The organism is Serratia sp. DD3, from assembly GCF_000496755.2.
In genome coordinates, this window is sequence record NZ_AYKS02000047.1 from 115,344 (window position 1) to 173,014 (window position 57,671).

46 protein-coding genes and 3 tRNA genes (1 of these 49 only partly in view) are annotated in these 57,671 nt (G+C 51.4%); 25 read left to right on the forward strand and 24 right to left on the reverse strand.

Annotation, left to right across the window (positions count from 1 at the left end):
* A protein-coding gene (locus IO95_RS08110) for an MBL fold metallo-hydrolase (protein ID WP_023489637.1) crosses the window boundary here: on the reverse strand, positions 1-129 show its 5' portion. Its footprint begins 753 nt before the window's first position; 129 of the gene's 882 nt are visible here — the first part of the coding sequence; it begins with the start codon at positions 127-129; the stop codon falls past the left edge of the window.
* Between the two features lie 101 nt (positions 130-230).
* On the opposite strand from IO95_RS08110, the gene IO95_RS08115 reads away from it, so the two are divergent.
* Positions 231-1,139: a LysR family transcriptional regulator gene (locus IO95_RS08115; RefSeq protein WP_023489636.1), complete on the forward strand. Its 909-nt coding sequence runs from the start codon at positions 231-233 to the stop codon at positions 1,137-1,139.
* Here IO95_RS08115 and IO95_RS08120 read toward each other — a convergent pair.
* Positions 1,131-2,057, reverse strand: coding sequence for a LysR family transcriptional regulator (locus IO95_RS08120; protein WP_023489635.1), 927 nt, complete (start codon positions 2,055-2,057; stop codon positions 1,131-1,133). The genes IO95_RS08115 and IO95_RS08120 overlap by 9 nt on opposite strands.
* Positions 2,058-2,278: 221 nt before the next feature.
* Here IO95_RS08120 and lysA point away from each other — a divergent pair, with 221 nt between their 5' ends.
* Entirely contained in the window at positions 2,279-3,535 is a 1,257-nt protein-coding gene (gene lysA, locus IO95_RS08125; protein ID WP_023489634.1) for a diaminopimelate decarboxylase, read from the forward strand.
* Between the two features lie 44 nt (positions 3,536-3,579).
* Here lysA and IO95_RS08130 read toward each other — a convergent pair whose 3' ends face one another.
* Both IO95_RS08130 and galR read right to left on the reverse strand, forming a co-directional pair.
* On the reverse strand, positions 3,580-4,599 hold the full coding sequence (locus tag IO95_RS08130; RefSeq protein WP_023489633.1) for a LacI family DNA-binding transcriptional regulator: 1,020 nt from the start codon (positions 4,597-4,599) through the stop codon (positions 3,580-3,582).
* A gap of 95 nt (positions 4,600-4,694) precedes the next feature.
* Positions 4,695-5,726: an HTH-type transcriptional regulator GalR gene (gene galR, locus IO95_RS08135; RefSeq protein ID WP_023489632.1), complete on the reverse strand. Its 1,032-nt coding sequence runs from the start codon at positions 5,724-5,726 to the stop codon at positions 4,695-4,697.
* A gap of 561 nt (positions 5,727-6,287) precedes the next feature.
* Between galR and aas the strand changes: the two genes are divergently transcribed.
* Positions 6,288-8,441 (forward strand): bifunctional acyl-ACP--phospholipid O-acyltransferase/long-chain-fatty-acid--ACP ligase, encoded by a 2,154-nt coding sequence (aas, locus tag IO95_RS08140; RefSeq protein WP_023489631.1) that lies wholly within the window; start codon positions 6,288-6,290, stop codon positions 8,439-8,441.
* Complete coding sequence (lplT, locus tag IO95_RS08145; protein WP_023489630.1) at positions 8,441-9,631, forward strand: lysophospholipid transporter LplT; 1,191 nt, start codon at positions 8,441-8,443, stop codon at positions 9,629-9,631. The genes aas and lplT overlap by 1 nt, the downstream gene beginning before the upstream one ends.
* Before the next feature lie 65 nt (positions 9,632-9,696).
* Here lplT and IO95_RS08150 read toward each other — a convergent pair whose 3' ends face one another.
* The 3 genes from IO95_RS08150 to mutH form a co-directional block, all read right to left on the reverse strand.
* Complete coding sequence (locus tag IO95_RS08150; RefSeq protein WP_023489629.1) at positions 9,697-10,737, reverse strand: NADP(H)-dependent aldo-keto reductase; 1,041 nt, start codon at positions 10,735-10,737, stop codon at positions 9,697-9,699.
* Positions 10,738-11,138: 401 nt separating this feature from the next.
* The gene (locus IO95_RS08155; RefSeq protein ID WP_023489628.1) at positions 11,139-11,852 is read right to left on the reverse strand and encodes a TerC family protein; all 714 of its coding nucleotides are present in this window, start codon (positions 11,850-11,852) and stop codon (positions 11,139-11,141) included.
* 119 nt (positions 11,853-11,971) lie between these two features.
* Entirely contained in the window at positions 11,972-12,655 is a 684-nt protein-coding gene (gene mutH, locus IO95_RS08160; protein ID WP_023489627.1) for a DNA mismatch repair endonuclease MutH, read from the reverse strand.
* Between the two features lie 696 nt (positions 12,656-13,351).
* On the opposite strand from mutH, the gene rppH reads away from it, so the two are divergent.
* From rppH to IO95_RS08200, 8 genes are all read left to right on the forward strand, one after another.
* Positions 13,352-13,879: an RNA pyrophosphohydrolase gene (rppH, locus tag IO95_RS08165; RefSeq protein WP_023489626.1), complete on the forward strand. Its 528-nt coding sequence runs from the start codon at positions 13,352-13,354 to the stop codon at positions 13,877-13,879.
* A gap of 12 nt (positions 13,880-13,891) precedes the next feature.
* A complete protein-coding gene (ptsP, locus tag IO95_RS08170; RefSeq protein WP_023489625.1) occupies positions 13,892-16,138 on the forward strand; it encodes a phosphoenolpyruvate--protein phosphotransferase in 2,247 nt (748 codons plus the stop codon).
* Positions 16,139-16,425: 287 nt separating this feature from the next.
* The gene (lgt, locus tag IO95_RS08175; protein WP_023489624.1) at positions 16,426-17,298 is read left to right on the forward strand and encodes a prolipoprotein diacylglyceryl transferase; all 873 of its coding nucleotides are present in this window, start codon (positions 16,426-16,428) and stop codon (positions 17,296-17,298) included.
* 6 nt (positions 17,299-17,304) lie between these two features.
* Entirely contained in the window at positions 17,305-18,099 is a 795-nt protein-coding gene (thyA, locus tag IO95_RS08180; RefSeq protein ID WP_023489623.1) for a thymidylate synthase, read from the forward strand.
* A gap of 227 nt (positions 18,100-18,326) precedes the next feature.
* On the forward strand, positions 18,327-18,827 hold the full coding sequence (locus tag IO95_RS08185) for a prepilin peptidase-dependent protein (protein ID WP_023489622.1): 501 nt from the start codon (positions 18,327-18,329) through the stop codon (positions 18,825-18,827).
* Positions 18,818-19,432: a prepilin peptidase-dependent protein gene (locus IO95_RS08190; RefSeq protein WP_023489621.1), complete on the forward strand. Its 615-nt coding sequence runs from the start codon at positions 18,818-18,820 to the stop codon at positions 19,430-19,432. Before IO95_RS08185 ends, IO95_RS08190 begins: the two co-directional genes overlap by 10 nt.
* Entirely contained in the window at positions 19,429-19,881 is a 453-nt protein-coding gene (locus tag IO95_RS08195) for a YgdB family protein (RefSeq protein WP_023489620.1), read from the forward strand. The genes IO95_RS08190 and IO95_RS08195 overlap by 4 nt, the downstream gene beginning before the upstream one ends.
* A complete protein-coding gene (locus tag IO95_RS08200) occupies positions 19,871-20,260 on the forward strand; it encodes a prepilin-type N-terminal cleavage/methylation domain-containing protein (RefSeq protein ID WP_023489619.1) in 390 nt (129 codons plus the stop codon). The genes IO95_RS08195 and IO95_RS08200 overlap by 11 nt, the downstream gene beginning before the upstream one ends.
* A gap of 160 nt (positions 20,261-20,420) precedes the next feature.
* Here the strand turns inward: IO95_RS08200 and maiA are convergent, their stop codons facing one another.
* From maiA to IO95_RS08235, 7 genes are all read right to left on the reverse strand, one after another.
* Positions 20,421-21,083: a maleylacetoacetate isomerase gene (gene maiA / locus IO95_RS08205; protein ID WP_023489618.1), complete on the reverse strand. Its 663-nt coding sequence runs from the start codon at positions 21,081-21,083 to the stop codon at positions 20,421-20,423.
* A 55-nt stretch (positions 21,084-21,138) separates the two neighbouring features.
* Complete coding sequence (locus tag IO95_RS08210; RefSeq protein ID WP_023489617.1) at positions 21,139-22,155, reverse strand: fumarylacetoacetate hydrolase family protein; 1,017 nt, start codon at positions 22,153-22,155, stop codon at positions 21,139-21,141.
* Positions 22,156-22,159: 4 nt separating this feature from the next.
* Positions 22,160-23,542 (reverse strand): MFS transporter, encoded by a 1,383-nt coding sequence (locus tag IO95_RS08215; protein WP_023489616.1) that lies wholly within the window; start codon positions 23,540-23,542, stop codon positions 22,160-22,162.
* A 142-nt stretch (positions 23,543-23,684) separates the two neighbouring features.
* Positions 23,685-24,224: a VOC family protein gene (locus tag IO95_RS08220; RefSeq protein ID WP_023489615.1), complete on the reverse strand. Its 540-nt coding sequence runs from the start codon at positions 24,222-24,224 to the stop codon at positions 23,685-23,687.
* A 134-nt stretch (positions 24,225-24,358) separates the two neighbouring features.
* Positions 24,359-25,540 (reverse strand): acetyl-CoA C-acetyltransferase, encoded by a 1,182-nt coding sequence (locus IO95_RS08225; RefSeq protein ID WP_023489614.1) that lies wholly within the window; start codon positions 25,538-25,540, stop codon positions 24,359-24,361.
* A gap of 9 nt (positions 25,541-25,549) precedes the next feature.
* Entirely contained in the window at positions 25,550-26,206 is a 657-nt protein-coding gene (locus tag IO95_RS08230) for a CoA transferase subunit B (RefSeq protein ID WP_023489613.1), read from the reverse strand.
* Between the two features lie 2 nt (positions 26,207-26,208).
* Entirely contained in the window at positions 26,209-26,916 is a 708-nt protein-coding gene (locus IO95_RS08235) for a CoA transferase subunit A (RefSeq protein ID WP_023489612.1), read from the reverse strand.
* A 141-nt stretch (positions 26,917-27,057) separates the two neighbouring features.
* Here IO95_RS08235 and IO95_RS08240 point away from each other — a divergent pair, with 141 nt between their 5' ends.
* From IO95_RS08240 to recD, 5 genes are all read left to right on the forward strand, one after another.
* A complete protein-coding gene (locus tag IO95_RS08240; protein ID WP_023489611.1) occupies positions 27,058-27,942 on the forward strand; it encodes a LysR family transcriptional regulator in 885 nt (294 codons plus the stop codon).
* A gap of 285 nt (positions 27,943-28,227) precedes the next feature.
* The gene (gene recC / locus IO95_RS08245) at positions 28,228-31,602 is read left to right on the forward strand and encodes an exodeoxyribonuclease V subunit gamma (RefSeq protein ID WP_023489610.1); all 3,375 of its coding nucleotides are present in this window, start codon (positions 28,228-28,230) and stop codon (positions 31,600-31,602) included.
* A gap of 71 nt (positions 31,603-31,673) precedes the next feature.
* A complete protein-coding gene (ptrA, locus tag IO95_RS08250) occupies positions 31,674-34,565 on the forward strand; it encodes a pitrilysin (protein ID WP_023489609.1) in 2,892 nt (963 codons plus the stop codon).
* Positions 34,562-38,113: an exodeoxyribonuclease V subunit beta gene (gene recB, locus IO95_RS08255; RefSeq protein ID WP_023489608.1), complete on the forward strand. Its 3,552-nt coding sequence runs from the start codon at positions 34,562-34,564 to the stop codon at positions 38,111-38,113. The genes ptrA and recB overlap by 4 nt, the downstream gene beginning before the upstream one ends.
* Positions 38,110-39,966, forward strand: coding sequence for an exodeoxyribonuclease V subunit alpha (gene recD / locus IO95_RS08260; RefSeq protein ID WP_023489607.1), 1,857 nt, complete (start codon positions 38,110-38,112; stop codon positions 39,964-39,966). The genes recB and recD overlap by 4 nt, the downstream gene beginning before the upstream one ends.
* Before the next feature lie 312 nt (positions 39,967-40,278).
* On the opposite strand, the gene argA is transcribed toward recD, so the two are convergent.
* The gene (gene argA, locus IO95_RS08265) at positions 40,279-41,622 is read right to left on the reverse strand and encodes an amino-acid N-acetyltransferase (RefSeq protein WP_200874162.1); all 1,344 of its coding nucleotides are present in this window, start codon (positions 41,620-41,622) and stop codon (positions 40,279-40,281) included.
* 334 nt (positions 41,623-41,956) lie between these two features.
* Between argA and amiC the strand changes: the two genes are divergently transcribed.
* The gene (amiC, locus tag IO95_RS08270) at positions 41,957-43,213 is read left to right on the forward strand and encodes an N-acetylmuramoyl-L-alanine amidase AmiC (RefSeq protein WP_023489605.1); all 1,257 of its coding nucleotides are present in this window, start codon (positions 41,957-41,959) and stop codon (positions 43,211-43,213) included.
* A gap of 71 nt (positions 43,214-43,284) precedes the next feature.
* On the opposite strand, the gene IO95_RS08275 is transcribed toward amiC, so the two are convergent.
* From IO95_RS08275 to IO95_RS08285, 3 genes are all read right to left on the reverse strand, one after another.
* Positions 43,285-43,361, reverse strand: a tRNA-Met gene (locus tag IO95_RS08275).
* Between the two features lie 68 nt (positions 43,362-43,429).
* Positions 43,430-43,506 (reverse strand) — tRNA-Met (locus IO95_RS08280).
* Between the two features lie 66 nt (positions 43,507-43,572).
* Positions 43,573-43,649, reverse strand: a tRNA-Met gene (locus IO95_RS08285).
* A gap of 330 nt (positions 43,650-43,979) precedes the next feature.
* Here IO95_RS08285 and mltA point away from each other — a divergent pair.
* Together mltA and tcdA are read left to right on the forward strand one after the other, a co-directional pair.
* A complete protein-coding gene (gene mltA / locus IO95_RS08290; RefSeq protein ID WP_023489604.1) occupies positions 43,980-45,131 on the forward strand; it encodes a murein transglycosylase A in 1,152 nt (383 codons plus the stop codon).
* An 83-nt stretch (positions 45,132-45,214) separates the two neighbouring features.
* A complete protein-coding gene (gene tcdA / locus IO95_RS08295) occupies positions 45,215-46,036 on the forward strand; it encodes a tRNA cyclic N6-threonylcarbamoyladenosine(37) synthase TcdA (protein WP_023489603.1) in 822 nt (273 codons plus the stop codon).
* A gap of 56 nt (positions 46,037-46,092) precedes the next feature.
* Here the strand turns inward: tcdA and csdE are convergent, their stop codons facing one another.
* Together csdE and csdA are read right to left on the reverse strand one after the other, a co-directional pair.
* The gene (gene csdE / locus IO95_RS08300) at positions 46,093-46,551 is read right to left on the reverse strand and encodes a cysteine desulfurase sulfur acceptor subunit CsdE (protein ID WP_023489602.1); all 459 of its coding nucleotides are present in this window, start codon (positions 46,549-46,551) and stop codon (positions 46,093-46,095) included.
* Between the two features lie 35 nt (positions 46,552-46,586).
* Positions 46,587-47,792 carry a cysteine desulfurase CsdA gene (csdA, locus tag IO95_RS08305; protein ID WP_023489601.1) on the reverse strand — a complete coding sequence of 402 codons (1,206 nt, stop codon included), beginning with the start codon at positions 47,790-47,792 and terminating at the stop codon, positions 46,587-46,589.
* A gap of 670 nt (positions 47,793-48,462) precedes the next feature.
* Here csdA and IO95_RS08310 point away from each other — a divergent pair.
* From IO95_RS08310 to rlmM, 3 genes are all read left to right on the forward strand, one after another.
* Positions 48,463-49,377: a transcriptional regulator GcvA gene (locus IO95_RS08310; RefSeq protein ID WP_023489600.1), complete on the forward strand. Its 915-nt coding sequence runs from the start codon at positions 48,463-48,465 to the stop codon at positions 49,375-49,377.
* A 72-nt stretch (positions 49,378-49,449) separates the two neighbouring features.
* Positions 49,450-49,845 (forward strand): DUF423 domain-containing protein, encoded by a 396-nt coding sequence (locus tag IO95_RS08315; protein WP_152554914.1) that lies wholly within the window; start codon positions 49,450-49,452, stop codon positions 49,843-49,845.
* The gene (gene rlmM / locus IO95_RS08320; protein ID WP_023489598.1) at positions 49,838-50,941 is read left to right on the forward strand and encodes a 23S rRNA (cytidine(2498)-2'-O)-methyltransferase RlmM; all 1,104 of its coding nucleotides are present in this window, start codon (positions 49,838-49,840) and stop codon (positions 50,939-50,941) included. Before IO95_RS08315 ends, rlmM begins: the two co-directional genes overlap by 8 nt.
* A 65-nt stretch (positions 50,942-51,006) precedes the next feature.
* Here the strand turns inward: rlmM and xni are convergent, their stop codons facing one another.
* The 3 genes from xni to queF form a co-directional block, all read right to left on the reverse strand.
* Positions 51,007-51,765, reverse strand: a complete 759-nt coding sequence (gene xni / locus IO95_RS08325) for a flap endonuclease Xni (RefSeq protein WP_023489597.1) — start codon at positions 51,763-51,765, stop codon at positions 51,007-51,009.
* A 112-nt stretch (positions 51,766-51,877) separates the two neighbouring features.
* Positions 51,878-53,242 carry a nucleotide 5'-monophosphate nucleosidase PpnN gene (gene ppnN / locus IO95_RS08330; protein ID WP_037384957.1) on the reverse strand — a complete coding sequence of 455 codons (1,365 nt, stop codon included), beginning with the start codon at positions 53,240-53,242 and terminating at the stop codon, positions 51,878-51,880.
* A 202-nt stretch (positions 53,243-53,444) separates the two neighbouring features.
* Positions 53,445-54,290, reverse strand: coding sequence for an NADPH-dependent 7-cyano-7-deazaguanine reductase QueF (gene queF / locus IO95_RS08335; protein ID WP_023489595.1), 846 nt, complete (start codon positions 54,288-54,290; stop codon positions 53,445-53,447).
* Between the two features lie 63 nt (positions 54,291-54,353).
* On the opposite strand from queF, the gene syd reads away from it, so the two are divergent.
* Positions 54,354-54,908, forward strand: a complete 555-nt coding sequence (gene syd / locus IO95_RS08340) for a SecY-interacting protein (protein WP_037384960.1) — start codon at positions 54,354-54,356, stop codon at positions 54,906-54,908.
* Between the two features lie 941 nt (positions 54,909-55,849).
* Here syd and IO95_RS08345 read toward each other — a convergent pair.
* Positions 55,850-57,103, reverse strand: coding sequence for an MFS transporter (locus IO95_RS08345; protein ID WP_037384963.1), 1,254 nt, complete (start codon positions 57,101-57,103; stop codon positions 55,850-55,852).
* A 136-nt stretch (positions 57,104-57,239) separates the two neighbouring features.
* Here IO95_RS08345 and IO95_RS08350 point away from each other — a divergent pair, with 136 nt between their 5' ends.
* On the forward strand, positions 57,240-57,566 hold the full coding sequence (locus IO95_RS08350) for a YqcC family protein (protein WP_023491883.1): 327 nt from the start codon (positions 57,240-57,242) through the stop codon (positions 57,564-57,566).
* Positions 57,567-57,671: the final 105 nt, after the last annotated feature.

Genomic DNA, 57,671 nt, shown 5'->3' on the forward strand with positions numbered 1-57,671 from the left:
CGAAACCGGGAAAATACTTTTTTCACCGGGATTGTAGACTTCCATCGTCAAGGGTGCCGTCGCATTGGCAAATGAACTGATTGTGGCCAGGCCACCAAGAACCAGGGGAAGTAATGATTTTTTAAACATAGATAGATCTCCTGTAGTGATTAGTGAGAAATGATATGTTGCATGAATCGATAGAAAAACCGGAGAATGGGCAATTATTAATTGCATAAATCGAGCGAATCATGGATCGCATTACCGCTGCACAGGTTTTTGTCACCATTGTTGAATGTGGCAGCATGATTGCTGCAGCGGAAAGGTTGGAAATGTCACGAGCGATGGTGACGCGTTATCTGGCACAGATGGAACAGTGGGCGGGAACACGTTTGTTGCACCGAACAACACGGAAACTCAACCTGACAGATGCGGGTGAACGCACATTGGAACGTTGTCGCCAAATGCTGCGGGTCGTGGAGGATATTGACCAGCAAGCAGAAACACAGGGAGAAGAGCTACGCGGTTTGTTACGCTTGAGTTGTTCACAATTCCTGGGGCAAACGGCTTTGGTGGGAGCCATTGCACAGTTTCTACAACGTCATCCTCTGGTTACGGTGGATATGCAAATTAACAACCGAGTGATCAATCTGGTGGAAGAGCGGATTGATTTGGCATTGCGTATTACTAATGATTTGGATCCTAACCTGATAGCCCGACCACTCGCCACTTGTGCTTCGGTAGTCTGCGCATCGCCCGCTTATCTTGCTGCTCATGGTACTCCGCTTCATCCACAGGATCTGACGTTACATAATTGCCTGACCTATTCCTATTTTGGTAAAAGTCTGTGGCATTTTGATGATCAGGGGGCTAAATCATCCGTTGCTGTCAGTGGTAATCTTAGTGCCAATGAACCCTTGGTTTTGTTAGCCGGTTGTCTGCAGGGCGTAGGGATTGCGTTACAACCCTATCAATCGGTAGCTCCCTGGTTGGATAAAGGGGAACTGGTGGCCTTGCTACCGGGGTATTCCCCCCAAATGATGGGGATTTATGGTATCTATACCTCTCGCCGCCACATGCCGGCAACATTGCGTGCCATGCTGGATTTTCTGGTGGAGTGGTTTGCTACCGATCCAGGCTGGTGCAATGCTTCACGTTGACGATATCACCCCCGCCAATTTGGTGAGCAGTTTTTCTGCCTGCTGCTGCAAATGCTCAACAAAAGTGCTCACCAGTTCAGAAGAGGGGCGGTGTAGTGGGCGGATCAAACTCACCGTGAAGGGCACTGCCACACTAAAAGGCCGGATATGGATGCCGTTGCTGGCATAATCCAATGCGGTCAGTGGGTTGACAATTGATATGCCGACCCCCTCTTTGACCATCGCACACACGGAAGCCGCACTATGGGTTTCCAGCACCATTCGGCGCTCGACCCCTTGTTCATGGAACAGCGTATCCAGTAATTGCCGATAACTGTCGGTGGCTGACAGGCTGATAAAGTTCTCTGCTGCAAAGTCTTGCGGGGTGAGTTGTGCTTTAGCCAACAGGCGGTGCCCGGCAGGGAGCACACAGACTTCATTCATGGTCATTAACGTCATGCGTTCCGTGCCCGCTGGCGTCAGGGTATTTTCTGTCAAACCCAGGTCATAACGCTGTGCCGAGAGCCACTCTTCCAGCAGCGGTGATTCCTGCGGGATCACGCTGAAACTCACTTCAGGATAGCGGTCAACAAAGGGTTTACAGACTGCGGGCAGCAACGATTGGGAAAACACCGGCAAACAGGCAATGGACAGTTGGGCCTGCTGGAATTGGCGGATCCCGGCGGCCGCATTGGTGATACGCTCCAGGCCATAATAAGAGCGTTGCACTTCCTCAAACAATCTCAGCCCTTGCACTGTAGGCTGAAGACGACCACGTACCCGATCAAACAACGGTAACTGGATCAGTTTTTCAAAACGAGCCAGTTCACGGCTGACTGTCGGCTGCGAAGTTTGCAGCAGGGCTGCCGCTTCAGTCAGGTTGCCGGTGGTCATTACCGCATGAAAAATCTCAATCTGGCGCAGGGTTATGGCGGGCATATTTGGGCTCCATCAGTGGGGTCTACCAGCGAGATAATGGTGCCTGATGACACTTCTCGTTAAGCATCTGGCTGGTGGGCACGATGCGGAACGCCGCTGCAGCTTGAATGGCGACGGGGATATACCTATATCATAAATGAATAGACTAAGGCTAAATAGATATTTTTCATACCAACTGGGTCACGGCATGATAGGGGAAATTTGATGATGGAAACTGACTTATGCCATATGCCTTGAATGATACCGCTACAGCACTTAATGCAACCAACCTGCTGGCATTACCAAAACGTTTTGGTTGCCCGGTATGGGCCTATGATGCGGATATTATTATTGATCGTATCAACCAGTTGTATTATTTCGATGTGGTGCGTTTTGCCCAGAAAGCCTGTTCGAATATTCATATTCTGCGCTTGATGCGTGAGCACGGCGTGAAGGTGGATGCGGTATCGTTGGGGGAGATTGAGCGTGCGCTGAAGGCGGGTTTTGAGCCGGGTGGCGAGGAGATCGTCTTTACTGCAGATTTGCTCGATCAGGCTACGTTGCAACGTGTCAGCGAATTGAGAATACCGGTTAACGCTGGCTCGATTGATATGTTGGAGCAACTGGGGCAGGTTTCCGCTGGGCACCCAGTATGGCTGCGTATCAACCCCGGCTTTGGTCATGGTCATAGCCAGAAAACCAATACCGGTGGGGAAAACAGCAAGCACGGTATTTGGTATGCCGATTTGCCCCAAGCCATTGCTAAAGTGCAACAATACGGCTTGCAGTTGGTCGGATTACATATGCATATCGGCTCGGGTGTCGATTATCAGCATCTGGAGCGCGTGTGCGACGCCATGGTGCAGCAGGTGATAGCGTTGGGGCAGGATATCAGCGCTATTTCAGCCGGTGGTGGTCTTTCCGTACCTTATCAGTTTGGTGAGGAAGCGGTGGATACTGAGCACTATTATGGTTTGTGGAATCGAGCTCGTGAGCGGATTGCCGCGCACCTGGGGCATCCGGTCAAGTTAGAGATTGAGCCGGGCCGCTTTCTGATGGCGGAGGCGGGGGCGCTGGTGGCAGAAGTACGCTCGGTGAAGCAGATGGGGAGCCGCCATTTTGTCTTGGTGGATGCCGGTTTCAATGATCTGATGCGCCCGGCAATGTACGGCAGTTACCACCATATCTCATTGTTACCTGCTGACGGGCGTAATCTAGAGCAACAAGCGGAGCACGAAACCGTGATTGCCGGGCCGTTGTGTGAATCTGGTGATGTCTTTACCCAGCAAGCAGGGGGCGGCATTGAAACCCGCCTGCTGCCACCGGTGCAGGTAGGGGATTATCTGGTATTCCATGATACCGGGGCTTATGGCGCATCTATGTCGTCTAACTACAATAGTCGTCCATTATTACCCGAGGTGCTGTTTGAGCAGGGGCAACCACGGTTAATCCGCCGCCGTCAGACTATTGAAGAGTTGATTGGATTAGAACTGGTGTAAGTGGCCAGTGTGTTCGCCGGCCTCACGCTCGCCTAGCTGCAACTTTATGAACCAAGGGTAGCGGTGGCGTAGGGGCCGGGAATTACCGATTCACGCAGTTTTAGTTCACCAGTGAACGGGGTTAACGGTGGCAACGGTTGCCCATTAATCAGGCGCAACGCCTGGGTGATGGCGGTTTCGATCATGATATCGATCGGCAGATAAACCGTAGACAAGGCCGGTTGCAGGTAAGCCGCGCTGGGTTCGTCATCAAAGCCAAACAGTGAAACATCTTCAGGTAGGCGTTTGCCCGCTTGTTGCAGCGCTTTCATCGCCCCAATGGCCATATCATCATTGTTGGCAAAGAGGGCACTGAAATGGCTGCTGTGGGCTAACAAGGTGTTGCAGCTGTGGTATCCCCCCGGCACGCTGCTATCGCTGTTGGCAACCAGCGCTGGGTTGAAGGCAATATTATGCTGTACCAAGGCCTGACGGTAGCCTGCCAGGCGTGCTTGAGCCGTGGGGGTGTTGATCGGCCCGGTAATACAGGCGATCTCACGGTGCCCTTGGCCAATCAGATAATCCACCACCTGGTAGGCAGCCTGCTGTTGTTCAAAGAACACGCAGCGTTCGGGTGCTTGGGGGAGGTTGCGGTTAACCACCATCACCGGCAAGCTTTCCACCAGCGCCATCAGTGTGCTTTCACTCATAAAGCGGGTATAGAGAATAATGGCATCACAGCGGCGGTCAGCCAGCAGATGCACTGCCTGCAATTCGTTTTCTGGCGTATTGTGGCCATCAGTGACGATCAAATGTTTGCCGTTAGCTTCTGTCAGTGTGGCGGCCTGGCGTAACAAACGGCCAAAATAGGGGCCGTCGAAATTGGACACCACCAGACCAATACTATTGGAGCTGTTATTGGCCAGTGATTGGGCAAGAAAGTTTGGCCGATAGCCTAACTCATCCATAGCTTTGAACACCGCATCGCGGGTACTTTTCTTCACCAGACCGGTGTCATTTAATACGCGGGAAACGGTGGCTTTCGACACTCCCGCGCGAATGGCGACATCCAACATGGTGATCATTAGTGAGTAACCTCTATCAGTAGCGGCAGTAGTCAATATCGCTCAGTTTACCATAGGGGGCCGTAAACCCGGTGATTAGCCAGGTCTACGAATAATCAAGCATCGGTTGGATTTGGCTCAACTTGATGACTGATATTAGCCACTGAATGGCGGCGCACCAGCGTTGGGCTAAACATATTGGTGACTTCCGGCAGGGGTTGTTTGTTCGCCAGCGCCAAAGCCAGTTGTGCTGCTTGTGTCGCCATGGCTACCACCGGATAACGGATGGTGGTCAGGCGCGGGCGCAAATAGCGTGAAATCAAAACATCATCAAAGCCAATTAAAGAGAGTTGTTCCGGTACGTTGATGCTGTTGTCGCTGAGAACCGAAAGTGCTCCGGCAGCCATGGGGTCGTTATAACAGGTGATGGCGGTGAAGTTTTTGCCCCGGCTTAACAGTTCGGTCATCGCTTGTTCACCGCCGACCTCATCGGGCTCGCCGTAGGCAATCAGCTTTTCATCCACGGTGATACCCTGTTCCGCCAAGGCATCCCGATAACCTTGTAACCGATCGGTGGCGTCTGAAATCTGGTGGGTGGAGCAAATGATAGCGATGCGTTGGTGGCCCTGCTGGATCAAATGTTGTGTTGCCAGCCAGGCACCGTAATGGTCATCCAGCGCCACACAGCGCTGCTCGAACCCTGGCAGGGTTCGATTGATCAGCACCATTCCCGGTATTTGCGCCATCCAGGCCATAAGTTCTTCATCGGTCAGTTTTTTGGCGTGGACCACCAAGGCAGCACAACGGTGGCGGAGCAGTTGTTCAATCGCCTGACGCTCTTTTTCAGCGTTGTGATAACCATTGCCAATCAGCAAAAAGTTGTGGGTGGCATAGGCGACCTGTTCCACGGCTTTGACCATGGTACCAAAGAAGGGGTCGGACACATCGGAAACGATCAAACCCAGGGTTTCAGTGGATTGTTGCGCCAGCGCGCGCGCATTGGCGTCGGGGTGATACTGCAGCGCTTGCATGGCATCTTGTACCGCAGTACGTGCACTTTCGCTGGTTTTGGGGGAGTGATTGATTACGCGTGATACTGTGGCTACGGAAACGCCCGCCAGCCTGGCAACATCTTTGATCGTGGCCATATCTCTCAACGTTTCCTGAGTAACTGCCTGATAACCGCCAGTCTTACGGAAAAAGCCACAAGCTGCAACTTGAATTATCAGACTATTTTCATCTGGGTTTGTCCATTTACTGGTTAAGACGTCGCCATTATGTCAACCAGAGGTGAAAAATGACATCGTTAGTTACATTTTGCACCTGACTGTTGCGATTAGCCGCTGGCAGTGATTGGCGATGACACGATAGATTAAGCGTCCCAGAGGTATTGATTGGTGAACATCAGCAAGTTGCTTGTTGAAACTGTTTGTTGAAACCATCTTGATTACACCAACCTACGCAAATGCGTAGGTTTTTTTTTACCTGTCATCTCTATATACTCCGTTCGTTATACCCCAAATGATTAGATTTGCTTGCGAACGGAGGCAGTTCGCACCCAAGCAATTTGAAGTATCAAGGGGATATATATTTCAAGTAGCAAGGGTTCGGCTTATGGCTGAGGCATCCCTATCGCTATTCAAGCTACAGCGGTGCTGGCTACGTTATGGGGCCAATCCCTGAGCCCCTTAATCCCGTAGGAGAGTGGGATGTTATTATCTGTATTACGTGCGCTGTTTCGCTTGCTGTTTCGTGTTCGTGTTGAAGGTGATGCCAGCTATTTTGAACACCAGAAGTTGCTGATTGTACCGAATCACGTCTCTTTTATGGATGGTGCGTTGCTAGCACTATTCTTGCCAGTCAAACCGGTTTTTGCGGTTTACTCGTCGATTTCGCAACGCTGGTTTATGCGTTGGTTGAAACCTTTTATCGATTTCGTCCCGCTGGATCCCACCAAGCCAATGGCCATCAAATATCTGGTTCGGATGGTGGAACAGGGCAGGCCGATTGTCATATTCCCGGAAGGGCGTATCACGGTGACCGGTTCATTGATGAAGATCTATGATGGCGCGGCTTTTATTGCCGCCAAGTCTGGTGCGACCCTGGTTCCTGTGCATATTGATGGCCTTGAGTTTAGCCGTTTTAGCCGTATGGCTGGGGTGTTTAAACTCCGTTGGTTTCCTGCAGTGAACATCACCGTCCTTCCTCCGACAACCTTGCCGATGCCGGAGGCTCCACGAGCCCGTGAGCGGCGGGAGTTGGCGGGTGACAAACTGTATCAGATCATGATGCAGGCGCGGATGGATAGCATTAAACCACAAACCCTGTTTAGTGCTTTATTAGCGGCGCAGTCTCGTTATGGGCGCAATAAGCCTTGTATCGAAGATATTGCCTTCAAGGAAGAGAGTTACCAACAGCTGATTAAAAAGGCGCTAGGGGTTAGCCGGATTCTGCAGCGCTTTACCCAACAAGGGGAGCATATCGGCTTGTTGTTGCCGAATGCCACGATTACTGCTGCCGCTATCTTCGGTGCTTCGTTACGTGGCCGTATTCCTGCCATGCTCAATTACACCGCTGGCGCCAAGGGGTTAAACAGTGCGATGACTGCCGCGCAGATCAAAACCATTGTCACTTCGCGTCAGTTTCTGGAAAAAGGCAAGCTGACTCATCTGCCCGAGCAGGTACCTGAAGCCAATTGGGTCTATCTGGAAGATTTGAAAGATAGCGTGACCCTGCAAGATAAGTTATGGATCCTGCGCCATCTGTTCCAGCCAGAACGGGCCATGGTACCTCAACAGCCAGAGGATGCTGCCTTGATCCTGTTTACCTCTGGTTCAGAAGGCAATCCGAAGGGGGTGGTGCACTCTCATGCCAGTTTATTGGCCAATGTGGAGCAGATCCGCACTATTTCAGATTTCACGCCGCGAGACTGCTTTATGTCTTCGCTACCCTTGTTCCATTCGTTTGGTTTAACCGTGGGATTATTCACCCCGCTAATGACCGGTAGCCGAGTGTTTCTTTACCCCAGCCCACTGCATTATCGAGTGGTGCCGGAACTGGTGTATGACCGCAACTGTACTGTGCTGTTTGGCACGGCGACGTTCCTCAATAACTATGCCCGTTTCGCTCACCCTTATGATTTTGCTCGCCTGCGCTATGTGGTGGCCGGGGCTGAAAAACTGGCAGAAAGTACCCGCCAGATCTATCAGGACAAATACGGGATTCGTATTCTGGAAGGATATGGGGTCACAGAGTGTGCGCCGGTGGTGTCGATCAACGTTCCTCTGGCCGCGAAGGTGGGGACCGTAGGGCGCATGATGCCGAAAATGGAAGCACGCCTGATGGCGGTACCAGGGATTGAGTATGGCGGCCGCCTGCAACTGAAAGGCCCGAATATTATGAAAGGCTACCTGCGGGTTGAGCGCCCTGGCGAATTAGAGCCCCCTGCAGCGGAAGATGAACATGGGGTACTGCAAGCGGGCTGGTATGACACGGGGGATATTGTCAGCTTTGATCAACAGGGCTATTGCACCATTCGTGGACGGGTAAAACGTTTTGCCAAGCTGGCGGGTGAAATGGTGTCATTGGAAAGTGTCGAACAGTTGGCATTACGCCTGGCACCGGAAGGCTCACATGCTGCCACCGTGAAAAGTGACAGTGGCAAAGGTGAGGCGTTGGTCTTATTTACCAATACCCCCAGCCTCACTCGTGAGGCCTTGTTGCGCGTCGCGCGTGAACAGGGTGTCCCGGAGTTGGCGGTGCCGCGCGATATCCGTTTGCTGAAGGCATTACCGCTGCTGGGAAGTGGCAAAGCGGATTTTGTTACTTTGCGCCAAATGGCTGAACAGCCGGAGAGTGTCTGATGAAGCCCCCTGATTCTTCTTTGTTATCACGCCCGATGATAGCGGTGATTTGCGCGCAGTTTTTTTCGGCTTTTGGTGATAATGCGCTGCTGTTCGCCACGTTGGCGTTGATTAAGCAATTAGAATACCCAGAATGGAGCCAGCCGGTTTTGCAAATGGCTTTCGTGGTGACTTATATCATTCTGGCGCCGTTTGTCGGCCAAATTGCGGATAGCTTCGCCAAAGGGCGGGTGATGATGTTTGCCAACGCCCTTAAGTTGAGTGGTGCGTTGGTCATTTGTTTCGGCTGGGATCCTTTCTTGGGGTATAGCCTGGTCGGGGTGGGGGCTGCCGCCTATTCACCGGCGAAATATGGCATTCTCGGTGAAATCACCAGCGGTGAAAAACTGGTCAAGGCGAACGGGCTGATAGAGGCCTCTACCATCGCGGCTATTTTGACCGGTTCAGTGGCGGGTGGTTTGCTGGCTGATTGGCATATTGCGGCCGCACTGGTGGCTTGTGCCTTGGTGTACGGTATTGCGGTGGTGGCTAACTGCTTTATCCCTCGTTTGCCCGCAGCCCATAAAGTCACTTCCTGGCGGCCTTCGGCGATAGGGCGCAGTTTTTTCAACGCTTGTGTGGTGCTGTGGAAAGATGGACAAACACGTTTTTCGCTGCTTGGTACCAGCATGTTCTGGGGAGCTGGGATCACCTTGCGTTTTCTGTTGGTGATGTGGGTGCCAGTGGCGCTGGGTATCAGCGATAATGCCACGCCGACGCTGCTCAATGCCATGGTGGCGATAGGAATAGTCGGTGGGGCGGGTGTAGCAGCACGTTTTATTACTTTGGAAAACGTTAAACGTTGTATGCCCGCTGGGATATTGATCGGGGTGGGGGTGGCGTTCTTTGCTATACAAACCCATATATTGAATGCTTACGGGTTGTTATTGTTAATCGGTGTGTTTGGCGGTTTTTTTGTCGTGCCGCTGAATGCGCTATTGCAGGAACGGGGTAAACAGTCTGTTGGTGCAGGCAATGCGATTGCGGTACAAAACTTGGGTGAAAATACCGCGATGCTGCTGATGCTGGGGCTATATACCTGGATGGTTCGATTGAACGTGCCAGTGGTGACGATTGGCATTGGTTTTGGCGTGGTATTCGCCCTAGCCATTACGGCACTGTGGGTTTCTCAGTTACGCTCTAAAGCCTAGCTTTTATCTGATTTCCGCTAACCAGGCACCCCTATCAGGGCACGGAGTACCGTGCCCTGAGTGCTTTACGGCGCAGGGATGGTAAAGCGGCGATGGATCTCTTCCAGTGCCTGCAAGACTTCGTCATTGAGCACCAGATCAAAACTGCCAATATTGGTTTTCAACTGTTCGAGTGAGGTTGCCCCCAATAAGGTGCTGGCGACAAAAGGCTGTTGCCGCACAAAGGCCAAAGCCATTTGTGATGGGTCTAACCCCTGTTTTTTTGCCAGGGCGACATATTCGGCGACGGCCAATTGACTCTGTGGTGAAGTGTAGCGGGTAAAGCGGCTGAACAAGGTGTTGCGTGCGCCCGCTGGCTTTGCCCCGTTGAGATATTTGCCGGAAAGCGTACCAAAGGCCAAACTGGAATAGGCCAGGAGCTCCACGCCTTCGTGCCGGCTGATTTCTGCCAGACCAATTTCAAAACTGCGGTTCAGCAGACTATAGGGATTTTGGATTGAGACTATCCGTGGCAAATCATGCTTTTCTGCTAACTGCAGATAACGCATCACACCCCATGGTGTTTCGTTAGAGACACCGATATAGCGTATTTTACCGGCACGGACTTGCTCGTTCAGTGCTTCCAGGGTTTCCAACAGCGAAACAGCAACTTTCTCGTCGGTATATTGATAGTTCAGTTTGCCAAAACAATTGGTGGTACGTTGTGGCCAATGTAACTGATAGAGATCGAGATAATCGGTGTTGAGCCTTTTCAGGCTGGCATCCAGTGCGATACGGATATTCTTGCGATCTAACGCCTGCTCAGGGCGGATGCTATTGTCATTACCTCTTATCGGGCCACTTATTTTGCTGGCCAGCACAATTTTATCGCGACTGCCGCGCGCTTTGATCCAATTGCCAATATATTGCTCTGTCAGCCCTTGGGTAGCCGGGCGAGGGGGCACTGGGTACATTTCAGCGGTATCGATCAGGTTGATGCCAGCGGCTAATGCGTAATCCAGTTGGGCGTGGGCATCAGCTTCGCTATTTTGTTCGCCAAAGGTCATGGTGCCCAGCCCCAGCACGCTGACTTCTAAAGAACTGTGGGGAATACGGTGGTATTGCATTAACAGCCTTCCTTCAATGTTAGCACTTCCAGGTGACCTTCTGACGGGGAGATACCCGGTGAGGCAGAAGTCAGAGATCCAAAGCCAATAAAACGCCTTGTCTGTATATATCCAAGCCGAGGGAAATAAGATAATAGTCGCTATTACTGAGCAATAGCGTTTAGCTCCTTGATCACCGGCTCAGACCCTAGTACCGATATCACATTATGCAATCAAGCCGCAAGGGTAGGTTAGCGATTAGCGCTTTTTATCAGCAGGATTAAATTGGCCGCTCGCCTAAATAGATGTTCGCATTAGTGAGAGCGGTTTGAGTGATGCGGGTTAGCTGACTGCGAAGTGCCTGCGTCAGAAGAATTGACATAAAATTCAGGGGGATAAGGAGCTCCCCCCTGGATGAAACCTTAGGCAACAGGTGTTTTTTTGTTGCGCATCAGATTCAGTGCTTCAACCGACATTGAGAAGAACATGGCAAAATAGATATAGCCTTTCGGAATGTGGATTTGCATGCTTTCCAGCATCAAGGTGAAGCCCACCAAGATCAAGAATGAGAGCGCCAGCATTTTCACTGAAGGATGGCGGTTAACAAACTCCCCGATTGGCCGTGCGGCAAACATCATTACCCCGACGGCAATCACTACCGCCGCCATCATAATAAACAGATGGTCAGACAGACCCACGGCGGTGATGACCGAATCCAGGCTGAAAATAATATCCAGTAACATAATCTGCACTATGGCCCCAAAAAAAGAGTGCACCTTGCTGTGCAGTTCTTCATTTGAGCCTTCAATAGTTTCATGAATCTCTTTACTGGCTTTCCAAATCAGGAATAACCCCCCCAGCAGCAAAATCAAATCGCGGGCGGAGATATTGTGATCCATCACTGAGAACAGCGGCTGCGTCAGGCGGATCACCCAAGCTATTGACGCCAACAGTGCCAAGCGCATCAGCATGGCTGCAGCTAAACCAATACGACGAGCCTTGTTCTGCTGCGCCTTTGGCAGTTTGGCTACCACCAAAGAGAGGAAAATAATGTTATCGATACCCAATACAACCTCAAGAATAGTCAGCGTGCCTAACGCTAACCAGGCATTGGGATCCACAATCCATTCAAACATTGCCGCTACATCCTAATAGAAAAACAAACCGGAATTATACGTGGTTCTCGGCAGCTTGGTACTGTTACTTGATACCCCGCTGAATCTTTATCGCCTTTAGGCCATTGCGTGAATCAACATCAGTTAATGGCGAAATGCCTTGCCAGTAGTGCACCGGTGAAGTTTTTCTTAAGATAGAATCCACGGGGCAGCGTCATAATCGGCTGGCCTTGCTCGCCTATGGCTTCGGTTAGTGCTTTGCTGTTAGCGGCTTTGGGGCGTAGTTGCAGCACTTCCCCATGGCGTGCGGTGATGCGTTCCACCTGACCAAGGACGATTAAATCCATCAGTTCTTCCCAATCGCGGCGCAGCATATCCTCTTCTTCTTGCGAGGGCTGCCATAACAGTGGTGAGCCGATACGGCGCTGGGATAACGGAATTTGCCGTTCCCCCTCAACGGGTATCCACAGCACTTGTGCCAGTTTGTGGCGCACATGGCTGCTTTCCCAAGTGACGCCACTGTTAGCGGTGAGGGGAGCCACACAGACAAACGTGGTTTCCAGTGGCCTACCGGTGCTATCCACAGGGATGGTTTTCAACTCAATGCCGAGCTCAGGGAAATCCTGCTCTGGTTTACTGCCCGCCATCGCCCCCAGACAGCGTTCCAGCAGGGTGCCTACCCAACCCTTATCACGCTTTAAATCCTTAGGGATATTGAGTTGTACACCCAGTGCCAACTCACCGAGAGTGAAACCGGCTAACGCTTGCGCTCGCGCGAACAACTGCTGTGCATTTTCCGGTGGTAACGGAGACGAATATGTCATAAATCAAGCCCATAAGTTCTGGTTGAAAAATACACTGTATTTACTCACAGCCAAAATAAGGGTAGTGAGATCGGAAAGAATAATATTAATACTATGATTTATAATCTTTTTTTTCAATTTCCTGGCGGGTGTGAATTTTTTTATTATGGCTTGTTCATCGGTAGCCACCGACAATGAACAGGATCTTACCCCTATTTATCCACAGATTTATGGGATAACCCAGTTTTTTACTGATCACTGGTTTGATTTACAGCCTTGACGCGAGACTTTTTTTGCGAACTTGTCGGTTTTATAGGCCACTCTGGCGGATAAGCTGTGGATAAAATAGAGAGTGCTGTAACTTTCGCCAGAGCAAGAGATAAAAGCGCTAGCGATCGTAAGTTCACCTGACAAATCGTCCTTTATTGTTATTTAACCTATTGTATTTTAATGAACTATTTTATTTTACTGAGGCGCTTTTTCTTAGGCTCTACAGAGTTGTACCAGCTTATCCCTTGAGTTTTTCACATACCTATCCACAGAAATAGTGAATAAAGTCCGCTTAAAACCCTAAGCTGTGTTTATAACTTAGTCCATATCTGTGAGTTACCTGAATGTTATCCGAAGACATGAGCTGCAAAGCAGTGGTTTACCGCTTGTAGCTTGTGTGAAACAATCAGGTTATCAATACGAATTTATGCTTATCGAGGTAGTCCGGTGATCGATGATGATGGCTACCGCCCGAATGTTGGTATCGTAATCTGTAATCGTCAGGGGCAGGTCTTATGGGCTCGCCGTTACGGTCAGCACTCCTGGCAGTTTCCCCAAGGAGGTATTAATCCTGGGGAAACGCCGGAGCAGGCGATGTTCCGTGAACTGTTCGAAGAAGTAGGGTTGAATAAAAAAGAGGTGCGTATTCTGGCTTCAACCCGTAACTGGTTGCGCTATAAATTGCCAAAACGTTTGGTGCGTTGGGACACAAAGCCGGTTTGTATCGGCCAAAAGCAGAAATGGTTTCTATTGCAGCTCATGGGCAATGACTCTGATATCAATATGCAACGTAGCAGTACACCGGAGTTTGATGGTTGGCGTTGGGTGAACTTCTGGTATCCGGTGCGTCAAGTGGTTTCATTCAAACGGGATGTATACCGTCGGGTAATGAAAGAATTTGCTGTCACTGTGATGCCCATGCAGGAACAGGCAGTACAGCGGCAGGCCCCGATCTATCGCCGAAAGAGAGGTTAATTTAAACGGACTATGCTCACGCGCTTGCGAGAAGTGGTTGAAAAAGTAGCCGCGACGGCCAACCTGACAGAGGCGCTGGACCTTTTGGTCAATGAAACCTGTCTGGCTATGGATACTGAAGTCTGCTCTATTTATTTGGCAGACAGTGACCGTCGCTGTTATTACCTGATGGCCACGCGAGGGTTAAAAATGCCGCGTGGGCGCACCGTCACATTGGCCTTTGATGAAGGGATCGTCGGTCTGGTGGGGCGTAAGGCTGAGCTAATCAATCTGGCGGATGCGCATAGTCATCCAAGCTTCAAATATGTTCCACAGGTTAAAGAAGAGGATTTTCGCTCTTTCCTCGGGGTGCCGATTATTCATCGTCGGCAGTTGCTGGGTGTTTTGGTGGTTCAGCAGCGTGAGCTACGCCAATTTGATGAAAGTGAAGAGTCCTTCATGGTTACCTTGGCCATGCAAATGGCTGGGATCCTCTCGCTCTCACAGCTGAATGCTGTTTTTAGTCAATATCGCCAGATCCGCATCCGCGCGTTAGCTGCCTCCCCAGGGGTTGCCGTGGCCGAAGGGTGGCTGGATAGTAGCCAACCTTCCCTCGATCAGGTCTACCAAGCCTCCACGCTGGATGTTGCCAGTGAACGTGAACGCCTAGTACTGGCTCTGGAAGCGGCCGGTGCTGAGTTCCGGCGTTTCAGCAAGCACTTTAACGCCAGCTCGCAAAAAGAGAGCGCGGCTATTTTCGATCTCTATTCTCTCTTGTTGAATGATGTCCGCCTGAAGCGTGAGCTTTTTACAGAAATAGAGACCGGTTCGGTGGCGGAATGGGCGGTAAAACAGGTGATTGAAGCCTTCGCTGCCCAGTTTGCGGCGTTGCAAGATACCTATCTGCGTGAGCGCGCCAGTGATTTGCGTGCACTCGGTCAGCGCTTGCTGTTTCATCTTGATGATAGCACTCAAGGGGCCACCCAGTGGCCAGCGCGTTTTGTGCTGGTGACCGATGAACTGACCGTAACCCTGTTGGCGGAAGTGCCGCAGGATCGTTTGGTGGGTGTGGTGGTGCGTGATGGTGCTGCCAACTCTCATGCGGCAATCCTGGTGCGGGCCATGGGCGTGCCAACGGTGATGGGGGCGGATATCCAACCGGCTTTGTTGGCACAGCGCCTGTTGATTGTCGATGGCTATCGCGGTGAATTGCTGGTCAATCCAGAACCGGTGCTGGTGCAGGAATATCAACGCCTGATCAGCGAAGAGCAGGAACTGAGTAAACTTGCCGAAGATGACGTTGAGCGGCCCGCCCGTTTGAAATCCGGTGAGCGAGTTCAGGTGATGTTGAATGCCGGTCTCTGCCCTGAACATGAGCAAATGCTCGGTGGGCGGGTTGATGGTGTCGGTTTATACCGCACTGAACTCCCTTTTATGCTGCAAAGCGGCTTCCCGTCAGAAGAGGAGCAGGTGGCGCAATATCAGGGGATGCTGCAACTTGATCCGCAAAAGCCAGTCACGCTAAGAACATTGGATGTGGGGGCTGATAAACAGCTTTCTTATCTGCCGATTAGCGAAGAGAACCCTTGCCTCGGTTGGCGTGGCATCCGTATTACTCTCGACCAACCAGAAATTTTTCTGATTCAGGTGCGTGCCATGTTGCGTGCCAATGCGAGTACCGGGAATTTGGGGATCTTGCTGCCGATGATCACCAGCCTGGATGAAATTGACGAAGCTAAACGTCTGATTGAACGCGCAGGAAAAGAAGTGGAGGAGATGCTGGGGTATCAAATACCCAAGCCGAGGATCGGCATCATGCTGGAAGTCCCGTCGATGGTCTTTCTGATCCCTCATTTGGCGGCGCGTATTGATTTTATTTCCGTGGGCACCAATGATTTAACGCAGTATCTGTTGGCGGTGGATCGTAATAATACGCGCGTCGCTTCGCTATATGACAGCTTGCACCCGGCAATGTTACAGGTGCTCAAACTGATTATTGAACAAGGGACAGATGCGGGGCTACAGGTTGGCTTATGCGGTGAACTGGCGGGTGATCCTATGGGAGCCTTGCTGTTGGTGGGCATGGGATACCGTCATTTAAGTATGAATGGTCGCAGTGTGGCACGTATCAAATACTTGCTGCGCCATATTGAATTAGCCGATGCGCAAACTCTGGCTCAGCGGGTATTGAGCGCCCAAGTCACAACCGATGTTCGCCATTTGATCGCGGCTTTTATGGAGCGGCGCGGTGTGGGGGGGTTGATCCGTGGTGGTCGTTAAAGTGGATACTTTACAGAATTTTTCCCGGTCAGCACGCTGAGGCACGGTTAAGGCTATGCTATGATGCGCCCTCTCTGCACAGAGTGCTTTTGAGCATTTTTTGTAGTTACCGACCCCAGATGGGGAAGAATAATCGACATATACCCAAAATAATTCGAGTTGCTTGCAGGCGGAAAGCGATGGAAGCCCTAGGCGCATAGCCAACTAGGTGACCTGGGCGAATAACCGCAGCTCACACCCAGGCAGTTTGAATTATTAAGGGGATAACAGACATATTGTGGTGATAGATGAGTAATAACTATCTGGCGTTTCCTGACTTTGATCCGGTCATTTTCTCTATCGGCCCGGTTTCTTTGCACTGGTATGGTTTGATGTACCTGGTTGGCTTTGTGTTTGCCATGTGGCTGGCGGTTCGCCGGGCGAACAAACCAGGGAGTGGCTGGACTAAAGATGAAGTGGAAAACCTGCTGTATGCGGGTTTTGTCGGCGTGTTTGTTGGTGGTCGGGTAGGTTATGTGCTGTTTTATAATTTGCCCCTGTTTCTGGATAACCCCCTTTATCTGTTTAAAGTCTGGGACGGCGGCATGTCGTTCCATGGTGGCCTGATCGGGGTGATCCTGGTGATGTTGTGGTTTGCCCGCCGTACCAAGCGGAGTTTCTTCCAGGTCTCTGATTTTATGGCCCCATTGATTCCGTTTGGCTTAGGAGCGGGCCGCCTGGGGAACTTTATTAACGGTGAGCTTTGGGGGCGTGTGACGACTGACACCCCTTGGGCGATGCTGTTTCCTACCTCGCGCGCAGAAGATATTGCTGTTGCTGCCAGTAATCCTGATTTGCTGCCATTACTGAATCAGTATGGTGTCTTGCCACGCCATCCCTCGCAACTGTATGAGTTGGTATTGGAAGGGATCGTACTGTTTATTATTTTGAACTTGTTTATCCGCAAGCCACGCCCGATGGGGGCAGTTTCCGGGCTGTTCCTGATTGGTTATGGCGCATTCCGTATTATTGTTGAAATGTTCCGCCAGCCGGATGCTCAGTTGGGTCTGTTTGACGGCATTATCAGTATGGGGCAGATCCTCTCAGTGCCGATGGTGCTCGCGGGTATTATTATGATGATTTGGGCTTATCGCCGTCGTCCACAGCCACATTTGTCGTGAGGAACCATGCAACAGTATCTGGATTTGATGAACAAAGTGCTCGCCGAGGGCACCCCTAAGGCTGACCGCACCGGCACTGGTACCTTGTCGATTTTCGGCCACCAGATGCGTTTCAACTTGCAGGAAGGTTTCCCGCTGGTGACCACTAAAAAATGTCACTTGCGCTCGATTATTCATGAGCTGTTGTGGTTCTTGAATGGCGATACCAATGTGGCTTACCTGCGTGAAAACAAAGTCACCATTTGGGACGAGTGGGCTGATGAAAATGGTGACCTGGGGCCGGTCTATGGCAAACAATGGCGAGCCTGGGGTGCTGCTGATGGCCGCCAGATTGACCAGTTGAGCAACGTTTTACAGCAACTGAAGCAGGACCCAGACTCACGGCGGATCATTGTTTCAGCTTGGAATGTGGGCGAGCTGGATCAAATGGCGTTGGCACCTTGCCATGCCTTTTTTCAGTTTTATGTCGCCGATGGCAAACTTTCCTGCCAACTGTACCAGCGTTCTTGCGATGTATTTCTTGGTTTGCCATTCAATATCGCCAGCTATGCGTTGTTAGTGCATATGATGGCACAGCAGTGTGATCTGCAAGTGGGTGATTTCGTCTGGACGGGTGGGGATACACATCTGTACAACAACCATATGGAACAGACACAGTTGCAATTAACACGTGAACCGCGCCCCTTGCCGCAGTTAGTGATTAAACGCAAACCTGCATCACTGTTTGATTACTGCTTTGATGACTTTGAGATCACCGGCTATGACCCCCATCCGGCGATCAAAGCGCCAGTGGCCATCTGACGTTTAGGGGCACAACCCGTTGTGCTCTCTCCGTTTGTCGAACCTAAGGCTCAGCATTTGCTGAGCCTTAGGTTTTTGTACGGTACTTGAATCGCGACCAGTGAATTGTGCGACGTTGAGCATAATTTTATCTCGCTTGTTGCCGCACAGAAAAAAACTTTGCTCGCCGCTTTCCAATCAACATTATCTCCGCTGTTACCGCTCTGCGGGCCAATTACACTGGCTCCATGAACCAATATCACACTCACTCTTATCGGCAACGTGGCCTGACACTGATTGAATTACTGTTGGTGATCGTGCTGGCGGGGATGTTGACCTCATGGGGCGTTAACCAGTGGCACCATTACCAGCAATTGGTGAGGCTGGAACAGACGGCTTTGCAATTACAGGCATTTTTGATGCGGCTACAGGCTGATGCTAACTGGCATAACCGCAATGCCTTGTTGTGGTTGCAGCCAGGAGAGCATTGGTGTGTCGGCAGTGGTACGCCGATGTCCAGCTGTCACGCTCAGATTAACGGGGTGTTTACGCCAGAACACTCAGGGGTGGTGTTGCAGGAGTTTACTCAAAAAGAGATGGGGTTTTATGGTGTGCGCAATAACGCCCAAGCCGGGCACCTGGTATTGGGTAACCCGGTTGGCCGTATACGCCTGGTGTTGTCAGCCAGGGGGCGGATACGCTTATGCAGTGAAGAGGTCGCTATTCGGAGTATTCCCCCATGTTATTAGATCGTATGTCATTAGGCCGTATGTTATTGGACCGTAAGTCATTAGAGCGTGGTTTTACCTTACCGGAGGTCATGCTGGCGATGACGGTGGGTAGCATGATTACGTTGGCGGCAGCCAAAGCCTTACCGATTTTGCGGCAACAAACGGTTAATGTGGGGCATCACTACCGTTTGGATCTGCTATTGCGTCAGTTAGTGTTCACTATTGATAAGGATCTGCGGCGTAGTGGCTTTTGTGCCGGAGAGTGCCAGGGGCGCCCTCTGTTAATCAGTCGCGTGGCGGGGGAGGCACCGGCCAGTTGTGTCATCGTGGCTTATGACCTAAACCTTAACGGGCGTTGGGAAGAGGGCGGAGAGGCGGAATATTTTGGCTACCGCCTGCGCGCAGGGGCTTTGGAAGGGCAACGTGGTGTTAGGCATTGCCAGGGATCCGGCTGGGAACGTTTACTCGATCCGCAGGAGGTACAAATTGAATCCTTCACTGTCCGCCAGATAACCCGTAGCGGGGGGAAATCTTTTATTCTGCTGGGGTTAACTGGGCGTTCAAGCATACAGGAAACGATACAAAGTCGTTTGGAGTGGGTGGTGAGTATGGAGGCTCAGTGAAGAGACAGAAGCAAAAGGGGGGCAGCACGCTGGTGGCGGTGATGTTACTTCTGGTGATGGGGTTAATGTTGCTCACTGCCCAACAGCGGCAATTAGACAGTGCATTATTACTGGCGGTTGACCAGCAGCGTTACCTGCAAGCCTATAATCAGGCCGCCTCAGCATTAAGTTGGGGGTTGTCACAGCCATGGCCGCAGAGCGTTTTGCAGAGCAGCAGGTGGTATTGTCTGCCAGTAAACAGCGATGCTTTACAAGCCTGTGCCCGCTACTCCTCCCGCACAGATATTGTGGTGGTGCGTGGTGCTGGAGTGCCGCTGGGTGGCGAACCTTTGTGGTTATACCAACTGGCGACGGAAGTCCAAGAGATGGGTAATAGTCGGTTTAAGGCCCAAAAAGGGGGCTGGCTGGATTTTTGCCCAGAGAAGCGAGAGCGCGATTGTGCGGACTGATCGGATAGAGCGGACTGAGCGGACAGAGCCGGTAGAGCGAGATGGGCAACGGGGTTTTAGCCTGCCTGAAGTGTTGGTTGCTGCGTTGTTGTTTGCAGTGTCACTACTGGGATTGTTGCAATATCATCAAATTTTGTTGCAAGGCTTTCAACGACAATGGCAATACCGCCATGCCTGGTCGCTGGCACATCAACAATTAGAGATGCTCGATATCGCGACCGATATGCCCGATCCGCTACTCACACTACCACTCAATTGGCACAGCACTGTTGAAAGCCATATCGGGGCAGGCAGCTGTCTCAAGCGCACGATAAAGATTCAAACAGCGCTGCGGCAACAGGTTGAACTTAGCCGGTGGTATTGCAAACCACCGGGCTAAGTTACTCTTAGGGATTAGGGATTAGTATCGCTGGGCGTTGATATTTAGACTTATACCCAAGTTCAATGAAGTTGCAGGTAGGCGACAAGTGAGAGAGACCCTAGGAGCATAGATAACTATGTGACTAGGGCGTACGAGCGTAGTCAACAACCCTGCAGCTTTACTGCTGAAGGGTATATTCGGCATCTGGCTGATTGATGGGAGAGGCCGCCTGGAAGGCGGGCAGTTCTTCACAGGCTTGGTAAATCTGCTGGATAGTCGGCATTTGCTCCAGTGAGCAATTGAAACGTTGCGCATTGAACACTTGTGGTACTAAGCAGCAGTCGGCTAACCCAGGGGTATCGCCATGACAAAAGCGACCGGTTCGAGGATCATCGACGAGCATTTTCTCAATGGCCAGCAAGCCTTGGTAGACCCAATGTCTGTACCAAGTGGTTTTATCATCGGCCGATATGTCGAACTGCTTGGTAAGAAAATTCAATACTCGGAGGTTGTTGAGCGGATGAATATCGCAGGCGATGATCTGGGCAATACTGCGAACTCTGGCGCGGTCCGCAGAGCGAGCGGGTAGCAGCGGCGGTTCGGGATAAACCTCTTCCAGATACTCGATGATAGCCAGAGACTGCGCCAGATGGCCGCCATCGTTCGTTTCAAGACAGGGCACGGTACCGAGTGGACTGATCGCGCGATAGTGGATTGAGTTCTGTTGGCCACCGTCTTTCAACAAATGTACTGGCTCGGTGTCGTATGGCAGCCCCTTGAGATTGAGGGCGATACGCACCCGGTAGGCGGCCGAACTTCTGAAATAAGAATAGAGTTTCATCGTTTGTATCCAAACAGGGCGGGAACCCTCGTGGATGGATCACCCGCCCTGATCCTCAGGTGATATCTGGTTGGACTTGCTGTTCAATGGCGCCGAACAGGCTCTGGTTATGCTGGTCAAACATTTCAATTTTTACGCTGTCGCCAAATTTCAGGAAGGGCGTTTTTGGTTTGCCAATTTCGATGGTTTCGTACATTCTGACCTCAGCCAAACAGCAATAACCAACCCCCCCATTGCTAATCGATGAGCCATACAAATCCCCCTGTTTGTTCGAGACGGTTCCTGAGCCAATAATAGAACCCGCTGTCAACTTGCGGGTCTTGGCAGCATGGGCAATCAACTGGGGGAAGTTGAAGGTCATGTCCTGGCCAGCATTGGGATTGCCAAAAAGGCGCTGATTGATATGGACCGTTAGCGGACGATGAACTCGGCCATCATGCCAATCCTCGCCAAGCTCGTCCGGTGTAATGGCCACCGGACTAAAGGCTGATGCCGGTTTTGACTGGAAAAAACCGAAACCCTTGGCCAATTCAGAGGGGATCAGATTGCGTAAGGAAACATCGTTAACCAGCATGAGGAGGCGAATGCTGCTCGCGCTCTGTTCCTGTGTCGCGCCCATGGGGACATCACCGGTGATTACGGCGATTTCGGCTTCGAGGTCAACTCCCCAGTCTTCTGAATTCACAACAATGGGATCCCGTGGTCCGACGAACGAATCGGAGCCCCCCTGATACATCAAGGGGTCAGTCCAGAACTCTGCGGGCAGTTTGGCACCGCGAGCCCGGCGGACCAGTTCGACATGATTGACATAGGCGGAGCCGTCGGCCCACTGGTAGGCGCGCGGCAGCGGCGAGTGGCAGTGTTCAGGGTCAAAAATCTCGGCCGTCTGTAATTGCCCCTGATTCATCGCATAGTAAATTTCATGTAGTTTGCCTTCGACGCTATCCCAGTTATCTAGAGCGTCTTGCAACGTATGGGCGATGGCAGGAACCGATTGGCAATGGGTTAGGGCACGATTCACCACCACCAGTACGCCGTTACGATTGCTGCTCTTCAAAGTGGCTAATTTCATGTTGTTACTCCAAGTTCGATGACGATGTAGGGTGTTTTTGACGACTCAGCGTGTGACTAGGGTTTGCTTGTGTGGTTTGTTCGAACCGAGCAAACAGCAGGACCAAGACAATGACGACGGACGGTATGGCAACCAGCTGAAACAAGCTGTCTTGGCCCCAGTTCAAACCGATAAGCTGCCCACCGACCACTGGGCCGATCACTGATCCGATCCGACCGATCCCCAGGCTCCAGCCTACGCCAGTGGTTCGTAGCGCCGTCGGGTAGTAGCTGGCCGCCATGGCATTGATCGCCGGCTGACCACCGACCACGGCAAAACCAGTGATGAAGACTACGGCAAACAACAGGTAAACAGCGCCCACCGAATGGCCGATTAAGGCGATGAACAGCGTGGCTACCGCGAAACACGGCACCAGAACACGCTTGAATCCGACATTGTCTATCAGTTTGCCCATCGCAAGGGTGCCGATGATTCCGCCCAGTTGTAGCGTGGCACCCACCAATACGGCGCTCTCAAGGCTCAACCCCGCCGTTTGGGCAATGGTCGGTAGCCAATTGGACAGAAAGTAGAGGGCGATCATATTGAGGAAGCTGATTGCCCAGATCGCCAACGTACCGGCCATCCTGCCATCCTGAAAGAGCGCCATAAGGGGAACGCCACGGCTATTTTGTTCGCCAACGACCAGGACCATGTCGTGGGAAATAGGTTGAGCAGGAAAGATTTTCTTGCAGACAACCAGCGTTGAGGCAGAGGTTTTACCTGTAAGCACTTGGAACTGAATGGATTCCGGTAGATAACGGATCATCAGCACGGCGATAAACAGCGGCAAGATACCGCCGAGATAGAAAATTGATTGCCAGCCATAGGTCGGAATCAGTGCGGCCGCGATGGCACCACCGAGCATGGCACCCACCGTGAAGCCACAAGAAATCATCATCATGATAGAAATTCGCTTGCGCTTCGGGCTGAACTCACCGCAAAGCGCCATCGAATTGGGCATGATGGCACCTAGCCCCAGCCCAGTGATAAATCGAATAGCGATCAATTCCTGGAGTGTGCTGGCAAAGGGGGTGACTAACATACACAAACCAAAAAAGAAGGTGGAAACGATAAGAACGGGGCGTCGCCCAAGTTTGTCGGCAACCATACTGAATAATAACGAGCCGATGAGCAGTCCAAACAGACCGGCACCGAATACTGGCCCGAGAGAGGATTTGTCAATACGCCAGTCCTGAAGTAACGCTGGGGCGACATAGCTCATCGCCTGAACATCGAAGCCATCAAGGACCATACAAATTGCGCAGAGGATAAAAATTCGCCACTGAAACTTGCCGATGGGACTTTCATCAATCAGCCTGACGACATCAATTTTTGCAGTCAAGGTCATGTAATGCCTCCTTGCCACCCTTGAGACGCTTTTAGACAACGCGTCTCTCGACGATTAGCACGTCGCTCTGATGTGGCTTAATGCGGTTAGTCGGTTATATGCCTGGGGGTATTTAGGGCCCTAACACATAGAACATAATCGGTTACTCCGTATAGCTGCCGTCGTGCATCCAGCGGGCGTGCTGGGGGGCTTGTTTGGTCTGGGACCACTCGTTGAGCATTTCCCACTTAACGTCATCAAGTAACTTCGCCATCTTCGGTGTGCCGATATTGGTCGCCAATTCAAGGCGATGGCCACTGGGGTCGAAGAAGTAAATGGATTTGAAAATGGTGTGGTCAGTGGGGCCGACGACTGAAATACCATCAGCTTCGAGTTTGCTCTTCACCTCCATCAGGACATCAACCGAGTTAACTTCTAAAGCCAGGTGTTGAGTCCAGTTTGGTGTATTCGGATCTCGTCCCATTTCAGGCTTGGTGGGTAATTCGAAGAACGCCAAAATACTGCCGTTACCTGCATCCAAAAAAATATGCATGTAGGGATCCGGCTCTTTGGTCGAGGGGACCTGATCCTCGGCAATGGCAAGGATGAAGTTCATGCCCAAGTACTTTTGGTACCATTCGACAGTTTCTTTGGCATCCTTACAGCGATAAGCGACATGGTGAATTTTTTTGATTAGTTGCATGGTTAGTCTCCAAATATCAGGTATGGGTCGGCGTTTCAGTATGGGTGACACGCCATCAGGGTCATCAATACACTCACTACAGCTCCTCGCTATCAGGGTGAGATTCGGTGACAGAATGAAAAGTTAAGGGCATGTCAGCGAGCCAGCGTCATGGCAATGCCTTGTCCACCCCCCTCGCAGAGGGTAACCAGCCCTTTTCTGACGTCACGGCGCTGCATTTCGTAGAGCAATGTCACCAGTGTCCGACAGCCGGATGCGCCAATCGGATGACCCAGGGCAATGGCTCCGCCGTTGACATTGACCTTCTGGTTATCCCAACCGAGCGCTTGGCCTACCGCCAGTGATTGCGCGGCAAAGGCTTCGTTAGCCTCGATTAAGTCCACTTCATCCAGAGACCAGCCCGCCTGCCGTAGAGCACGCTGGCTGGCACTGACCGGGCCAATCCCCATCAGCGCGGGGTCGACACCGGTGACAACACAGCTGACAATTTGACCTAACACCGGCAAGCCAAGCTGGTGCGCTTTATCACGGCTCATCAGCAAGACTGCAGCCGCACCGTCGTTCAGCGTAGAGGCATTCCCAGCGGTGACGGTGCCGTTTTCCTGACGAAAAGCCGGGCGTAGTTGTGCCAGTTGTTCGAGCGTGGTGTTGGGGCGAGGTTGTTCATCGCTATCGACGATACGGGTTAACTTCCGACCTTGTTGAGTAGAGATCGGTGTTATCTGTTGGGTGAAAAAGCCTGCTTCGATGGCGGCTGCCGCTTTTTGCTGCGACTGTAGAGCGAAAGCGTCCTGCGCTTGGCGGGTGATCTGGTATTTTTCAGCCAGATTTTCTGCTGTATCCCCCATATGATAATGGTTGAAGGCATCCCATAGCCCATCGGTAATCATGCTATCCCGCATCTGGGTATGGCCGAACCGCAGCCCTTTACGCACACCCTCCAGCAGATAGGGGGCGTTGCTCATGCTTTCCTGCCCCCCGGCGATGACTACCTGCGCGTCACCACAGCGGATCGCCTGAGCAGCCAATTGCACCGCTTTCAACCCGGCACCGCACACTTGGTTTATGGTTGTTGCTGGAATGTCTACGGACATTCCGCTGGCGATGGCTGTCTGGCGAGCGGGGTTTTGTCCGCAGCCGGCAGCCAGTACCTGACCGAAAATCAACTCATCAACCTGTGCCGCCGCCAGTGGGTTCTGCTTCAGGAGGCTACGTACCGTGCAGGCACCCAGTTCTACCGCAGAGAGCGAAGCGAGCGCACCACCCAAACTGCCGATCGGTGTTCTTGTTGCACCAACAATCACCACGTCCTTCATGTTTGTTCCTCAGTTGAACCGCATTTCGCGTATATCGTTTGGGATAATCAGCGGGCCGGCGGTTTTGCTGATGATCTCCCCAATGCTCACGCCAGGGGCGTACTCGCGTAAAACGAATGCCCCGTCGGCTATTTCCAGCAGTGCAAGGTCAGTCAGAACCCGACGAATACAACCAACGCCGGTCAGGGGGAGGGTGCAACGAGAGAGCAGTTTTGATTCACCTCCTTTAGCGGCGTGGGTCATCATGACAATGATGTTTTGCGCACCGGCAACAAGATCCATCGCCCCTCCCATGCCTTTCACCATTTTCCCCGGGATCATCCACGAGGCGATGTTGCCCTCAACATCCACCTCAAAGGCCCCCAGAACGGTCAAATCCACATGACCGCCACGGATCATGGCAAACGATTGAGCTGAATCGAAAATCGCCGCGCCAGTGCGTGCCGTTACGGTCTGCTTACCGGCGTTAATCATGTCGGCATCGATATGCTGTTCATCGGGAAAACCACCCATGCCCAAGAGTCCATTTTCCGACTGGAGCATCACATCTATCCCTTCAGGGATATAGTTCGCCACCAGCGTCGGGATGCCGATTCCCAGGTTGACGTAGTCACCATCACGCAGCTCTTGCGCCACGCGCATAGCCATCTGTTCGCGGTTCAACATGATCAGCTCCCCTTCTGGCGTAACGTGCGTTGTTCAATACGTTTTTCAACATGCCCAAGAATTAGCCTGTCAACGTAGATACCTGGGGTATGAATAGTGGCGGGGGGTAACTCACCCGGCGGAACAATTTCCTCCACTTCGACCACCGTTATCCGGGCGGCTGTCGCCATAAGTGGGTTAAAGTTCTGTGCGGTATGGCGATAAATCACATTGCCGTACCAGTCTGCTTTCCACCCTTTGATCAGCGCAAAATCGCCCACCAGAGATTCTTCCAGGATGTAATGTTGTTTACCGAACTGGCGAACTTCTTTGCCTGTGGCGACGGGCGTGCCATATCCGGTAGCGATATAAAAGGCCGGGATACCGGCACCGCCCGCACGAACTTTTTCTGCCAGTGTTCCCTGTGGTGTCAGCTCCAGCTCCAGCTCACCACTGAGTACCTGCTGTTCAAATAAGGCGTTTTCACCCACATAGGATGCCACTACCTTGCGTACCTGGCGGGTTTCGAGCAGCATGCCGAGGCCAAAATCATCCACACCGCAGTTATTCGAGACGATGGTTAAGTTTTGCACCTGGCGCCGCTTGACTTCAGCAATCAGATTTTCAGGTATGCCGCAGAGTCCGAAACCGCCAGCAAGAACGGTCATCCCGTCTTTCAGCCCGTCCAGTGCCTGCGCATAATTGACGACGCGTTTATCCAATCCAGCCATGTTTATCTCTCCGCTTGACCCATGGCGCTATCATTGATGGGAAACACTGATTTGTTAATTTTGAATTTGTGACTCAATCATTTGTTTTTTTTATTAATAAGATGTTAACTAATTGTTTTTAATTGGTTGGCGGGAAGAAAAATGAGAATGAGCGTCAAACAGCTACGCGCGTTTCTGGCGGTAGCTCACACTCTGAACTTCGCGCATGCCAGCGAACGACTGAATTTGTCACAACCAGCGTTGAGCTTGAGGATTAAAGGGCTGGAAGATGCGCTAGGGGGGCCGCTGCTCCTGCGAAATACCCGTAAGGTCGCCCTGACGCAAGAAGGGGAGGCGTTTTTGTCAATGGCGCGGCAACTGCTTGCTGATTGGGATAATGTCGAAGAAGCCATGTGCCAGAGCTTCACGCTGCAGCGTGGCAAAATTTCGGTTGCGGCGATGCCTTCCTTTGCGGCGAACGTTTTGCCTGAGGTACTGAGAGCATTCCGTGAGCGCTACAGCGGAATCAATGTCACCGTACATGACATTATCAATGAGCAGGTGATTGAAATGGTACGTGAAGGACGAGTTGAAATCGGCATCGCCTTTGAACCTGCACCCACTCACAACTTACTGTTTACTCCTCTGGGTATTGACCGCTTTATCGCTATTGTTCCGAAAACCTCTGCCCTTGCCGCGAAAAAGCGTCTTTCATGGGATGAGTTATTGGCACTGGATTTCATTACCTTGCAGCGTCCTTCCGCGGTACGGTTGATGTTGGAAGAGGAATTAGCCCGAAGCGGGCGTAAACTGGATGTGGCTTTTGAGAGTCACCAACTGGTCACAGTAGGGCGCATGGTGGCGAGCGGGCTGGGTGGCAGTGCCGTGCCAGCCCTATGCCAAGCACAAATGACCGAATTGGGTGCCGTATGTATCCCGCTTGATAACCCAGTGATAGAAAAATGCATCGGCGTGATTCACGCCGGGCATCTGCAACTTTCAAAAGCCGCCTATGCATTGCTGGAAACATTAAAAGGATATTATTAACTTTTTGATAGCTGAACCGCGTCGGCAAGGCTTCCTTCATGCAGCATCAATACGGCAGTTAACTATTCTGGTGTGGCCTTTATTCGGCGTTTTTGAAGCAAGGTGCGAATAATTTCCTGATGTGAGACCATAAGAAGCTGTTTGGCGCTTGGGTCGAGGTTTAATATAAGTCACCCGTTGATGTTCCCAAACCATAAGTTCGAAGGGCGAGGCCATCAAAGTCGAATTTCGCTCGCCAACAAAAAGGGACCACTCACGTTATTGCCCCTTGCTTAAAGGAGTCTCATGTTTACGGTTTATCATTCCAATCAGTTGGATTTGCTGAAAACGCTTATCAGCGCGTTGATAGCCAGAGAACCCTTGACCGATCCTTTTCAGCAGGAAGTGGTGCTGGTGCAAAGCCCGGGAATGGCTCAGTGGTTGCAGATACAACTGGCTCAAGAGTTCGGCATCGCTGCCAATATCGCTTTCCCGCTGCCCGCCACCTTTATCTGGGAGATGTTTACCAAAGTCTTGCCCGGGATCCCCAAAGAGAGCGCCTTTAGCAAAGACGCCATGACCTGGAAGCTGATGTGGTTGCTTCCTGAGATGCTGACACAACCCGCCTTTGCGCCACTGCAACATTACCTGACGGACGATAGCGACAAGCGCAAGATCCACCAGCTTGCTGGGCGGGTTGCTGACTTGTTTGACCAATATCTGGTTTATCGCCCACAGTGGCTGGAAAGCTGGCAGCGCGGGGAAATGATTACCGGGTTAGCCGATGCCCAGCTGTGGCAAGCGCCGCTATGGCAGCGGTTGGTGGAATGTACCGCTGAACTGGGGCAACCGGAATGGCACCGGGCCAATTTATATCGGCGTTTTATCAGCGTATTAGAGAACGCTGCCTCATGCCCGGCTGGGCTGCCGCCACGGGTGTTTATATGCGGCATTTCCGCTTTGCCACCGGTTTATCTTGAGGCACTACAAGCCTTGGGCAAACATATTGATATTCACCTGATGTTTACCAACCCTTGCCGCTACTATTGGGGGGATATTCAGGATTATGCTTTTCTGGCTCGCTTACAGAGCCGCAAACGCCGCCACCATCATCATCAGGCGCAAGAGCATCGGTTATTTCGCCAGCCGGAACAGGCAGCCCAGCTATTTGATGCCGAAGGCGCACAACAACTGAGTAATCCGTTGCTGGCCTCTTGGGGGAAATTAGGGCGCGACCACCTCTATTTACTGGCGCAGATGACCCAAGTGCAGGAAGTGGACGCCTTTGTGGATATTCCGGCGAATGACTTATTGCATGCTATTCAACATGACATGCTGGAGTTAGAAGATTATGCGGTGATCGGTACCACCCCGGAAACCTTGGACCGCAGCGACCATAAACGCCGTCTGGAACCGCAAGATCGCTCTATTAGCCTGCACGTTTGCCACAGTTTGCAGCGTGAAGTGGAAATATTACATGATCAACTGTTGGCGATGTTGTCACAAGACCCGCAATTAAGCGTGCGGGATATTATTGTGATGGTGGCCGATATCGACAGCTATGCCCCCTATATTCAGGCGGTTTTTGGCAGTGCACCGCCGGGGCGCAATCTCCCCTTTGCCATCTCCGACCGTAAGGCTCGCCATGTACACCCGACATTGCAGGCGTTTATCTCCTTACTGGATTTACCACAAAGCCGTTTCACTTCCGAACAGGTGTTGGCATTGCTGGATGTACCGGCGCTGGCGGCGCGTTTCTCGATTCAAGAGTCCGGGCTAACTCTGTTACGTCGCTGGAGTGGTGAAGCTGGTGTTCGTTGGGGGTTGGATGATGACAATGTGCGCCAGTTGAATCTGCCGGTAACCGGGCAGCATACCTGGCGGTTTGGTATTACACGCATGTTGTTGGGGTACGCGATGGACAGCAATGCGGGTTGCTGGCAGGACGTATTACCCTATGATGAGTCGAGTGGTTTGGTGGCGGAACTGGCGGGGCAATTAGCCGAACTGCTGGCGCAACTTAGCCATTGGCGGCAGCTATTAAGTGAGGAGCGGCCATTGGCAGAATGGTTACCGCTGTGCCAACAGTTGTTAACCGCTTTCTTCCAGCGAGACAGTGAGACCGAAGAAGCACTGACGTTGATTGAAGATCAATGGCAAAAGGTGATCAGCTTAGGGCTGGCAGCGCGCTATGCTGACCCGTTACCGCTGGTACCGTTGCGCGACGAACTAGCCGCCAGGCTTGATCAACAACGCATCAGCCAACGCTTCCTGGCGGGGCAGATTAATTTTTGCACCCTGATGCCGATGCGCTCCATCCCGTTTAAAGTGGTTTGCCTGCTGGGTATGAATGATGGTGTTTATCCCCGGAGCTTGCCTCCTTTGGGGTTTGACCTGATGGCGCAACCAACTCAGCGTGGTGATCGTAGCCGCCGCGATGATGACCGCTATCTGTTCCTGGAGGCGATACTCTCTGCTCAGCAACGGCTCTATATCAGCTTTATTGGCCGCTCGATTCAGGACAATAGTGAACGCTTTCCTTCGGTGCTGGTGACCGAGTTATTGGAATATCTGGAGCAGAGTTATTGCTTACCCGGCGATGAGCAATGTGATGCAGACAGCAGTGCCCAACGGGTGCGTGAACACTTACTTCAACACCATGCGCGTATGCCGTTTGCCACAGCCAACTTTGTGCCAGGCAGTGAGGAACAGAGCTATGCGGCAGAATGGCTACCTGCGGCGCAGGGGAATGGGGTGGCACATCCTGGTTTTAGCCATCCGTTGCCACAGGAAGCCAAAACGCAGGTGGCTTTTGACGAGTTACTGCGTTTTTACCGCCACCCGATCCGCGCTTTTTTCCAACTGCGGCTCGGGGTTAATTTTATTCTGGAAGAGACCGAATTACCGGAAGAAGAGCCCTTTACCTTAGATAATCTCGAACGTTATCAATTTAACAGTCAATTGTTGAATACGTTGATTGAGGGGGAAGAGAGTACCCCGTTGTATCAACGGCTCCGCGCCTCCGGCAGCTTACCCTATGGCGCTTTTGGTGAGATTTACTGGCAGAAACAGCAGGAAGAACTGAGCGAATTGGCGGAATTGGTGCGCGAACAGCGCCAGGAGAGTAGCAGCCTAGAGTTGGATATCTCGGTGGCGGGGGTACAAATTAGTGGCTGGTTGCATCAAGTTCAAGCGGATGGTCTACTGCGCTGGCGTCCAGCGACACTTAACGCCGTGGATGGTATTTTGTTGTGGCTGGAGCATTTGGCTTATTGTTGTGCTGGGGGAACTGGGGAGAGCCGGATGTATGGCAATAAGAAATCTGCCTGGCGCTTTGCGGCACTTTCGGTGGAACAAGCCCATGAGCAGTTGGCTGAGTTGCTAACAGGTTACCAGCGTGGGCTTGCTGAACCCTTGATGCTATTGAATAAAAGTGGCTGGGCATGGCTGAGCCACTGTTATCAGCAAGAAACGCAGCAAATAGATTGGAGTGAAGAAGTTCAAAGCAAAGCCCGCAGTAAGCTGTTGCAAACCTGGCAAGGTGAACAACGAGTGATAGGGGAAGGGGAAAACCCCTATGTACAGCGGGTGTTCCGGCAAATGGACAATGTTTATTTTGAACAAATTATCAGTGAAACCGTGCGTTATCTGTTACCTGTGGCACGGCATAACCTAGGGTAACTTTTTTAGCTTAATGCGGTCATGGCTAGGGAATTGGCGTGATGGCAGAACAATCGAGGTCTATTTTGGTTATGCGCAGACAGTTTGCCCACCTTTTCGGGTTGGTATTTTTGGTGATGTTTTGGCTGCCGTCAGGCTGGGCTGCCCAGGGATGGCAACCGCTGGCAGAAAAGATCAACAAAAGTGATCATGACCCGCGTCAGTATCAGGCGATTACCTTAACCAATGGGATGACGGTGTTACTGGTTTCTGATCCTCAGGCTCCCAAGTCACTGGCGGCTTTGGCACTGCCAATAGGGTCGCTGGATGATCCTGACAGCCAGTTGGGTTTGGCCCATTACCTTGAGCATATGGTGCTTATGGGGTCCAAACATTATCCGGAGCCGGAGAGTCTGGCCGAGTTTTTGAAAAAGCATGGGGGGAGTCATAACGCCAGTACCGCCCCTTATCGCACCGCGTTTTATCTGGAAGTGGAAAACGACGCCTTGGCACCGGCAGTTGATCGTCTGGCGGATGCCATTGCTGCCCCGATCCTGGATCCTGACAATGCCGACCGTGAGCGTAATGCGGTCAATGCCGAGTTAACCATGGCGCGTTCCCGCGATGGGATGCGTATGGCGCAAGTCGGCGCCGAAACCTTGAATCCGGCGCACCCTGCCGCACGTTTTTCTGGTGGTAATCTCGATACCTTGAAGGATAAACCCGGCAGCAAACTGCATGATGAGCTGACGCAATTTTACCAGCGCTACTATTCCGCCAACCTGATGATGGGGGTGTTATACAGCAACCAACCCTTGCCGGAATTAGCGGCACTGGCGGAAAAAAACTTTGGTCGCATAGCCAATCGTCATGCGCAGGTACCCGCCATCACGGTGCCAGCAGCAACGTCTGAACAGAAAGGGATCATCATCCACTATGTTCCGGCACAGCCACGCAAACAGTTGAAAATCGAATTCCGGATTGATAACAACAGTGCGGAGTTCCGCAGTAAAACCGATACCTATATCGGCTATCTGATTGGTAATCGAAGTAAAAATACGCTTTCAGACTGGTTACAACGACAAGGGTTAGCGGATGCTATCAATGCCGGTGCCGCCCCGATGGTGGATCGTAACGGCGGTGTGTTCTCCATCAGTGTTTCCCTGACGGACAAAGGGCTGGCACAGCGTGACAAGGTGGTTGCCGCCATCTTCAGTTACCTGCAAATGATGCGCCAGGAAGGGATAAAACAGAGCTATTTTGATGAGATTGCCCGCGTATTAAATATCGATTTCCGCTATCCATCTATTACCCGCAATATGGGGTACATCGAGTGGCTGGTGGATGCGATGCTGCGCGTACCGGTTGAACATGTGCTCGATGCCCCTTTTCTGGCGGATCGTTATGATCCACAAGCGATTGCCGCACGCCTGGAGCAGATGACCCCGCAAAATGCACGAATCTGGTTTATTAGCCCCGATGAACCCCACAACAAACAGGCTTACTTTGTTGAGGCACGTTATCAGGTAGAGAAAATCCCCCAGGATCGTTTTACTCAGTGGCAGCAACTGGGGCAGGGAATCGCGCTTTCATTGCCAGGGTTGAACCCTTATATTCCGGATGACTTTAGCCTGATCAAACCTTCTCATCCGTTTAGCCAACCGGAAATGGTGGTGAATCAACCTGGGTTACGCGCACTGTATATGCCCAGTCGCTATTTTGCTGATGAGCCGAAGGCGGATGTGACGGTGGCATTACGTCACGCCAAAACGATGGATTCTGCACGTCACCAGGTATTGTTCTCGTTGATGGATTACCTGGCGGGTCTGTCGTTGGATCAGTTAAGTTATCAGGCCGCAGTAGGGGGGATCAATTTTTCCACCTCATCAAACAACGGCCTGCTGTTTAATGCGAATGGATTTACTCAGCGGTTACCACGGTTACTCACTGCGCTAATAGAAGGCTATGCCAGCTTTACCCCTACTGAAGAGCAGTTTGAGCAAGCTAAATCCTGGTATTTGGAACAGTTAGATGCTGCCGAAAAGGGTAAAGCTTTTGAGTTGGCTATCCAGCCGGCACAGGTACTTTCCCGTGTACCTTATGCAGAACGCAGTGAACGGCGTGAAATTGTGCGTTCGCTGACGCTGAAAGAGGTATTGAGTTATCGCGATAGCCTGATGGCTGGGGCAACCCCTGAACTGCTGGTGGTGGGTAATATCAGCCAACAACAGGTCGGTGTACTGGCCTCTTCATTACAACATCGCTTGGGGAGTCGTGGGGTTGATTGGTGGCATGGCGAAGACGTGGTGGTTGCCAAAAAGCAGTTGGCAAATATGCAGCGCCCGGGTAGCAGCACTGACTCTGCGCTGGCGGCAGTGTATGTGCCAACGGGTTATGATGACATTACCAGCATGGCCTATAGCACCTTGCTGGGGGAGATGATCCAACCCTGGTTCTATAGCCAATTGCGTACCCAAGAACAACTCGGTTATGCGGTATTTGCTTTTGCGATACCGGTTGGTCGCCAGTGGGGCGTGGGGTTTTTGTTGCAGAGCAATAATCAGCAGCCCGCCTATCTCTACCAGCGTTATCAAGACTTCTACCCGAAAGCAGAAAAGCGTTTGCGCGAGATGAAAGCGGCTGATTTTGAGCAGTATAAGCAGGCGATGATCAATCAACTGGAGCAACGTCCACAGACATTAAGTGAAGAGGCGGGGCGTTTTAGCAACGATTTTGACCGGGGTAATTTTGCTTTTGATACCCGCCAAAAACTGATTGCGCAAATCAGGCTGTTGACCCCGGTCAAGCTGGCAGATTTCTTCCATCAGGCGGTCATTTCCCCCCATGGGTTGGCACTTTTGTCGCAGGTGAGTGGCAGCAGCCAGCAGAAAGCGGATTTTGCCACCCCCGGTAAAGATTGGGTGACCTATGACAATGCCTCCTCGTTACAGCAAACACTGCCACGTCAGGTGGTGACGCCATGATGAAAACTGTTCCTCAGCGGCTTGATCCACTTAGGTTGCCACTGTTTGGTGAGCGCCTGATTGAAGCCTCCGCAGGGACGGGTAAAACCTTCACCATTGGCGTGTTGTACTTGCGTCTACTGCTGGGGTTAGGAGAGTCAGCGGCGTTCCCGCGCCCCTTGACGGTAGAAGAGATCCTGGTGGTGACCTTTACCGAGGCGGCAACTGAGGAACTGCGCGGGCGTATTCGCAGTAATATCCACGCGTTACGTGTGGCTTGTGTTCGTGGGCAGAGTCAAGATCCCATATTGGCCGCCTTGATGGCAGAACTGGATGATTTGGCAGCCGCCGCCGCGCAATTGCTGGCGGCAGAACGCCAAATGGATGAAGCGGCAATCTACACTATCCACGGTTTTTGCCAGCGAATGCTCACTTACCATGCATTTGAATCCGGCATGCTGTTTGAACAAACCCTGATACAAGATGAGTTGCCGTTACGTCGCCAGGCCTGTGCCGATTTCTGGCGGCGCCACTGCTATCCGTTACCGCTGAATGTGGCGCGTGCCGTCAGCCAGGAGTGGAGTGGCCCGGAAGCGCTGCTTAAGGACCTGACCAGTTATCTGCATGGTGAGGCCCCGACCTTACGCCAGCCCCCGCGGGATGATGAAACCCTGTTGATGCGTCACGAACAGGTCGTCGCGCGTATTGATGCCCTTAAAGCGCAATGGCGTGCGGTATCAGCGGAACTGGAGGCCTTGATCAGCCAATCTGGTGTCGACAAGCGTAGCTATAGCAGTAAACACCTGCCTAACTGGCTCAATAAGGTGGGGGAATGGGCTGGGCAGGAAACGCAGGATTATCAGTTACCCAAAGAGTTGGACAAGTTCCGCCAATCCGTCTTGTTGGAGAAAACCAAAAAAGGGGAAGCTCCTCGCCATAGTCTGTTTGTCGCCATTGATGAACTGTTTTCTCAACCACTGACCCTCCGTGACCTGGTTATGGCGCGGGCGTTGAGTGAGATACGCATCTCTGTGCAACAGGAAAAGAGCCAACGTGCCGAATTGGGGTTTGATGACCTGCTCAGCAGATTGGATGGCGCATTACACAGCAGCGGCGGTGAACAACTGGCTTTGGCTATCCGCCAACGTTACCCGCTGGCGATGATTGATGAGTTTCAGGATACCGACCCGCAGCAATACCGTATCTTCCAAAAACTTTATGTCGGCCAACCAGAGTGTGGCCTGTTGCTGATTGGTGACCCCAAACAGGCGATTTATGCTTTTCGTGGCGCGGATATCTTTACCTATATGCGGGCTCGTTCAGAGGTGATGGCTCACTATACGCTGGAGACTAACTGGCGTTCATCACCAGCGATGGTGGGTAGCGTGAACGCGCTATTTAGCCAAGTGGAAAAGCCATTTCTGTTTGAGCAAATCCCGTTTATCAAGGTGGCGGCAGCCGCAAAAAATCAAGGGTTGGCCTTCGAGCTATGTGGCAAATCGCAACCGGCCATGCAGTTCTGGTTGCAGCCAGGGGAAGGGGTCGGCGTCAGTGATTATCAGCAGTTAATGGCGCGGCAATGTGCAGCGCAGGTTCGTGACTGGCTGAGTGCTGGTCAGGGGGGGGAAGCCTGGTTGGCGGACGGGGAACAGCGGCGTTCAGTTCAGGCGTCAGATATTACCATTTTGGTGCGTAGCCGCGCGGAAGCGGCGTTGATACGTGATGCGCTCAGTGCGCTGGCGATCCCTTCGGTTTACCTTTCCAGCCGTGACAGTGTTTTTGATACTGTAGAAGCGAAAGATTTACTGTGGTTACTGCAGGCAGTATTGGCTCCGGAACAGGAGTGGACATTACGTAGTGCCATGGCGAGCAGTTTGCTGGGGCTGGATGCGCTGACGCTGGACCAGTTGAATCGCGATGAGCGCGCCTGGGATGCCTTGGTTAATGAGTTTGATGCATACCGCACTTGCTGGTTGCAGCGGGGTGTTTTGCCCATGTTGCGTCAGGTGATGGTCAAGCGGCATTTAGCTGAGGATCTGCTGGCCAGTATGGGCGGTGAACGTCGTTTGACCGATATTATGCACTTAGGTGAGTTATTGCAGGAAGCCTCGACGCAACTTGAAGGGGAACATGCCCTGGTACGCTGGTTGGCTCAGCAAATTTCTCAGCCCAACCAGCAGATGGATAACCAACAATTGCGGCTAGAGAGTGATCGGCATTTAGTCCAGGTGATGACTATCCATAAATCCAAAGGGTTGGAGTTCAATCTGGTTTGGTTGCCTTTTGTCGCCCACTTTCGCCAGCAGCAACAAGGGCTATACCATGACCGCCAAACGTTTCAGGCGTTGCTGGACCTTAACGCCAATGAAGAGAGCCAGGCCTGGGCGGAGGAAGAACGTTTGGCCGAAGACTTGCGGTTACTGTATGTGGCGCTAACCCGTTCGGTTTATCACTGTAGCATCGGTCTCGCCCCACTCTTTCTGGGGATGCGTAAGAAGCAAGGTGAGACGGATTTGCACCGTAGCGCCCTGGGTTATCTGTTACAGGCTGGGCAAGCGGGTGATGCCGACTACCTTAAAGCGTGTTTACAGCAGTTGTCAGCCAAGGAGATGGCCTTTGCATGGGTGGATACGCCAGATGAACATCTCTGGCAGCCACAACAGACTACGGTCACTGAGTTAGTCGCCAGGCAGTTCTCACGGCAATATCAAGATTCATGGCGTGTCACCAGCTATACCGGGTTGCAGCAGCATGGTTCGAGTCGCGTACTGGAGTTGTTACCGCGCCTGGATATTGAGGCTATTGGCGAGCAATCGGTAGAGAGTGTCACCACCCTGACCCCCCATACTTTTCCACGCGGCGCAGCACCCGGAACGTTTCTGCATAGTTTGTTTGAAGAATGGGATTTCACTCAACCGTTAGATCAAGCGTGGTTACTGGAACAAGTGCAGAAACAGGGCGTAGAGCCGCATTGGTTACCGGTTTTGTATCACTGGATGCAAGGGGTGCTCAATACGCCCCTTAATCACAGCGGGGTGATGCTTGCAGCGCTACCTGCTGGGGCCCGACAGGCGGAGTTACAGTTTTATTTGCCGATTAATCGGCTGTTGCAGGCGAGCGAGTTAGATAAGCTGATAAAACGCTATGATGCGCTGTCTGCACATTGCCCGGAACTCAATTTCCAACAGGTGCAAGGGATGCTGAAAGGCTTCATTGACCTGGTGTTCTGCTGGCAAGGGAAATACTACTTGCTGGATTACAAATCCAACTGGTTGGGCGATAACAGTGGCGCTTATACCCAGCAAGCCATGGAGCAGGCGATGGTTCAACACCGCTACGACCTGCAATATCAACTCTATACCTTGGCGCTGCATCGTTATTTGCGCCATCGTCTGGTGGATTACGATTATGAGCACCATTTCGGCGGGGTGATTTATCTATTTCTACGCGGCGTGGATAGCGAACAGGTTGGCAACGGTATCTTTACTTGCCGCCCGCCACTGGCGTTAGTCGAAGGGATGGATCGCCTGTTTAGTGGTGAACCCCAGGCCCTTGAGGTGGAGCAATGATCAATATCCTGAATCAGGCATTGGCGTTGGGGGTGTTGCGCCCGTTAGATGTGCAATTTGCCCAGGTGGTGGCCAGCGAAGATCAACCCGCACTGCTGCTGGCTGCCGCTTGCTTGAGTGCAGATGCCGGGGCAGGGCATGTCTGTTTGTTGCTTGAGCAACTGTTACCGGAAAATTTGTTCCATGGCCGTCAACCCGAGTTGGCATTGGCTGCCTGGCAAGCCTGTGGGCAACCGGATCTGGCTGGTTGGCAACAGTGCTTACTGGCAACGCCGGCAGTGAGTGATGGTAGTGCTGCGACCCCCATGGTGCTGCAACAACAACGGCTCTATTTGCAACGTATGTGGCAAAACGAGGGGGAGGTGGCGGTCTTTATCGGCAGTGAAAGTTCACCTCTGTTGATGGAGGAAGCGCCACTGCGCACCATCCTCGATCAACTGTTTGGCGAGACAACCGCTGAACCTGATTGGCAAAAAATTGCCGCAGCCGTTGCGGTGACACGGCGTATTGCGGTGATCTCTGGTGGACCTGGCACGGGGAAAACCACCACCGTCGCTAAATTGTTGGCGGCATTGGTCCAGTTGAACCACAGTGAGCACTTACGTATCCAGCTTGCGGCCCCGACGGGCAAAGCAGCGGCGCGCCTGACGGAGTCCTTGGGGCGTGCCAGCCAGCAGTTAAATTTAACCCCGGAGCAGCGGGCATTATTCCCGACAGAGGCGGCAACGTTACACCGTTTGCTGGGCGCTCAGCCAAATAGCCAGCGGATGCGTTACCACCGGGGTAACCCACTGCATCTGGATGTCTTGGTGGTGGATGAAGCCTCAATGGTGGACTTACCGATGATGGCGCGCTTAATTGCTGCCTTACCCGCTAATGCGCGGGTGATTTTCCTGGGGGATCGTGATCAGTTAGCGTCTGTAGAGGCGGGGGCGGTGCTGGGGGATATCTGTCAATTTGCCGAGCAAGGTTATAGTGAGAGTCGAGCTGAACAGTTGACGCGCTTGACCGGGTGCTCAATACCCCGGCAATGGGTAGGGGACGGGCCGCTAGTGCGTGATAGCCTGTGCTTACTGCGTAAGAGTTATCGGTTTGATGCCAACTCCGGTATTGGGCAGTTAGCGTTGGCGGTGAATGCCGGTGAGGCTAAGCGTGCTATGGCGGTGCTAAATAGCGGTTACGCCGATGTGTCTGCCTATCCATTAGTTGAAACTGAAGATTATCAACAGTTACTGGATACCTGTGTTGACGGTTATGGTGCTTATCTACGGCTGGTGGCTACCGGCGCCGGGGTTGCCACCATCCTGACCGCGTTCGGTGACTTTCAACTCTTGTGTGCGCTGAGAGAAGGGCCATTTGGCGTTGCTGGGTTGAATCAACGTATTGAAAGCGGCTTGCAGCGAGTGGGTTTGATCCAGCGTAATGCCGCGGCGGCAGGGCGTTGGTATCCAGGCCGTCCGGTGATGATTAGCCGAAACGATAGTGCCTTGGGCTTATTCAATGGCGATATTGGTATCGCCTTGCCCGATGAAGAAGGCAACCTACGGGTTTATTTCCCATTACCGGATGGTTCAATTAAATCGGTGCAGCCGAGCCGTTTGCCAGAGCACGAAACCGCCTATGCCATGACGGTACATAAATCCCAAGGCTCAGAGTTTGAACATACGGTGCTGGTGTTACCCCCTGACTTTCTGCCGCTACTCACTCGCGAACTGCTGTATACCGCAATTACCCGTGCTCGTAAGCAGCTCTCGCTTTATGTTACCGATAAGGTGCTGATGGGGGCGATTCGCACCCCAACACAGCGCCGTAGTGGTTTGGCCGAACGGCTGCAATTGATGAGCAGTTCGTGATTTTGGTTAATGGTGAATTTGTTTGGATAAATTGCTTAGGAACCTGAGGGATCCCCATATATTTTCTGTCAACATTCTGTATTGAGACAAATTTAAGGTATAAAATTCAATATATTGTATTTTTGTGACAAATTTCGGTCGCCTTATGTTTTCCATACTATGAACTGATTGCGCCTGCGACCGAATCAGGGGCCAAAGGCGTGGCCCCTGATAACCCGCGCCTTTGCCAACTCAGGCGGTCGCTACGCGACAATTACTCGGCCCGTCCCTGGGGCTCGCCCCTGCAGCTTGAATGATGACGAGTATAAACAGTCAGAGATTCGCCAACAGGATCTTGGAGCGACGTTGGTAGTTGTACAACGCCTGCTTTTTCATCGGCAATACGTCTACTTCTGCCGGGGTGAAGCCCCGTTCCTGGAACCAGTGAATACTGCGGGTCGTGAGCACAAACAGTTTCTGCAGCCCCATTTGACGCGCCTGGCTTTCTACCCGTTGCAGCAGCATTTCACCGCGTGATGAACTGCGGTAATCCGGGTGTACCGCAACACAGGCCATTTCACCGATCTTCTCTTCCGGGAAGGGGTAGAGTGCCGCGCAGGCAATGGTCAGGTTATCCCGCTCGATAATGGTAAATTTGTCGATTTCCATCTCAAGTTGTTCCCGCGAGCGGCGTACCAGGATCCCTTGCTGCTCCAGTGGGCGGATAAGCTCCAGTATGCCGCCAATATCATTGATGGTCGCATTGCGCACCTGTTCGGCACTCTCCATCACTATCTGGGTGCCGATGCCATCCCGTGAGAATAGCTCTTGCAGCAAGGCTCCATCTTCCTGGTAGCTGATCAAATGGCAACGGCGTACACCGCTACTGCAGGCTTTGACTGCACCGCGCAGGAAACGTACCGTACCGGAGTAGTAATCGCCAGACTCTTCCAGTTGTTCAATGCGTTTTTGCGCATCGTTAGGGAACAATTCGGAGATAATATTCCCTTGCTTATCCGTCACCCCTTGTGAAGAGCAGAAGCCGATCATTTTTTCCGCCTGCAATTTGATCGCCAACTGTGTAGCGACTTCTTCGGAGGTCAGGTTAAAACTTTCGCCAGTGACTGATACCGCGACAGGGCCAATCAAGACAATGGCGTTGCTGTCTAACTGACGGTGGATGGCTTCCTGGTCAATGCGGCGGATACGGCCACTGTGGCAGTAATCTACGCCATCATCCACCCCCAACGGTTGGGCAATGACAAAGTTACCGCTGACGACATTGATATGCGCCCCTTGCAATGGGGTATTGTTGAGGCTCATTGAGAGCCGTGCCGTGATATCCAGTTGTAACAAGCCAGCAGCCTGTTTGACCAACTCTAAGGCTTGAGCGTCAGTCACACGGACATGTTTATGATAAATGGGCTCACAATGATGTTGGGCCAGATTGCTATCGATCTGTGGGCGTGCACCATAGACCACCACCAAACGGATCCCCAAACTATGTAATAACCCAATATCATTGACGATACTGGTGAAGTTTTCATGCTCAATGGCTTCCCCACCGAGCATGATGACAAACGTTTTGCCACGGTGAGCGTTGATATAGGGAACTGAGTGACGGAATCCTTGGACCAGCTCTGTGCTACGTTCCTTCACGGCAAAACCTCTTTGCATATTTATACGGTATTTTTGTATTTTTATTCTTTTATGGCGTAAATGGCAAGAGGGAAATAATCTGAAACTGCCCGTTAGGTGAGTGATCTGGCGGTTGTTATTCAGGTTATGGCGCATTTCTTTGCTTTACCTGCTTGAGAATAACGCGAATTATTCAGCACAATAGATGAGTAAATTGAAAACCATTAAAGATGACAGGGTTGTCGAGATTAGTTAAAGTTTTGCAATTATGCTTGTTTTTCTATCGGTTATAGCAAATTTTATACGGGTTATAGATAAAAACCCTATAGCTTGAAGAGTGACGGGTAAAAATTTTTACTATTGCTGGAGCCACATGCCTAACGTTAACCACCATCAGACTCGTCGTCGTCTTTTACAAGGAGTAGCTGCAACTTGGTTGCTGAGTGTGAGCCGCATTGGCTTCGCTGCTGCTGCTTCGGTGATTGCGGTCCGCATCTGGCCCTCCTCGACCTATACCCGGGTAACGCTGGAATCTAATATTCCATTGAAGTATCAGCAGTTTGCATTGGCTAATCCAGAGCGAATCGTCATTGACGTGGAAGCGGTGCATCTTAACTCGGTGCTTAAAGGTATCGCCGGGCAGGTACGCAAGGAAGACCCATATTTGAAACAGGTGCGAGTGGGTCAGTTCGATAAAGATACCGTCAGATTAGTACTAGAACTCAAGCAACGTGTGAGTTCGCACCTGTTTACCCTGTCACCGGTTGCTGAGTATCGTAACCGCCTGGTTATGGATCTCTATCCTGCTAAAGCAAGCAGCGGTGAAGAGTACGACCCGTTGCTGGCATTACTGGAGGATTATAATAAAGGCGATGTGGAACGCTCATTACCCGCCCCGGCACAAACACCACAGGTGGGTAAGGCAGGGCGTGACAGGCCTATTGTGATCATGCTGGATCCTGGTCACGGTGGAGAGGATCCTGGTGCTATCGGTAGAAATAAAACCCGCGAAAAAGACATTGTGTTGCAAATCGCCCGCCGGTTGAGTGCGCTGATCAAGCGTGAACCCAATATGCAAGTCTTTATGACACGCAATGAAGATGTGTTTATTCCATTGAAAGTGCGGGTGGCTAAAGCACGCAAGCAACGGGCAGATCTGTTTGTTTCGATCCATGCGGATGCTTTTTCCAACCATAGTGCCCGGGGATCTTCCGTTTTTGCCCTGTCCACCAAAGGCGCTACCAGTAATACCGCCAAGTTTCTGGCACAAACACAGAACGCCGCCGATGATATTGGTGGGGTAAGCAAAAGTGGTGATCGCTATCTTGATCACACCATGTTTGATCTACTGCAGACGGCGACCATCAATGACAGCCTGAAATTTGGCCGGGAAGTGCTGACTCGTATGGGGAAAATTAACCGTTTGCACAAGAACCGGGTCGATCAGGCGGGGTTTGCTGTGCTCAAAGCACCGGATATTCCTTCTATTCTGGTGGAAACGGCATTTATCAGTAACCCGGAAGAGGAGCGTAAACTGCGCACCAGTCAGTTTCAGCAGCAGATAGCCCAATCTATTTTGGCCGGAATCAAAGCCTATTTTGCCAATGGTGGCGCGCAGGCACGTGGTTGACTATCAAGGGGAAGATAAATGATAGATACAAAAAAACACCCGTTAAGGTGCTTGCTTGTACTGCTCAAGATTGGTTGCGGAGGCCGGATTTGAACCGACGACCTTCGGGTTATGAGCCCGACGAGCTACCAGGCTGCTCCACCCCGCGTCCGTCTTGATGCTGATATTATCACTACAACATTACTATGGTTAACAACAAGTTGTTAGACAGTAAGTTGGTTGCGGAGGCCGGATTTGAACCGACGACCTTCGGGTTATGAGCCCGACGAGCTACCAGGCTGCTCCACCCCGCGTCCGTATAATACCTGTTTTTTCATCGAATCCAATCTTTTATCTGTAATTATTACCACAGTATTGATTGGTTGCGGAGGCCGGATTTGAACCGACGACCTTCGGGTTATGAGCCCGACGAGCTACCAGGCTGCTCCACCCCGCGTCCGATGGATGCGCACTATACTCCCCGCACACTTTGTTGCAAACTCTTTTTACAGATAATTCATCGAAAGCTATCTTTGTGCTGAATTAGTCCACAAATTGTCTTTTTTTTCGCCATTAACATTTGGCGGGAAATTTTTAGCGCGAGAGATTCCTTTATTAATAGCTGTTTGTTATCGTTCAGCCAGTTTTATTCGGTGTGTTGCACGTCGCGGTGTAGTGATTAGCCAGTCTGCCGCGAAGCAAGCTCCAGAGGGAGCTAGGGCCGCCAACCGCGCTACACGAGAATGGTGACGGGTAGAAAACAGATCAGTCTGAGAGAGCGAATATAATGAAAGAACGTTGGTGTAAATACCTGCTGGGTGGGTTAGTGATTGCGGCACTGGCTGGTTGTTCGTCAAAGCCAACTGATCGTGGGCAACAGTATAAAGATGGTCATCTGAATCACTCGCTAGAGCTAGAGAGCCAGCCTAATGCCAGGGGGGTGCCAGTCAACGGTAATGATTACTCTGAGCAACTGAAAAAGATTCAATCTTCGGCCCCTTCGCTGTTTACCCGTAATAACGCGACCTATCAGGCGGTACAAAACTGGATGGCGGCGGGGGCGGACCCGAAAAAACTGAGTCAATTTGGTTTGAACACCTATCAGATGGGAGGCGTTGATAACTATGGTAACGTGCAGTTCACCGGTTATTACACCCCGGTAGTGCAGGCACGCCGTACCCAGCAAGGTGAGTTTCGTTATCCGTTATATCGTATGCCATCCAATGGTAAACGCCGGTTGCCTGATCGTGCAGCGATCTACTCCGGTGCCCTTGATCCTCGTTATATCATCGCTTACAGCAACTCGCTGATGGATAACTTTATGATGGAGGTTCAGGGCAGCGGTTATGTTGATTTTGGCGACGGTCAACCATTAGTATTCTTTGGTTATTCTGGTAAAAATGGCCATGCTTATCGTAGCATTGGCAAGGTGTTGATTGACCGTGGGGAAGTGGCCAAAGCCGATATGTCGATGCAGGCCATTCGTCAGTGGGCCGATACACACAGTGAAGCGGAAGTACGTCAACTTTTAGAGCAGAACCCATCATTCGTCTTTTTCCACCCCGAGGTGTTTGCGCCGGTGAGAGGCGCTAGTGCTGTTCCCTTGGTGGCCAAAGCCTCTGTCGCTTCTGACCGTTCGTTGATCCCGGCTGGGACAACACTGTTGGCAGAAGTGCCGTTACTGGACAATAAAGGGAAATTCACCGGGAAATATGAAATGCGCTTGATGGTCGCTCTGGATGTCGGTGGCGCTATTAAAGGGCAGCACTTTGATATGTATCAGGGGATTGGCCCAGAGGCGGGGCATTCCGCGGGTTACTATAATCACTATGGTCGCGTATGGGTGTTGAAAGGGGCTGACGGTGGAGCTGCGCAATTCAATGCTTACCAGCCCACCACGGCATCGAGTTCGAACGGTTCCTCGTTAATTACCCGCTGAAGTAGCGGTAGTATTGCTTTTGACCCGCCAGGGCCGGATTTCCCGGCCCTGGCTATTTTGAGATATTAAGGTAATAAAACCCAATGACTACACCCTATTCAGCCGCCTATTTGCAGCGTTTTGGCGGCATAGCCCGTTTATATGGTCAATCTGCCCTTGCCCTGTTTGCACAGGCTCATATCTGTGTAATCGGTATCGGCGGGGTCGGTTCATGGGCAGCAGAAGCGCTGGCAAGAACGGGTATCGGTGCCATTACCTTGATCGATATGGATGATGTTTGTGTCACCAATACCAACCGTCAGATCCACGCTTTGCGTCAGCATGTTGGGCAGTCAAAAACTGAGGTGATGGCGCAGCGCATTCTGGCCATCAATCCGGAATGTCGGGTGACTTGCATAGATGATTTCATTACTCCCGATAATGTGGCGCAACTGTTGAATCATAATTTCAGCTATGTCATTGATGCGATTGATAGTGTGCGACCCAAAGCTGCGTTACTGGCCTATTGCCGCCGTTTCAAAATACCGGTTGTGACCACCGGGGGAGCAGGGGGGCAGATTGATCCAACACGTATCGAAGTCACTGATTTAGCCAAAACCATTCAGGATCCGCTGGCGGCCAAGCTGCGTGAAAGATTGAAAAGTGACTTTAATGTGGTGAAAAACAGTAAAGGGAAGCTGGGGATTGATTGTGTCTTTTCCAGTGAACCGTTGGTTTACCCACAACCAGATGGTTCCGTGTGCCCTTCGCGCAGTAGTGCCACCGGGCCAAAGCGCATGGATTGCAACGCAGGTTTCGGCGCGGCAACCATGGTTACCGCTACCTTTGGTTTTGTTGCCACCTCCCATGCTTTGAAGAAGATGCTGGCAAAAGCGGCGCGTCAGGCACAGTCCGTAGAGATCTAGCCCGTAGAGATCTAGCCCGTAGAGATCCAGTTTGTAGCGATCCAGTTCGTAGAGATCTAGTCCGTAGAAATAGAGTCCGTAGAAATATAGCCCGTAGCGATGGTGTTTACTCTGGCGGCCAAAGCTGCCAGGCCGCTGGCACGAGTGGCACTGAGTTGGTCACGTAGTGACAGCTGGTCAAACAAACTGAGTGGGTCGCAGGCTAATAGCTGTTGTGGCGTTTTACCCTCTACCGTAGTGAGCAAGATTGCCAGTAGACCACGGACAATACGGCCTTCACTGTCACCATAGAAATGCAATGTGCCATCTGCCAGTAATTGGTGCCCTAACCAGACGCGATTTTCACAACCACTTAGTTCAATATCCGCTTGTCGCCGCTCTTCCGCCAGCGGTGGCAGTTGCTTTGCGAGCAGGATCAATTGGCGATAACGATCTTCCCACAGTTTCAAGGTGCTGAATTTTTCTATCAGTGTTTGGGCGGTAATGTCACGACCAAAGGGATGAGCGGTTAGCATGGGCTCTCTCATAGTTGGGTATAGAATTGGCGATCTTATTCTGCCAACAGTGCGACGGCATTGGTCAATGCTTGTATCAGGGCATCAACATCCTGCGGGGTATTGTAAGGCGCAAATGAGGCTCTCAGTGTTCCATTGATACCTAATGCCGCCATCAGCGGCTGGGCACAATGTTGACCTGCACGCACGGCGATACCTTGTTCGGCCAATAAAGTGACGATATCACTGTGGTGGATCCCGCTGATATCAAATGCCAGCAGGCTGGAGCCGGAGCAGCGGAAACTACGGAACCCAGGTAACGCCTGTAGCCGTTGTTCAGCGCTTTGTGCTAAAGCACAACTATATTGTTCAGCGCCAACACGATCCTGCGTATCAAGCCAGTCAAGTGCCGCGCCCAGCCCGAGGACACCCGCAATATTGGGGGTGCCAGCCTCAAAGCAGTGTGGTGGTTTCTGTGGTGAGAAACCAGTGAATGAAGCGTGGGTCAGCATTTTCCCCCCGCCTTGCCAGGGTTTCATTTGTGCCAGCAGGGCGCTTTTGCCATATAACGCACCAATGCCCGTCGGGCCATACAGTTTATGCCCGGAGAAGGCGTAGAAGTCGATATCCAACTGTTGTACATCGGTGGAACCATGCACAATGCCTTGTGCGCCATCGATCATCACCACTGCGTTAACCGCATGAGCCAACTTGATGGCCAAAGCCAGGTCTGGGCAGCCACCCGTCACATTGGACATTTGCCCCAGCGCCAGAATGCGGGTTTTCTCACTAAGCAGTTGGGGTAATTGCGTTAAATCGGGGAGACGATCTTTCCCCAGGGGGAGTTTCACTACCTGAGCACCGGTTTGCTCCGCCACCATCAGCCATGGGATCAAATTAGCATGATGCTCTGCTTCACTGACCAGGATCTGGTCACCGGCTTGCAAACGCGGACGAGCATAACTCTGTGCAACTAGATTGATCGCTTCGGTTGTCCCACGTACCCAGACAATATCGTCTGCGCTAGGGGCATTAACCAGCGTTGCCACTTGTTGACGCACATGTTCAAACCGCAAGGTCAGGTCCTGTGCCGCTCGGTGCTGGCTGCGGTGCACTGTGGCTGCATCTTCACTGTAGAACTGCTGTGTCGTATCAACGACGGCCTGTGGCTTCAGCGCGGTAGCAGCACTGTCGAGGTAAATTCCCGCCTGTTTGATAGCAGGAAATTGGCTGCGGAAAAGGATGGGATCGAAAGGCTTCATAAATGCGTCATCGCGGCTTCACCAAAAAAGGATCCTGACCTATTTTTTCCGTCGAGACAAGTTCTCTGATAGTGCTATTGATGCCAATTGAGGGGTGTTACAGGTAAAAAAAAGCACCGCTAAAGTGGCGGTGCTACATAAATCACTATGGACAGACAGGGTTAATGTACAGAAGTGAAAACAGTAAATAATGACCATATCCGGGATACCGGACAAATTGCAAACACAACATCACCACCACAGAGCCAAAAGTTCATCGGTGTCCTCGACACCCAATTCCTTTCTGTTCCGGCTCGGTAAGTGCAGCTACTATAGGTATTTACTGGCCCCGGCTCAATGGACAATTTATAATGTCTCGGATTAAAAAAACTAATGGCAATGACTGCGTTATACTCCTCATCATTCTGGGGATTATGGCTTGAATGGCAACGGGATAACTATACCTCTTATACTTCAAGTTGCTTGGGTGTTGGCTACCTTCGTTCACCCCAGTCACATAGTTATCTATGCTCCTGGGGATTCTCTTAGTTGCCGCCTACACGCAACTCGAATTCTTTTGGGTATAAGCGCTGCTTTATGCAGCCTGAACCGATTATGCGAACCGATACGGATAACTGTAATATGATAAATATCGCTATGCCCAAGGGATTTCAGGCACGGGGGGCAATGCATGTCTAAGCGCTTGCCCCCTCTTAACGCATTACGGGTTTTTGATGCCGCGGCTCGCCATTTGAGTTTTACCAAGGCGGCAGAAGAGCTGTTTGTGACACAGGCCGCAGTCAGCCATCAGATTAAGTCGCTGGAGGATTTCCTGGGTCTCAAGCTGTTTCGGCGGCGTAACCGCTCGCTATTGCTGACAGAAGAAGGCCAAAGTTACTATCTTGATATTAAAGAAATCTTCTCTGCGATTAATGATGCGACACGTAAACTTCAGGCACGCAGTGCCAAGGGCGCGTTAACCGTCAGTCTACCGCCCAGTTTTGCTATTCAGTGGCTGGTGCCACGGCTTTCTGGTTTTAACTCCGCCTACCCGGGGATTGATGTGCGTATACAGGCGGTTGATCGTGAAGAAGATAAATTGGCCGATGATGTTGATGTGGCGATCTTTTATGGTCGTGGCAACTGGCCGGGAGTGCGAGCAGAGCGTTTGTATGCAGAATATCTGTTACCCGTCTGTTCTCCTGCGCTGTTGATGGGCGAGCACGCACTGAAAGTGCCAGGTGACTTGGCTTACCATACGCTTCTGCACGATACTTCACGTCGCGACTGGTTGGCTTATACCCGCCAATTGGGGTTACTGCAGATTAATGTGCAACAGGGGCCGATTTTCAGTCACAGCGCCATGGTGGTTCAGGCTGCCGTGCATGGTCAAGGTGTTGCGCTGGTCAATAATGTGATGGCACAAACCGAGATTGAGGCGGGGCGTTTGGTTTGTCCGTTTAACGAAGTACTGGTGAGTAAAAACGCTTTTTATCTGGTATGCCATGACAGCCAGGCAGAACTGGGTAAAATAGCCGCTTTTCGCCAATGGATCCTGGCGCGAGCAGCCAGTGAGCAAGAGAAGTTTCGTTTTCGCTATGACTGATATCCTCAGTCTTCGGCTACACCCGACCCCTTTATCAGTCGCGGTGGAGTAACTTTAATTAAGGTGAATAACGTGAGTTATCGTTCTATGCTGATTTTTGCTGCTATCAGCGGTTTTGTCTTCGTTGCGCTGGGGGCCTTTGGCGCCCATGTTTTGAGCGGTAAGCTAGAGGTTAATGAGATGGCCTGGATCCATACCGGGCTTGAGTATCAGGGGTTTCATACCTTAGCGATCCTGGCGTTGGCTGTTGCTATGCAGCGCCAATTCAGCCGATGGTTTGCTTGGAGCGGGGCATTGCTGGCATTGGGGACGGTGCTGTTTAGCGGGAGTTTGTATGCTCTGGCGTTGTCACCGCTGAAAATTTGGGTTTATATCACCCCCGTTGGTGGGATGTGTTTCCTCATTGGTTGGGTATTAATGTTGATTGGCGCTTTGCGTCTGAGAGAAAAGGCCGAGTGCCATGAATAAAATTGCGTTGTATTGTCGCCCCGGCTTTGAAAAAGAGTGTGCGGCAGAAATCACTGATAGAGCTGGGCAATTGGCGGTATTTGGTTTTGCCCGGGTGAAAGAAAATAGCGGTTATGTGCTGTTTGAATGTTATCAGCCGGAGGATGCTGATCGTCTGGCAAGAGAGCTCCCCTTCCGTGAGCTGATCTTTGCCCGCCAGATGCTGGTGGTGGGCGAGTTATTACGTCATTTGCCGCCAGAAGATCGTGTCTCCCCTATTGTTGGCATGTTAATAGGGGTGGTTGAGCGTGCAGGGGAGTTACGAGTAGAGGTGCCGGACACCAACGAAAGTAAAGAGTTGATGAAGTTCTGCCGCAAATTGACCGTACCACTGCGAGCCGCCATGCGTGAGCAGAGGGTGATGATGGCGCGTGAGAACCCAAGCCGCCCGGTGATACATGTGTTTTTTATTGCCCCTGGCTGCTGTTATGTGGGCTATTCCTACAGTAACAACAACTCTCCGTTCTATATGGGGATCCCTCGGCTAAAATTCCCTTCTGATGCACCCAGCCGCTCTACGTTGAAGCTGGAAGAAGCTTTTCATGTTTTTATCCCGGCGGATGAATGGGATGAGCGCTTGGCCAGTGGGATGTATGCCGTCGATTTGGGGGCTTGCCCTGGTGGTTGGACTTATCAATTGGTCAAGCGCAGCATGATGGTCCATGCGGTGGATAATGGGATGATGGCGCAAAGTCTGATGGATAGCGGGCAGGTGACTCATCACCGTGCGGATGGTTTTAGATTTGAACCTACCACCAGCAAAAATTATTGGTTGGTGTGTGATATGGTTGAGAAGCCAGCAAAAGTCACCAACCTGGTGATTCAATGGCTGGTTAATGGTTGGTGTCGAGAAGCGATTTTTAACCTGAAGTTGCCAATGAAGAAACGCTACGAAGTGGTTGCAGATAATTTACGGGCCATCCGTGAAGCCATGGCCGCCGCTGATATCAGCGCCGAAGTCAATGCCAAACAGTTGTACCATGACCGTGAAGAGGTCACCGTTCATATACGCCGTATGTGGTCAGCGGTTCCGGGCCGCCGCGACGAGCGCGATTAATCCACTAGACTCTCCATCATGTCAATTGCCGTGAACCCCACGGTAGTTGACGGATAGATAGGCGCTTAGTGTGTTGGTAAACGCAGTTGCTGTAGGTTGCCTGCCAGTGTCAGGTCGGTACGCAGGGTGGCGGCCTGTTTACTGATATACGCCAGTTCCCGGTGCTGTTGCAGTTTGCTGCGCCATTTTTCTGGTACCTGATCCAGATGTTGGTAGAGGTCATCCAGCCCGGTGATTTGTTGTAACAGCAGCGCGGCGGTTTTGGGCCCGATACCAGCAACCCCCGGGATTTTACTGCTGCTTATTCCTGCCAGCCCCCAATAGTCCGGCAACTGCTGTGGTAACACACCAAATTCCTGCTGTACAAATGGCATATCCAGCCAACGTTTCTGGAAGTAGTCGCGGATTTGCACATTAGGTGCCAGTAGTTGGCAGTAGCCTTTATCGGTAGAGACGATGGTCACCTGATAACCATGTCTGGCGACTTTTGCTGCCAGTGTCGCCGCCAGATCGTCTGCTTCATTGCCAGGGGAGTGCCAACCGGCGACTCCCAGTTGGTTAAATGCTTGATGCAGTAGCGGCATTTCCAGTTTCAGATTATCCGGCATTGGGGAACGCCCCGCTTTGTAATCAGGCAGGATCTGGTGGCGCCAGCTTTGGCTGCGATCATCGGCATCAAACACCGCCACCGCATGAGTGGGCTGACTATGCTGAATCAACTGCTGTAGCGCATGCTGGCAGGTTTCGACACAAGGTGAACCCTGCACCGCATGGATACGGCGGATTAAGTTCAGGGCATCGACAATCAGTAAATGTATCGTCATGGACTCGTCGTCTTTCAGATTGCGGCGTGGTTGCTGCTACGTCGTTATTTATCGCTATCGTGATTCAAGCTGCAGCGGGCTGCAACTTGAATCAACGTGGCGATGATGAGGGTCAGGTTACGATTTCATAACAAGGCACATAAGCACTGCCAGGCAGTTTCATACGATGCTGCGCAACAAAGCCCTGCAACAGGCTGTCCATTTGCTGCATCATTTGCGGTTCACCGTGCAACTTGTAAGGGCCAAATTGCTCAATAGCGTGAATACCATTTTCTTTCACATTACCCGCTACGATGCCTGAGAAGGCACGACGCAGTGCCGCAGCCAGTTGTTCTGCAGGTTGATTAGGATACAGGTTGAGATTAGCCATATTTTCATGGGTTGGCTCGAACGGGCGCTGTAAATCCGGAGCAATGCGAATAGACCAGTTAAAACTGTAGGCATCTCCGCTATTGCGGCGGTTTTCTTTCACCAGCGGCATGGCTTTTTTCATCTGGCGGGCCACTTCTGCCGGATCATCAATGATGATTTGGTAATGGCGGCGGGCTTTATCACCCAAGGTATTGATGATGAATTCATCCAAGACACGGAAGTAATCGGCACTCTCTTTTGGCCCGGTGAGAATCAACGGTAACACTTGATCGCTGTTCTCTGGATTCATCAGAATGCCCAGGAGGTAAAGCAGTTCTTCCGCGGTACCAACACCACCAGGGAAAATCACAATACCGTGCGCGATACGCACAAACGCTTCCAGGCGTTTTTCAATATCGGGCATGATCACCAGTTCATTCACCAACGGATTGGGCGGTTCAGCGGCAATAATGGAAGGCTCGGTCATGCCGATAAAGCGGCTGTTGCGATAGCGTTGCTGCGCATGACCGACAGCAGCCCCTTTCATGGGGGCCTCCATGGCTCCAGGCCCACAACCGGTACAGATATTCAGTTCGCGCAGCCCCAGTTGGCTACCCACTTTGCGGCCATAAAGATATTCATTCTCGTTGATCGAGTGCCCACCCCAACAGACCACCAGGTTCGGGTCTTCATCGAGGTGAAGCGTGCGGGCATTACGTAATATGGAAAATACCAGATTGGTAATATGGATAGAGTCGTCCAGATTCAGATGACGGAAACGCTCCGCATTGACCAGTTGACCGTGTACGAACAGGATGTCACGCAGTACGGCAAACAGGTTGGCTTGTAATGAGCGGATTATCCGCCCATCGACAAAGGCCTCTTCTGGTGGATTGACCAGCTCCAGTTTTACGCCACGTTCGCGGCGTAGCACATTGATATCAAAATTTTTGTAGCGAGCTAACAACTGTTTACTGCTATCGGTCTGGCTACCTGAATTTAACACTGCCAGGGAACAGTTACGGAATAAACGATACAGATCGCTGCTGGCGGTATGCTTGAGCATGTCGACTTCCAACTGCGATAACAAATCCATAGAGCCAAGTGGACTAATGTGTGTAATCAAGGTAACTCCTTTGCGCCGGTTATGGGCGATAGTATTGCGTACCGCAATCATAGCCATTGTTACTCAGGCTGCGGTGAAGGCCCTGCAACTTGAATAAATCTGGAGATAAAGAGCGGGCTTGCTTGCTTCAACCTTACCGTTGTCCCCTGATTTTTACCAATATAAACTGCTTGTTAGCTTAGATATTGCGCATTAACAGGCATTATTGACGGGCCAACCGGGCGCGTGCCGGTTCAAAGGCAACATTGCTGCGCCATGGGTTGATATCCAGGCCCCCTCGTCGGGTATAGCGGGCATAAACACTCAACTGTTCTGGTTGGCAAAAACGCAGTAGGTCGTTAAAGATACGTTCTACACATTGTTCATGAAATTCATTGTGATGTCGGAACGAAACCAGGTAGCGCAACAGCGCCTCGCGGTTGATCTGCGGCCCACGATAGCTGATTTGCACTGAGCCCCAGTCGGGTTGGTTGGTGATCAAACAGTTGGACTTTAACAGATGGCTGACCAGGGTTTCCTCAACCGATGCTGATGTGGTGGCACCTTGCAGATAATTGGCATTGAACTCATAACTGTCGATAAAGATATCCTGCTGATCGAGACATTCACCTGCCAATCGGCCGATTGGAGTGCCTTCGAATTGCTCAACCCGGTATAGCTCAACACTGACATCCCCTTGCGCACAGGCAGCAAGGTCGCGTTGCAAGGTAGCACACACCGTTTGCCAGTCAGGGAACGGGGTTTGGTTAAAGCTATTGAGATAGAGTTTGAAACTTTTGGATTCTATCAAATTGACACTATTGGCATTCAGGCTGATTTCACCCACGGCCACTTGGGGTAATCCCTTGGCATTCAGCCAGGAAAGCTCATAGAGCGTCCAGATATCCGCACCATGAAATGGCAAGCTTTCAGGATATAGCCCTAACGGTTCACGATTCATGCTGCGGGGAACCGCCTGTAACAGTGTCGGATCGTAACGGTCGCAGTAATCAGTGGGTTTACCCAGAGTTAATGCCGACAGAGCCTGATGCATTTTTGAAGAAGACATGAGCTGTCACCTTGATGTTAGAGAGGTACAATGGCGGCCAGTTTATCGTATGTGAGAAAAATTATGGACTATCACCATGAGGTAGCGCACGCATTGGGCGAGTTTACTCAGCGCTATGTTGATTATTGGCAGCAGCAGCGTGGTCATGCACCTGCAAGTGAGGAGCTGTATGGTGTGGCCTCCCCTTGTATTGTCGAAAATCGCGGGGATACCGTATTGTGGCGGCCGCAACCTTTTACCCCAGCAGCCAGTTTGGTTAAGGTCGAACAGGCGCTGGAAATACAATTGTGCCCGGAGATTCATACTTTTTATACTCAACAATATGCGGGTGACATGAGCGCCATGTTGGGGGAACAGGCGCTTACACTGCTCCAAGTGTGGAGTGAGGATGATTTTATCCGCCTACAGGAAAATCTGATTGGCCATTTGGTGACGCAAAAGCGCCTTAAACTATCACCTACTTTATTTTTGGCGACGACAGAATCGGATATGGCCATGGTATCGCTGTGTAATGTCAGTGGTCATGTGGTGCTGGAACAGTTTGGTAGTACAAAACAGACATTACTCGCTGATTCACTCGGTCAGTTCCTGGGTGCTTTACAGCCGACCTTGGGATAGCGCTTGGTTATTATCGCCACAGCGTGTGAGATATATCTTACAAAACCTGTAAGAGATCGCTTTTAATTTTTTTATTCTCATGGCTTTTTTTATGGTTATTTTCATTAAAATCAATTTATTAGGTTTATCTTGAAATGAATGTTGGATAAAGCTCGGTGTAATCCATCCTACATGACCTTGTAGCCGGGAGAGAATTAAGCGATCTTATACGCATCGGACAGGAGTCTGTAGGAATGGAAAACATCAGGATGATGTGACTTCAGGAAGAAGAAAAGGATGCACTCAGGGAGAGTGAAAAGGAACAAGCTTCAGGATGACGCTTAGGATATTTCAGGGTTGAATTTAGGGACACCTCCGGGAAAGAGATTGAGTACCAGCACAGGAATGTTGGTGAGTCAGGAAGACCAAGGAACTTCATCAGGATGATGTCACTTCAGGAAGAAGAATTGGATACACTCAGGGAGAGTGACAAGGACAAGCTTCAGGAAGAGGTTTGGAATATTTCAGGAATGAAATAAGGGACACCTCCAGGAAGGAGAATGAGAGCCAGCACAGGAATGTTGGTGGGTCAGGAAGACTAAGGAACAGCGTCAGGATGATGTTATAGGAATTTAGCAAGGATTGTTTGGTCAGGATGGCCGAAGGAAAAGTTTTCAAGGATCGAGCAGGGAGCATACTTGTAGCGGGATAGCTATAAAACGAACCGGGGGCACTGCATTAGCAGTGCCCCCCTTTTCTTTTGGTGCGCATGGTGACAAGGCTATACCCAAAATAATTCGAGTTGCTTGTAGGCAGCAAGCGATGGAAGCCCCAGGAGCATAGCTAACTATGTGACTGGGGTGACAGAGTGTAGCTAACACCCAAGCATCTTGAAGTATGAAGAGTATATACCCAAGTTCCATCAAGATGCCGTCAGCTTGATTGACTGTGGGTATAAGGTGTTAACCAATGGCGCCTAATGAATCGCCGGAGCCTTGTTTTTTGGGTGATGAGTTCTTTGGTAACAGGAACAGCGTGGCGATAATATCTAATAGGTAAATACTCGCCAGCAGGCTGATAGCAGCAGTAAAGGAAACCTGTGTAACTAACGCGCCAATAACCAATGGCCCAAACCCACCAACACCCCGCCCCAGGTTAAACAGGACATTTTGTGCGGTAGCACGAGCCTGTACCGGATAAGTATCAGAAATTAACGCCCCATAACCGCCAATCATGCCGTTAACAAAGACACCCATCAAGGCACCAGCGAACAGCATTAATGTAGGATCGCTAAGCTGCGCGTAGCAAATGACCATCACTGTTGCGCCGCTCTGATATATCACAAAAATGATCCAGCGCGGGAAACGGTCAGCCAGTATACCGAACAACCAGATACCAAAGGTCATCCCAATAACTGTCACCCCTGTCCAGATACCGGATTTGGTGAGTGAAAAGCCAAAGTTTTTAGACAGATAGGTAGGCATCCAAATCATTAAGCCGTAATAGCCAAAGTTTTGTACTGAACAAAGAATAAAGATCCCCAGACTGGCTTTGCCCGTGGTGCGGTCTTTAAACAGGAGTTGTAAACGTTGAGTGAAGGATAACTGTTGTTCGCTGGGTTGTTGTTGTACGAACGCCTCTGGTTCACCCATGGTGCGGCGGATAAAAAAGGAGACCAGGGCAGGCAGCAAACCCACCAGAAACATGCCACGCCAGCCAATATAGGGTAACAACAACGGGGTAAGGAACGCAGCGGCCAATACACCAAGTTGCCAACCCATACCCACATAGGCAGAGGCACGGTTGCGTTTTTCTGCAGGCCAGGCTTCGGCAATCAATGCCATACCAATACCAAATTCACCGCCGAGCCCTATGCCAGCCAAGGTGCGGTAAGCGAGCAGATCCCAGTAACCGACAGCAATAGCGCAAAGGCCGGTAAACAGCGAAAACATCAAAATGGTGATGGTTAATATACGGATACGGCCAAAACGATCACTGAAATGGCCGAAAATTACACCACCAATCACTGCGCCTATCAGTGTCCAGGTAACCAGAGAACCGGCTTGTGATGAGGTAAGGCCCAGTTCAATGGAAATCACTGGGAGCATAAAGCCGAGTATCAGTAGATCGAAACCATCCATTGCATAACCGGTCACTGAAGCTAACATAGCTTTAGCAGGTGTGGCGTGATTCTTAGTGGGGGAAGTTGCGGGCATTTCTTTTATCATAATAGGTAGTTAGTTAGGTGCGCGTATTGTGCCGTGCCTTGGTGTTGTCCACCAGATAAAATTAGGGCGTCAGCGTTAAAATGCCTTGAGTCGATAATCAGGTCGAAATAACTTGGGATTACAGATGAGTCTACAAAATCAGGTTCGTTGCAGTTTGCAGGAGATTGAACAAGCCATGCGCGAGTTAGCATGGTGGCAGGAGATGCCACCCGCAGCGGAAGCCTTTGCCAGTATCGAACCTTTCTGTGTCGATAGCATGTTGGCTGAGGAGTGGTTGCAGTGGGTTTTGTTACCTAGAATGAACGCATTGCTGGATGCCGATGCGCCTTTGCCAACCCGCTTTGCTATCACGCCTTATTTTGAACAGGCATGGCAGGACAAACAACCAGAGTGTTTGCCACTATTGGTGCTGCTGCAACGGCTGGATAACTTGCTGAATAAAGAGCCTTAGTGATAGGTTTTTGCCCGTCAGCTTCGGCAAATTACAGCCACCATGCTGCCGAATAACCCCATCAATTTCCCAGCAGTTTGATTGACAGCAGGTATATGCGAAGCT

Bases quoted from the DNA above. Each gene is read 5' to 3' on its own strand.
- IO95_RS08115 (WP_023489636.1), top strand. From the start codon at position 231: ATGGATCGCATTACCGCTGCACAGGTTTTTGTCACCATTGTTGAATGT.
- IO95_RS08120 (WP_023489635.1), bottom strand. From the start codon at position 2,057: ATGCCCGCCATAACCCTGCGCCAGATTGAGATTTTTCATGCGGTAATG.
- lysA (WP_023489634.1), top strand. From the start codon at position 2,279: ATGCCATATGCCTTGAATGATACCGCTACAGCACTTAATGCAACCAAC.
- IO95_RS08130 (WP_023489633.1), bottom strand. From the start codon at position 4,599: ATGATCACCATGTTGGATGTCGCCATTCGCGCGGGAGTGTCGAAAGCC.
- galR (WP_023489632.1), bottom strand. From the start codon at position 5,726: ATGGCCACGATCAAAGATGTTGCCAGGCTGGCGGGCGTTTCCGTAGCC.
- aas (WP_023489631.1), top strand. From the start codon at position 6,288: ATGTTATTATCTGTATTACGTGCGCTGTTTCGCTTGCTGTTTCGTGTT.
- lplT (WP_023489630.1), top strand. From the start codon at position 8,441: ATGAAGCCCCCTGATTCTTCTTTGTTATCACGCCCGATGATAGCGGTG.
- IO95_RS08150 (WP_023489629.1), bottom strand. From the start codon at position 10,737: ATGCAATACCACCGTATTCCCCACAGTTCTTTAGAAGTCAGCGTGCTG.
- IO95_RS08155 (WP_023489628.1), bottom strand. From the start codon at position 11,852: ATGTTTGAATGGATTGTGGATCCCAATGCCTGGTTAGCGTTAGGCACG.
- mutH (WP_023489627.1), bottom strand. From the start codon at position 12,655: ATGACATATTCGTCTCCGTTACCACCGGAAAATGCACAGCAGTTGTTC.
- ptsP (WP_023489625.1), top strand. From the start codon at position 13,892: ATGCTCACGCGCTTGCGAGAAGTGGTTGAAAAAGTAGCCGCGACGGCC.
- lgt (WP_023489624.1), top strand. From the start codon at position 16,426: ATGAGTAATAACTATCTGGCGTTTCCTGACTTTGATCCGGTCATTTTC.
- thyA (WP_023489623.1), top strand. From the start codon at position 17,305: ATGCAACAGTATCTGGATTTGATGAACAAAGTGCTCGCCGAGGGCACC.
- IO95_RS08185 (WP_023489622.1), top strand. From the start codon at position 18,327: ATGAACCAATATCACACTCACTCTTATCGGCAACGTGGCCTGACACTG.
- IO95_RS08190 (WP_023489621.1), top strand. From the start codon at position 18,818: ATGTTATTAGATCGTATGTCATTAGGCCGTATGTTATTGGACCGTAAG.
- maiA (WP_023489618.1), bottom strand. From the start codon at position 21,083: ATGAAACTCTATTCTTATTTCAGAAGTTCGGCCGCCTACCGGGTGCGT.
- IO95_RS08210 (WP_023489617.1), bottom strand. From the start codon at position 22,155: ATGAAATTAGCCACTTTGAAGAGCAGCAATCGTAACGGCGTACTGGTG.
- IO95_RS08215 (WP_023489616.1), bottom strand. From the start codon at position 23,542: ATGACCTTGACTGCAAAAATTGATGTCGTCAGGCTGATTGATGAAAGT.
- IO95_RS08220 (WP_023489615.1), bottom strand. From the start codon at position 24,224: ATGCAACTAATCAAAAAAATTCACCATGTCGCTTATCGCTGTAAGGAT.
- IO95_RS08225 (WP_023489614.1), bottom strand. From the start codon at position 25,540: ATGAAGGACGTGGTGATTGTTGGTGCAACAAGAACACCGATCGGCAGT.
- IO95_RS08230 (WP_023489613.1), bottom strand. From the start codon at position 26,206: ATGTTGAACCGCGAACAGATGGCTATGCGCGTGGCGCAAGAGCTGCGT.
- IO95_RS08235 (WP_023489612.1), bottom strand. From the start codon at position 26,916: ATGGCTGGATTGGATAAACGCGTCGTCAATTATGCGCAGGCACTGGAC.
- IO95_RS08240 (WP_023489611.1), top strand. From the start codon at position 27,058: ATGAGAATGAGCGTCAAACAGCTACGCGCGTTTCTGGCGGTAGCTCAC.
- recC (WP_023489610.1), top strand. From the start codon at position 28,228: ATGTTTACGGTTTATCATTCCAATCAGTTGGATTTGCTGAAAACGCTT.
- ptrA (WP_023489609.1), top strand. From the start codon at position 31,674: ATGCGCAGACAGTTTGCCCACCTTTTCGGGTTGGTATTTTTGGTGATG.
- recB (WP_023489608.1), top strand. From the start codon at position 34,562: ATGATGAAAACTGTTCCTCAGCGGCTTGATCCACTTAGGTTGCCACTG.
- recD (WP_023489607.1), top strand. From the start codon at position 38,110: ATGATCAATATCCTGAATCAGGCATTGGCGTTGGGGGTGTTGCGCCCG.
- argA (WP_200874162.1), bottom strand. From the start codon at position 41,622: ATGCAAAGAGGTTTTGCCGTGAAGGAACGTAGCACAGAGCTGGTCCAA.
- amiC (WP_023489605.1), top strand. From the start codon at position 41,957: ATGCCTAACGTTAACCACCATCAGACTCGTCGTCGTCTTTTACAAGGA.
- mltA (WP_023489604.1), top strand. From the start codon at position 43,980: ATGAAAGAACGTTGGTGTAAATACCTGCTGGGTGGGTTAGTGATTGCG.
- tcdA (WP_023489603.1), top strand. From the start codon at position 45,215: ATGACTACACCCTATTCAGCCGCCTATTTGCAGCGTTTTGGCGGCATA.
- csdE (WP_023489602.1), bottom strand. From the start codon at position 46,551: ATGCTAACCGCTCATCCCTTTGGTCGTGACATTACCGCCCAAACACTG.
- csdA (WP_023489601.1), bottom strand. From the start codon at position 47,792: ATGAAGCCTTTCGATCCCATCCTTTTCCGCAGCCAATTTCCTGCTATC.
- IO95_RS08310 (WP_023489600.1), top strand. From the start codon at position 48,463: ATGTCTAAGCGCTTGCCCCCTCTTAACGCATTACGGGTTTTTGATGCC.
- rlmM (WP_023489598.1), top strand. From the start codon at position 49,838: ATGAATAAAATTGCGTTGTATTGTCGCCCCGGCTTTGAAAAAGAGTGT.
- xni (WP_023489597.1), bottom strand. From the start codon at position 51,765: ATGACGATACATTTACTGATTGTCGATGCCCTGAACTTAATCCGCCGT.
- queF (WP_023489595.1), bottom strand. From the start codon at position 54,290: ATGTCTTCTTCAAAAATGCATCAGGCTCTGTCGGCATTAACTCTGGGT.
- syd (WP_037384960.1), top strand. From the start codon at position 54,354: ATGGACTATCACCATGAGGTAGCGCACGCATTGGGCGAGTTTACTCAG.
- IO95_RS08345 (WP_037384963.1), bottom strand. From the start codon at position 57,103: ATGCCCGCAACTTCCCCCACTAAGAATCACGCCACACCTGCTAAAGCT.
- IO95_RS08350 (WP_023491883.1), top strand. From the start codon at position 57,240: ATGAGTCTACAAAATCAGGTTCGTTGCAGTTTGCAGGAGATTGAACAA.